Origin of the sequence: Streptomyces lancefieldiae (assembly GCF_031845825.1) — a bacterium.
GTDB classification, from domain to species: Bacteria; Actinomycetota; Actinomycetes; order Streptomycetales; family Streptomycetaceae; genus Streptomyces; species Streptomyces lancefieldiae.
Map to the genome: position 1 here is coordinate 1 of NZ_JAVRFH010000042.1, position 57,671 is coordinate 57,671.

The window sequence follows — 57,671 nt, forward strand, 5'->3', positions numbered from 1 at the left end:
GCTCGGTGATTCGACACCAACGAGCTGTTCAGGAGGCCCTGTTCGTATGCGTCCAGCGCCCCGCGATCACCCGATCGGGACTCCCGTTCGACGCACATCTCTCAAGATCGAAAAGAGAACAGCTTCTTAGCGAGGGCCCTCAGATCATGTGTACGCAGCTGAGGGTCCAGGTCCGCAGTGCTGTGGGCATTCGTTCCGTTCTTGCCGAGGATCGCCGCCTTCAGGCCGCATTCCACGCTGTAGAACTGCAACAGGCGGGCTGCGGAGTCATCTCATCCGGCAGCGCTGTCGCGGAGCTCTGCGTAGCTCCTGATCAGGTCCCCCACCCCAACCTCTACTCCCATGAGAGCAGCTTAGGGCGCGGAAGGAGCGATCGGAGGCACACCGGCGGACTGCGTCGCAGCGAAGGGAGCACTGTTGCCACCTCCACCCAAGGGGACGTGTCGCTATCCGAGGCCGTCCCCGAAGAGGAGCTCGTACGGCAGGTGTTCGTCGTCCGGAACGTGCGGTACGTGGTTCGGAGCTGTGCGTGCTGCGATGGCTCGTAGCCGGGCGATAGCTTCCTCCTCCGAGGTGGGGGCGAGTCCCAGGGCGTGTAGGAGGCGGTCGCGCTCGGTGTTGAAGTCGGGGTGGTCGGCTCGGAGGTCCGCCCCCAGCTGGCTGATCGTGAAACCCTTTGCCAGGTCGCGCCAGAAGGGCAGCACCACGATGAGAGTGATGGCCTCGACGAGGTCGGCACCGATCAGTGTGGCCTGGCCCTCAGAGTCGGCGTATAGGACGGGCCTCTCCTCGGCCCCAGCTTCCCCGCACAGGTAGTACGTGCCGCCAGCGCCGCAGCCGGCTATCGGGTGTAGGGGGTCCCCGGTGGGAAGGGCAAGGTCCTCAATGGGATCTCGGCGTTCGACGTCGAAATCGCCAGGCCAGGCGAGCGCGGTGGCAAGGGAAGGCTCCTGCTCGATCCGGCGGAGTAGATCGTCTGATGCGGTCATGGGGCGGAACGTAACAGCACCCTCGGACGTCGGGTGCAGCTGGCCTGCTGATCGACGCTCAGCGGTGCTGTCAGTAGGGCGTGGCACAGTTCCAGCCCGCAGACATTCCGCTTCAACGTCTGATTGGACGTGGACAAACGGCCTGACCTGCGAGAAAGCAGGTCAGGCCGTTGTGTAGTCCGCAGCTGTCCGCAGACCCTGGAGCAGCTACGTGTCGTAGACCGTGGAGCGGTGTCCGACGTGTACGACCCACACCACCAGCTCCCCGTTGTCGATCGTGTAGACGACACGGTAGTCGCCGACCCGAAGGCGGCGGCGCTCAGGCTGGGATACGAGTGCGGTGGTGTTGAAGCCGAAGGGGTCGCTCTCCAGCTCCGTAAGTTTGGCCAGGATGCGAAGCGCCATGTCCCGCGGGATCTTGCGCAGCTCGGCCTGGGCCTCGGGCCGGAACACCGTGCGGTAGTCACTCACTGCGTGCCAGCGTCTCCCTCATCACGTCCTCGATTGGGACGCCGGCGGCCGGGCTCGCCATACGCTCGTCGATGATGCGGTTGATCTCGCGCTCCTCCCACTCCTGGTACTTGCGCAGCACGTCGATCGAGACCACGGCGGCGACCTGCTTGCCGCGACGGGTGATGACAGTGGGCACGTCGTCACGGTCGGCCCGTTCGACGACTTCGGCCAAGTGAGCGCGTACGTCGCGGATGGACTCTATGGGCAGCGGCTGAGTCATGCTTCAAGAGTACCGAGTGTGCCATGTGTACACAACACCTCGGGGTCCCGGCCGGTGCCGGGGTCAGCGGTGGCAGTATGCGGGGACATAGCGAGAGGGGTTGGGGGCGGGATGGGGCGCAGTGAGCGGGAGGCGGTTGCCGCGGGAGGGCGGCTGTACGAGGCGGCGCAGGCGGTGGTCGGCGACCACGGGCGGGCTGTCGAGGCGGTTCGGGCGGCGCTGAAGCCGATCTGCGACACGGCGGCGGAACAAGCGCTGGACGCCATCCCAGTGGCCCGGTTGAAGGAGGTCACCGAGGGTCGGCTGAGGCTCCGGGAAGTCGAGAAGAGTGGCCTGCGATCGGTCCGGCAGGTACTCGATGCCGGTTCCTACCGGTTGCGACAGATTCCTGGCGTGGGGCAGCGGACCGCCGACCAGGTCATCGCGGCGGCACGTCGGATATCTGATGCCGTTCGGGAGACCATCGCCGTCCACATCGACGTGGATCGGCCAGAGCCGCAGACCACCTCACTCGTCATGGCCCTGCATGTGCTGGTGGAAGCGGGCCCCGATGCGCGGCGAGCCGTCGACACGGCCGTAGCTCTTTCGGAGCTGCTCGGTCCGCTGCTGGCCGAGGCCAAGCCGGCCGCCAGGCGGCTGCGGATGCTGCTGGTGGGGCAGGCCAAACGAGTTCGGGCGCTGGAGGCCGTTGCAGAGATCCGCAGGCTGGCCGAGGAAGCAGCGCAGGGCGGTGTGTCGGAGCTGCTTGCACAGGCTTCGGTGGATCTGCTGCGCGGTACCTCGACCGAGGTTGCCGCCTGGGTCGACTTCGAGCTGCGTTCCGCCGAGTACTACAGCCTGCTCGCGGAGATCTCCGGCCGCAGCCCCGACACTGCCGCTGCCGAGGGGTTCCTGCCCGACGAAGTTGCCGAGCGGGTCCGCGACCAGATGCTTGATGACACTCACCGGCGGGTGTCGCTGCGCGGCTATCAAGCCTTCGGGACGCGCTTCGCCCTGGCGCAACGCAAGGTGATTCTTGGCGACGAGATGGGGCTCGGCAAGACCATCCAGGCCATCGCCGCTCTGGCTCATCTCGCTGCCGAGGGGCAGACTCACTTCATGGTCGTCTGCCCGGCCAGCGTCCTGATCAACTGGACACGCGAAATCGAGGCCCGCAGCAAGCTGCGCGTGATGCCTCTTCACGGCCCCGACAGGCAGGAAGCGTTTGCCGACTGGAAGGGTCGGGGCGGCGTAGGGGTGACCACCTTCGACGCCTTGCGTGGTTTCCCGGCCCCTGGAGGCGGCGAGCTGGGGATGCTCGTCGTGGACGAGGCGCACTACGTGAAGAATTCGAAGACGCGTCGCTCCCAAGCCGTGACGGAATGGTCTGGGTGCTGCGAACGCGTTCTCTTCATGACCGGCACGCCCATGGAGAACCGAGTCGCCGAGTTTCGCAGCCTTGTGCAGATTCTCCAGCCGCACCTGGCAGGGGTTGTTGGTGACCGTGACGGAGTGGCCGGTTCCAAGGCATTCCGGAAGGCCGTCGCCCCGGTCTATCTGCGCCGCAACCAGCAGGATGTTCTGACCGAACTGCCCGCGCTCCAGCAGACGGACGAGTGGGAGGAACTGAGTGCGTCGGACGAAGATGCCTACCGCGAGGCTGTGCGCGCCGGCAACTTCATGGCGATGCGCAGAGCGGCGTACGCGCGCCCCGAGAAGTCGGCCAAGCTGAACCGGCTGCGCGAGATCGTCGAGGACGCCGCCGAGAATGAGCTGAAGGTGGTGGTGTTCTCCAACTTCAGGGATGTCCTTGGAACGGTGAAGGACACGCTCGATGGCGCGCGGAGCAATGGTGACGCTCAGGTGTTCGGTCCGATCTCGGGAGGCGTGCCACCCGCGCGCCGCCAGCAGCTGGTGGACGAGTTTGCCGCCGCGCCGGGTCATGCGGTGCTGGTGGCGCAGATCGAGGCGGCGGGGGTGGGGCTCAACATGCAGGCCGCGTCCGTCGTGATCATCTGTGAGCCCCAGATCAAACCGACCATCGAACACCAGGCGGTGGCGCGGGCCCATCGCATGGGGCAGGTGCGTTCGGTCCGGGTGCACCGGCTGCTCACCACCCGCGGGGTGGACGAGCGGATGGTGGAGATGCTGAAGAACAAGACCCGCCTGTTCGACGCGTACGCGCGCCGCAGCGCGGTCGCCGAGTCGACGCCGGACGCGGTCGACGTTTCCGACACGGCGATGGCCCGCCAGATCGTCGAGGAGGAGCAGGCGCGGCTGGGAGCGGTCCGCAAAGAGTCCGCAGGACACCCGTAAGCGACCGTCGGGACCCAACGCACGCCAACGAGGATATGCCTGGTCAGGGCGCTGCATGCGGCTCCGCCGCAGGTCAGGATCGGGCTTCAGGCATTCCGCTTCAACGTCTGACGCTATGTCAACGCCTGTGCCCGACCCGCCTGTTGCTGGGTCGGGCACAGCTGTGCGTCCGCAGTGAGTCCTCGATCCCGCGATGCGGTGACAGCGTTTGGCCGGGCGGCACGGCGGCGACGCGGTCTCAGACCTTGACGACCTCCACGGAACGGCCGCACAGGAGTGTCAGATCCTCGGGGTCGGAGGTGAGGACGGTGACCGGTTGGGGCGCGTTGCGGGCGATGGCGGCGAGAACGGCATCGATGGCGTACTTGTGGCCGTGAAGGTGATGGGTGCGAAGGAGGACGGCGGCCCGGTCGGTGACCTCCTTGGTGACGTCGTGGACGTCGACGCGGGAGAGGACCCACTTGATGCGGGCCGGGTGAATGCGCTCGTAGTCGGCCTCAAGCGTGGTCATGGCGCTGGCGGCGACTCGGACGCCCTCCTCCGACGCCGCCTGGACCAGGGCTACGACGGTGCGGTTCTTGCGGTAGAGCTTCGAGAGTCCTTCGCTGTCGAGCAGGAGGGTGCCGGGCATCAGGCGGCGGCCCCGCCGGCCTGCCGGTGGTCGTGGCGCAGCAGCGCCCGGGCGGCCTCGACCTCCTCGCGGGTGAGAGCCTCGTTGTCGGTCTCGAAGTCGGCGACGATCTCCCGCAGCTTGTCCATGGCGACCCTCTGTTCGAGAGCCTCGGCGACGTAGGCGGAGAAACCGCCGGGCCCGACATGGGCGCGCACGGCCTCGGCGAGATCCTCGGGCAGGCTGATCGAATACTTCCTACTACCGCTCATGGTGCTGATCCTACCCGCGGTCGTAAGCCTGGGGGCGTGAATGACTGACCCGAGGTTCGGTCGGTCCGCAGGGAGCTGCGAACGCTCGTCGAGGCCGGGTGTGGGCGGTGGGAAGATGCGGGGAGGGCCAGAGAGGGGCGGGAAGCGTGGGGCGTGGCGAGCGGGACGCAGTCGCGAGGGGAGCGCGACTGTATGAGGCGGCGCAGGCAGTGGTCGGTGACCCATCGTCGAGGAGGAACAGGCACGTCCGGGTATGACGGACGAGAGGCCCACGTCATCCGAGTGAGGGTTTCCTCCGGTCCGCAACCAGTCCGCAGGACACCCGTAAACCGCCGTCGGGAGCCAACGCGTGCCAACCAGGAAAGCCCAGGTCAAAGCCCTGGATAGGGCTCCGCCGCAGGTCAGGATCAGGCTGCAGACATTCCGCTTCAACGTCTAGCGGCTGACATATATCACCACGTCACCGACCTGGCAAACATGCAGGTCGGAGAGGGCTCGACTCTTTGGAGTCGGGCCATTGGCTCTTTCCCGTGCCAAACCGCTCGACCAATCACGACTTGCCCACCCGGCGCCGCCCACGCAACGTCACGCACCGGCCGGGCCGCTCCCCGCCAACCCCCGCCGCCACCTTCTGCAGCTCTCGCGGATCGTCGCTGCGGAGCTGCCCGTATCGCTGCGCCCGTCGAAGGATCGCCGCTACCGGGTGACAGATCCCTACCTGCGGTTTTGGCTGCACCTGCTCGGCCCCTCCATGGAGGAGATCGAGCGAGGGCGAGGTGACCTGTCCTTGGCGCGGATCCGAGAGAGCTGGACCAGCTGGCGCGGCCGGGCGGTTGAGCCGCTCATCCGCGAGGCGCTCGCCCGGATACTGCCCGACGAGCAACTCCCCGCAGCCCTCGCAGTGGGTGGCTACTGGACCCGCACCAACGACGTCGAGATCGACATCATTGGTGCGGACCGCGCCCACCTCGCCAGGGAGCTGCTCTTCCTCGGCTCCATCAAGTGGCTGGAGCAGTCACCTTTCGACCGGCACGACCTGGCAGCTCTCCATCGACATCGGGCCGCCCTCACCGACGAACCCGTTCCCGTCGTGGCGGTCTCGCGAAGCGGCGTCGCATGTCCGGGCCTTGATGCGACCTACGGTCCTGGTGATTTGCTGACCGCTTGGCCGTTGTGAGTGGCGGATTGCAGGCGCGGTGCGGGAGTTCGTGAGCGCGACGAGGCCGCAGATGTCGCGGAGAAGTTCCTCGGGCCTCGGCCCTTGCCGGCGCTGTTGTGTAGCGTTGGCGATCCTGAGCTCTCTCGTACTTGGTCGTGGTTCCCGTGCTGGGATGGTGCTGGGATGCGTCCGCATAACCGCAGTTCAGAGCCCTCCGGACGGTGTTGGCCTGCGTCAGCGGGCTGCCGGCCGAGTGGGTCGTAGAGCCAGGCACCGCCGACTGAGCCGGACCTGAACCCATCCCGGTGGCCCGGTTGTAGGAGCTCACCGAAGGGCCGCTGGGGCTCGGGGAAGCCGAGAGGGGGCTGCGGTCGGTCCGGCAGGTGCTCGGTGCCGGCTGGTTCCTTACAGGTTGCGGCAGATTCCTGGTGTGGGGCAGCGGACCGCCGATCAGGTCGTCGCGGCGGCGCGTCCGTTCGGGAGCCCATCGCCGTCCACATCGGGTCGGCCGGAGCCGCGAACCACCTCACTCGTCATGGCGCTGCAGGTGCTGGTGGAAGCGGGCGGGCCCCGACGCGCGGCGAGCCGTCGACACGGCCGCGGCTGTCTCGGAGCGGCTCGGCCCGCTGCCGGCCGAGGCCCAGCCGACCGCCGGGCGGCTCCGACGTCGCCTTCAGCACCCCCGAACGTTCGTCCGACAGATCCGACGCTGCGGGGGAACCGCTACTTCGTGGCCCCTTGGGCGAAGCCGTTGTAGATGTAGCGCTGGAGGAACAGGAAGATCACGAGTGTCGGCACGATGACGAGAACGGCTCCGGCTGAGATGTTCTCCCAGTGCGCCCCGAAAGGCCCCTTGAACCGGAACAGGGCCGTCGACATGGTCCCGAGTTCCTCGGAGGGCATGTAGAGGAAGGGGATGTAGAAGTCGTTGTACGTGGTGATGCCCTTGATGATGACCACGGTGGCGATGGCCGGCTTCAGCAGCGGAAAGATGATCTTGCGGTAGATGGTGAACGAGTTGGCGCCGTCGAGCCGCGCGGCCTCGTCGAGGGACTTCGGGATCCCGCGGATGAACTGCAGGAAGATGTAGATGGCCACGATGTCGGTGCCCATGTACAGCAGGATCGGGGCCCAGCGGGTGTTGAACAGCCCGAAGCTGTTGACGACCTGGAAGGTGGCGACCTGGGTCGTTACGGCCGGCACCAGCGTGGCGATCAGGAAGAGGGCCATGACGAGCTTCTTGAAGCGGAAGTCGAAGCGGTCGATGGCATACGCGGTCATCGAGCCGATGATCACGGTGCCGGTGATGGAGAACACCAGGATGAAGGCGGTGTTGCCGAAGGCCGTCATCATGTGGCCGTCGGTGAAGGCCGTGGCGTAGTTGGAGAAGTTGAGCCAGTCGTCCGGCAGGGCGAGGGCGCCCTGGCCGTCGGAGATCTCCTCGTAGGACTTCAGCGAGGTCAGGAAGATCACGACGAGCGGCAGCAGCACCACGAGGGAGGCGACGACCAGCGACAGGTACGTCAGGGTGGTGCTGACGCGCGGGCGGCGGCGCGTTCGGTCCTGCGGGCGGGCGGGTGAGGTGAGGGTCATACGAGGTCCACCTTCTCGTCGGGTACGAGGCGGCGCTGGATCCAGGTGATCACCAGGATGATCGCCAGCAGCACCACCGCACAGGCCGAGGCCAGGCCGGTCTTGTTGAACTGGAAGGCGAACTTCACCGTCTGGATGACGAACGTCGAGGTCTCCGTCGCACCGCCGGTCATGATGTACGGGATCTCGAACACGGAGAGGGAGCCGGAGATCGCCAGGATGACGCTCAGGCTCAGCACCGGCCGGATGCTCGGCGCGATGATGTGCCGGAACTGCTGCCAGCGGCTCGCGCCGTCCAGCTGGGCGGCCTCGTACAGCTCGCCGGGGATCGACTGGATCGCGCCGAGGAACAGCACGAAGTTCAGGCCGGTGAAGCGCCACACGGACACCCCGGCCATGGAGGTGTTGGCCGACTCGGGACTGCCCAGCCAGGCGTGGTCGGTGCCGACGCCGAACCAGGACAGGACCGAGTCGAGCGTGCCGCCGTCCTGGAAGAAGTAGAGGAAGACGAAGCCGATCGCGACGCCGTTGATCAGGTACGGGAAGAACAGGATGCCCTTGAACAGGTTCCTGAAGCGCAGGTCGAAGCTGAGGACGGCGGCGAAGTACAGGGCGATGACGATCTGTACGACGGACGCCGCCAGGTAGTAGAAGCTCACCGCGAACACCCGGAGCAGCTCGGGGCGGGTGAAGATCTCGGTGTAGTTCTCCGTGCCGACGTAGTTGCGGTCGGGGCTGACACCGTCCCAGTCGGTGAAGCTGTAGTAGATCATGTTGCCCACCGGCACGTACGTGAACGTGATCAGCAGGGCCAGGGGCGCCAGCAGGAACAGCCACGGGGTGAGTTTGCGCAGCGGCCGGTCGCGCCACGAGGAGCCGGCCCGTGTGCGATGCCGGGAGGGTCGTTTGCCGATCCGGCCCGGCCCGGCGGCCGGAGCGGGTGGTGCAGAGGTGGAAGCGGTTCGGGTCATTGCGGAGCCAGGGCCTTTCGTCGTCCGCTGAGGGCACTGGGTGCCGGGTCCCGTTCTCCCAAGAGGCGGGGAGGGGACCCGGCGGGTGCTGGGTTCAGACGGGTGCCGGGGTCAGGAGCCGACGGTCTGCCTGGCCTCGGACCAGCGCTTGTTCAGATCGTCGACGTAGTCCTCGAGCGATCCGTCCGTGGCGCCGCGGGCGATGTCGATGAGCTTCTTGCGGTAGTCGGGCTTGTTGAGTCCGATCTCGGAGGCGTTGTCGATGGCGTTGACGTCGGCCGTCTTCGCCTCGGAACGCTCAATCATCTTGACATCGTTGTCAACATAGTCCTTGAGTGTCGCCGGCATTCCCTCGGCCTTCAGGACGGAGACGGCGCCCTCCTTGGCCGCGTAGCCGGACTTCGCGGTGAACCAGTCGATCCACGCCCGGGCGGCCTCCTTGTGGTCCGAATGGATGTTGACGGCCTGCTGGTAGTCGGAGACCAGGGTGGCGCAGAAGTTGCCGTCCTTCTGCGACGGGACCGGCATGAAGCCGATGTCGTCGGGGTTCTGCCCGGCCGTCTCGGCCGCGTCCCGCATCTGGTTGATGGCCCAGGAGCCGAGCATCATGCTGCCCACCTTGCCCTTGGCCAGGAGGGTCTTCGAGCTCTCCCAGTTGGTAGTGGCCGGGTCCTTCTCCGACAGCTTCCCGTGGACGATGTCGTAGAGCAGGGTGTCGAGGGTGTTGAGGTCGTTGCCCTCGGCCCAGGGCTTGTCCATCGAGGCCAGCTTGTCGGAGGCCTGGGTGTCGCAGCTGATCGAGCCGACGCCGTTGGTCCAGGGACTCTCGAGCGGCCAGCCGTCCTTGAAGTTGGTGTAGTACGGGGTCGCCCCGGTCTTGTCCTTGACGGCCTTGAGGTCGTCGAGGAACTGCTCGGTCGTCGTCGGCCAGTCGGTGATCCCGGCCTTCTTGAACAGTGCCTTGTTGTAGACCAGGCCGTTGGCGGTGCCGAAGGTGGCGATGCCGTACGTCTTGCCCGCGACCTCGGTCTTGTCGGTGAAGCGGTAGGTGCTCTTCATCGACGAGGTCTCGCCGAGCGGCGCGAAGAACTTGGGATAGTCACCCTTGGCGACCGCCGACGGGATCAGCAGGACGTCGCCGTAGTCCTCCGTGTTCATGCGGATCTTCACCTCCCCCTCGTAGTCGGTGAGGCCCTCGAACTTCACCTTCACGTCGGGGTAGGTCTTGTTGAACTCCGCGGCGTACTTCTTCATCGTCCCGTCCTCGACGAGGTCGGTGCGATTGGTGAGCACGGTGATGTCCCCCGAGACGCCGTCCGGGTTCACCGGCGCGGCGGCGGTCTCGCCGGCGTCCGCGCTTCCCCCTCCGCTGCACCCCGCAACGGTCAGCATCGCGGTGGCGAGCAGTGCGACGCTCAGCGTCCTCTTCCCCATGTGCCCAGCTCCTTTCCAAGGATTACGGCTCGGGCTCCGGTGGTGGCTGACGGCGACTATGTCAGCCGCCCGTGAACCGGTAAAGCTTCCTAATCCCTCGCGATACTCAATCGTTACCTGAGGTGAGACGTGGCGTGGGGAAATCCATGGAGCGACTGCGCTCGCGAGAGGGCTTCTGTCGAGCAGAGAGGGCTAGACCGGTTCACTTCTGTGGGGTTAGGTTGAGCCGCGTTGCCTACGACACCGGGCCCGTCCCGCCGAAGGAGCCGTACATGAAGGAAGTTGTCCCGCTCGCCGAGGGCTGGAGCCTCCGCCACAGCGAGAACCTGTTGCCCGCCCAGGTCCCCGGCTGCGTCCACACCGATCTGCTCACGGCCGGCCTGATCCCGGACCCCTTCCTCGGCGTCAACGAACCCGACGTGGCCTGGGTCGGGCAGCGGGCCTGGACGTACGTCCGCGACCTGCGGGCCGCCGACACCGCCGGTGAGCAGTACGAGCGGACCGACCTGGTCTTCGACGGCCTCGACACCGCCGCGACCATCACCCTGGACGGGCGGGAACTGGGCCGCACCCGGAACATGCACCGGCGCCACCGCTTCGACGTCACCGGTCACCACGGGCTCCTGGCGGTGGACTTCGCCTCCGCCTACGACGAGGCGGCCTCGGTGCGGGCACTGACGGGGGAGCGCCCCAACGTCTACCCGGAGCCGTTCCAGTACATCCGCAAGATGGCGTGCAGCTTCGGCTGGGACTGGGGCCCGACCCTGGTGACCGCGGGCATCTGGCGCCCGGTCCGGCTGGAGCGGTGGTCGACGGCCCGGCTGGCGGACGTACGCCCGCTGGTGACGGTCCACCGCGGCACCGGCCGCGTCGAAGTGCACGTGGAGGTCGAGCGGACCGCGCAGGGGACGGCCCGCCCGCTCGCCGTGCGTGCCACCGTCGGGGACGGCCTCGCCGAGGCGCGCGGCGAGGTGGAGGGGACACACGCCGTACTGACGCTGGAGGTGCCCGACGCCTCCCTGTGGTGGCCCCGCGGCTACGGCGACCAGCCCCTGTACGACCTGGAACTCGTACTCGTCGAAGCCGGTCCCGGTGCCGAAGAGCGGCCCCTCGACTCCTGGCACCGGCGCATCGGCTTCCGGACCGTGGAACTGGACCGCTCGGCGGACCGGCACGGCACCGGCTTCACCTTCGTCGTCAACGGCGAACGGATCTTCGCCCGCGGGGTGAACTGGATCCCCGACGACGTCTTCCCGTCCCGGATCACCCCGGAGCGCTACCGCACCCGGCTGCGCCAGACCGCCGACGCGGGCGTGGACCTGGTGCGGATCTGGGGCGGCGGCATCTACGAGGACGACGCCTTCTACGACGCCTGCGACGAGCTGGGTCTCATGGTCTGGCAGGACTTCCTCTTCGCCTGCGCCGCCTACCCCGAGGAGCAGCCGCTGCGGGGCGAGGTCGAGGCAGAGGCCCGCGACAACGTTGTCCGGCTCATGCCGCACCCCTCACTCGTCCTGTGGAACGGCAACAACGAAAACCTCTGGGGCTTCCGCGACTGGGACTGGGAGCCCGAGCTCGGCGGCGACTCCTGGGGCGGCGGTTACTACCTGGACCTGCTCCCGCGGATCGTCGCCGAACTCGACCCCACCCGCCCCTACAGCGCGGGCAGCCCCTGGTCCGGCTCCTGGGACCACCATCCCAACGACCCGGCCCACGGCACGTATCACTCCTGGGAGGTCTGGAACCGCCGGGACTACGCCGAGTACCGCGACTCGGTGCCCCGCTTCGTGTCGGAGTTCGGCTGGCAGGCGCCGCCCGCGATGGCGACCCTGCGGCGCGCGCTGCCCGGCGAGCGGCTCGCGCCCGACTCGCCCGGCATGCTGCACCACCAGAAGGCCGAGGACGGCAACGGCAAGCTGAACCGGGGCCTGGAACGCCACTTCGTGCTGCCCGTGGACGACTTCGACCGCTGGCACTACCTCACCCAGGTCGTGCAGGCCCGCGCGATCGCCACCGGGATCGAGCACTGGCGGTCGCACTGGCCCGTATGCGCCGGCACCGTCGTCTGGCAGATCAACGACTGCTGGCCGGTCAGCTCCTGGGCGGCCATCGACGGCGACGGCCGGCTCAAGCCGCTCTACCACGAGCTGCGCCGGGTCTACGCGGACCGGCTCCTCACGCTCCAGCCGGGCGACGGAGACGACGGCCCCGTGCTCGCCGTCGTCAACCAGGCGGCCGAGCCCTGGCAGACGCGCGTGAGGCTGCGCCGGCTGCGGGCGGACGGCACCGAGGTGGCCGGGCACGTGCTCGACGTGACCGTCGCCGCCCGTTCGGTGCACCGGTGGGCCGTGCCGCAGGACCTGGCCCCCGCACCGCGGTCGACCAAGGAGTTCCTCGTCGCCGACAGCGAGGACCTGCGGAGCGTGCATTTCTCCGTCACGGACCGGGAGTTCGCCTACCCGGTACCGCGCTACGACGTGGCCGTTGAGTCCTCGATGGGCGCCGGGACGGGTACTGTCGAAGTCGTGGTAACCGCGCACACCCTCGTACGCGACCTCCTCCTGCAGGTCGACCGGCTCGGACCCGACGCGGTCTGCGACACCGGACTGCGGACCCTGCTCCCCGGTGAGCAGATCCGGCTGCGGGTCACCGGCGCGGCCGAAACCGGGGCCAACGCCGTGCGAGCGGCGCTGTTCTGCGTGGAACCGGCGTGAGCGCACCGTCCGCACGCGTCACCATCAAGGACGTCGCCGCGGCCGCCGGGGTGTCCAAGGGCGCCGTGTCCCTGGCCTTCAACCACAAGCCGGGGGTCTCCGACGCCACCCGCGAGCGGATCTTCGCGGCGGCCCGGCAGCTGGGCTGGGCGCCGAACTCCTCGGCCCGCAGCCTGTCGCGCCAGTCCGTCGACACCGTCGGCCTGGCGATCTGCCGGCCCGCCCGGCTGCTGGGCCTGGAGCCGTTCTACATGGAGTTCGTCTCCGGCATCGAGAGTGTGCTGGCCGAGCGCGACTGCTCGCTGCTGCTGCGCCTCGTCGGCTCGCTGGAGGAGGAGATCGGTCTGCAGGAACGCTGGTGGCGGGAGCGGCAGATAGGCGGCTCGATCCTGGTCGACTTCCATCACGAGGATCCGCGGATCGTCCCGCTTCGAAGCATCGGCCTGCCGGCCGTGGCGGTCGGCCACCCCTTTCTCACCGGAGGGTTCCCTTCGGTGTGGACCGACGACGCCGCCGCCGTCGCCGAGGCGGTGCGCTACCTGGCGGTGCTGGGGCACCGGCGCATCGCGCACGTGGGCGGCCCCCGGGGGCTCGGGCACAGTGCCATTCGGACGACCGCGTTCGAGCAGACCATGACCGAGCTCGGCCTGGAACGCGGGCCGCACGTCGAGACCGGTTTCTCGGGCGAGGACGGCGCGCGCGCCACCCGCTCCCTGCTGCTGTCCGCGGAGCGGCCCACGGCGATCCTCTACGACAACGACATCATGGCGGTCGCCGGGTTGGGTGTCGCCGCAGAGATGGGCGTCTCCGTGCCGGACGAGCTGTCGCTGCTGGCGTGGGACGACTCCCAGCTGTGCCGGCTGACGCACCCCACCCTGTCGGCGATGAGCCACGACGTGCACGGCTTCGGCGCGCAGGTCGCGCGGGTGCTGTTCGAGGTGCTGGCGGGCCATGACGTGGCCTCCCGGCCCGTCGCGACGCCGTCGTTGGTACCGCGGGCGTCGACCGCTCCGCCTCCGTCGTAGGAGGGGGCGGGCAGGGACGGTCGAGGGGCGCGGCGTCATGCCGCGCCCCTTCGCGTGTCGCCGAGGAGTTCCGCTCGACTGCCTCCCCCGGCAATTCTGGAGGGGAAGACGGAAACCACGGCGACGACGAGTGGTTGGCTTTTGGATCAGGCTGATGAGCAGGCCGTTCCGTTCAGCGTGAAAGAGCCCGGAACTCCGTTCGTGTCGGCCGGGGAGGCACCGCTGAACCCGAAGTTCACGGTGGCTCCGGGTGTGATGGACGTGTTGTAGCCCGACGGATGGGTCACGGTCACCCTGCGACCGTCCTGGACGCGGGTGGCGTTCCAGATCTGGGTGATCGACTGGCCGCCGGGAAAGGTGAACGACAGCTCCCACCCGTCGACCGTCGTGCTGCCGGTGTTGTGGATCGTGACGTCCGCGTTGAAGGTGGCTCCCCAGTCCGACAGCCGGTAGTCCACCCGGCACGGTGTACCGGCCGTGGGCGACGCGGTGGGCGTGCCGGTCGGGTCCGGCGTGACGGTCGGCTCGGGGGTGGGTGTCGGTTCCCCGGTGGAGGGCGAGGAGGTCGTCGGTGCGCCGGTCGGGGAGGGGTGACCGCTCTTGGCGGCCATGCGGGCGGAGTGGGCACGGAACACGTCGAGTTCCGGATCGCCCTGGGTGACGCCGAACTTCCCGTCGATCTCGCGGTCCTGGTACCACCAGAAGGCGCTGCCGTCGCCGCCGGCCGCCTCGAAGTCGGCGTAGATCTCGCTCCACCAGGCCGCCCGGTCGACGTTGTGGACGTTGAACTCGCCCATGAAGAAGGGCTTGCCGACCTTCTCGTGCGCATCAGTGATCCAGGCCCGGATCAGTTCCTTCGTCTCGTCCAGTGACAGGTCGGCCCAGTACTCCGTCGGGTAGGGATGCGCCGAGGTGAAGTCCAGGTACGGCGACTGCTGCAGGTGGACGAACGGATTGCCCTCGTCGCCGCCGAAGCCGTACCGCGTGCCGTGCCCCTCGATGCCGGCGCCGAGCAGGTGGTTGGGGTCGATCTCCTTGATGAAGGCCCCCATCTCGTCGACCCAGGCCCGCAGCGTGGTCCCTTCGATGTCCTCCTCGTCGCTCTGGCCCTCGTAGCGCGGCTCGTTCATCAGGTCCCAGGCGAAGATGGTCGGATCGTCCTTGTACTTGACGCCGCTGTAGTGGTTCGTCCGGTTGAGGGCGTGGCTCACGTAGTCCTTGTAGGACGTGAAGCATCCCGGGCAGCGGTCCTTGTCGAAGAACGCGGCACGGGCAGGCTGCCCACCTGACAGCCCCTCCCATCTCAGGCGTGTGTCGATGCCGCCGTACGCCTCCCAGTAGTTCTCGAAGACCGGCATGAGGCGCAGCCCGTGCGTCTTTGCGGACTCGATGATGTAGTCGAACAACGCGAACTGCTGCTCGTCGTAGACGCCTTCGGACTTTTCGAAGCCGTGCCAGCTCTCGTGGCTGAACATCCACAGCCGGACGACGTCGACGCCGTCGTCACGCATGCGGGTGAAGTGGGCGTCGATGCGTTCCTTGTCCATGTACCGGGTCTCGGTGTCGCCGGAGCCCGAGCCGAAGGTGAACAGGTCGTAGGCGTTGGCGCCGGCGAAGTAGTACTCCTCGCCGTCCAGACAGAAGCGGATTCCGCACCGTGTGACGAAGGAGTCCTCGGCGGTGGCCGAGGCCGGGGGCGGGCGCATGAGCGACAGGTACGCGCCCGCCAGCGCGGCCACGAACAGGAGTGCCAGAAGCGGCACATGCCGTCTGGCCGGAGGGAGGGGGTGACCATGCATGGCGGCTCTCTCATTCAGAGGATGACTCGCAGATGGCTCGCATGTACCGGTTAACCGGGGTGGAACGTAGAGGCGTTTACTTCGACTGTCAATCAATCGCGCAGGGTAACTTCTTGCTGGTAACTGTCCTGTTCGGCAAGCGACTTGACGCTGGGCAGTGGGTTTAGCGGTTTAGTATTCAGGCGACCCTCGGGTTGCTGAGGCGAATCCTGAACCGGCTGAGGCGTATGCGTGACCGTGCAGTCCGGCCGGCGTCGCTCAGCCCCTGTACTGCGGTCAGGCTGTCCGCCTCAGTGACTCGGGCTTGAAGTGGGCCGGGTCGCCGAGCCGCCGCCGGACGCGGTCGGCGTTTCGGACACGGCGATGGCCCGCCAGATCGTCGATGAGGAGCGGGCGCGGCCGGGAGCGGTCCGCGAGGAGTCCGCAGGGCAGAGGGTTTCGGTCCGCCGCGCTGGGAAGGCATCGACCGACCGTCGAGACGAGAGGCCTTCGGGGTGACCGGAATGCTCCGTCTGCACCTGACGGCCGCCACGCTGCTCCGGGTGTCCGCCGAAGGAGCCGCGACCGCGCTGGTGCTCACCGTCTCGGCGCGTACCGGGGATGCGGCGAGCACCGGGTTCGTGCAGATGGCGATGACGCTTCCGTATGTGCTGAGCGGGCCGCTCATCGGTCACGGGCTGGACCGGACGAGCCGACCGCGCCGTCTCGCGACCGTGTTGGCGTGCGGTTATGCCGTCACGACGGCCCTGCTCATGGTGTCGGTGGGGCGCTCGCCCCTGGCGCTCACGCTGATGGTGGCCGTCGTGGTCGGTTGCGTAGAACCCATCGTGTCGGCGCTCACCAGTCTGCTGCCGAGGTTCGTCCCCGCCGAACGGCTCTCTCGCGCATACGGGTTGGAGGCGTCCAGCTACAACGTCGCGGCCATCGCCGGCCCGGCGCTGGCCGCGACGGTCGCCGCCGTCGCGGGTGGCGGGAACACCGGGATCGTGACCGTGGCCGCCGCCGTCCTCGGCCTTCTCCTCCTTCCGATGCTGCCGTTTCCGCCGCCGAGGACCCGGCCGGAGCGGACGCGGACGGGCGTCGGGCAGATCGTGATGGGCGGCCTTTCGGTCCTGGGCGGCAACCGGGTGCTGCGCGCCCTGACCGTGGCGACGACGTCCGCCTGGTTCGGATACGGCGGGTTCGCGGTGGCGGCGGTGCTGCTCAGTCAGGACATCGGGGGAGGCCCCGGGGCCGGCGGGCAACTGCTGGCCTGTTTCGCGCTGGGATCCCTCGCGGGGTCACTGGCCTCGTCGCGGTGGCTGACGCCCGGCCGGTCCGAACCCGTCGTCCTGGCCGGACTGGTGGGCTTCGGCACGGCGCTGGCCGCCTTGGCGGCGGCGCCGTCACTGCCGTGGGCGTGGACGGTCTGCGTGCTGGCGGGCCTGGCGGAGGGGCCACTCTTCGCCGCTACGCTCCTGCTCCGCCAGCGCGAGTCGCCACCGGACCGGCTCGGCCAGGTCAACACCACCGGCGGCAGCCTGAAGATCGGGGCGTCGGCGGGCGGTGCCGCCCTGACCGGAGTGTTCGCCGGCAAGCTCGGCGCCGACGGTCTGATGCTGGGCATCGCCGCGTTCCAGTTCACGGGGGCGGCGCTGTGGCTGTGGCTCCGGAGATCTCCCGGCCGCTGACCGGACCGGCGCCACCGGACCTCGTACGCGCGGGCATCGAGCGCCCGGGACGCCAGGTCCCCCACACGCATGGGCGGGCTGTGGCCACCGGCCCCGCGCGGGTTCCGCGACGAACCGGGGCGAAGCCGGGACGGGACGCCAGGAGTACGACGACGCACCCCCCGCTAAACCGCTAAACCTGCTGCTCCGTCATGCCGTGCCCACGAGCATGGGCGTTCATCAGGATGAATAAGTGCTGCGCGAGTGATTGACAGTCGAAGCGCCTGTCTCTACGGTCCCTTTCAATTAACCGGTACAGGTGAGCGGTTGGGCCTGTCCGGATGAACGCCGCGAGAACGTCCGACGTACGAACCAGCTGCCGGAAGCCCGCCCGGCAGCGCAGGACCGCTCACCGCTCGCAGTCGCCCGCTCGCCCGCCCGCTCGCCCGGCGTGCCTGGAGCCGACGCGCCGTCTTCCTCTGGACGAAAGAGACGCACATGCCTGGTCGCCGCTCCGTCACGGCCGGACGCCGCAGGCCTCCGGTCCGTCCCGCTCGTGCGCCCCCCCTGCCGGATCACCGTGTCGCACCAGGCAGAACGCGGCAGAACGCATCGGCCCCCCCGCCGGCCGCCCACGTCGGCCGAGCGCGCTCGACACCATCGCACAGGGACACGTGCGTGCCGGAAGGCCCGTCGGTGAGACGGGCCGCGCCGGCCGCCTCAGAGCCGGGAGACTCACCATGAAGAAGAAACTGGCAGCGGCCACGGGCACGGCCCTCGCCGTGTGCGCGTCACTGCTCCTCGCGGTCGCACCCCAGGCCCAAGCCGCCGACACACCCGGTTTCCACATCGGCGCGGGCCGTCTTCTCGACGCCAACGGCAACGACTTCGTGATGCGCGGCGTCAACCACGCCCACGCCTGGTACCCCGACCGCACCGACCAGGCCCTGAGCGACATCAAGGCCCTGGGCGCCAACTCCGTACGGGTGGTGCTCGCCACCGGCGACCAGTGGACCCGCAACGACACCGCCGACGTCGCGCACGTCGTCGCCGAGTGCAAGGAGAACCGCCTGGTCTGCGTCCTGGAGGCGCACGACACCACCGGATACGGCGAAGCGGGCGCCGCAGTCCCGCTCTCCAGAGCCGTGGACTACTGGCTCGGCGTCAAGGACGCCCTCGTGGGCCAGGAGAAGTACGTCATCGTCAACATCGGCAACGAGCCGTACGGCAACTCCAACTACAGCGCCTGGACCGCCGACACGAAGACGGCCATCGGGCGCATGAGGGCGGCGGGCATCGACCACACCCTCATGGTCGACGCCCCCAACTGGGGCCAGGACTGGTCCTTCACCATGCGCGACAACGCGGCCGGTGTGATGGCCGCCGACCCCGACCGCAACACCCTCTTCGACATCCACATGTACGGCGTCTACGACACCCCGGCCGAGGTCGACGACTACCTCGGGCGCTTCGTGTCGGCCGGGCTCCCCGTCGTCGTGGGCGAGTTCGGCGACATGCACTCCGACGGCAACCCCGACGAGGACGCCATCATGGCCACCGCCGAGTCCCGCGGCATCGGGTACCTCGGCTGGTCCTGGAGCGGCAACGGCTCCGGGGTCGAGTACCTCGACCTGGCTCAGAACTTCGACAGGGGCAGGCTCACCGCCTGGGGGCAACGCCTCTTCAACGGCACCAACGGCATCAAGGCCACCGCCGAGGAAGCCGGCGTCTACGCGGACCCCGGCAACGAGGACACCACCGCCCCCACCGCCCCCGGCACCCCGACCGCGACCGGGGTCACGGCCGACAGCGTCCGGCTGACGTGGCCGGCGGCCACGGACAACACCGGGGTGAGCGGCTACGACGTCGTACGCGTCGAAGGCGGCCAGGAGACCCCCGCCGCGTCCACCACCACGACGACGGCCACGGTCACCGGTCTGGCCGCGGACACCACGTACACCTTCGCGGTCTACGCCCGGGACGCGGCCGGCAACCGTTCCCCGCGGTCGGCGACGGTCACCGCCACCACCGAGGACAACGTTGTCGGTGCCTGTGCCGTCGAGTACCGGCTGAGTGACTGGGGCAGCTCCTTCAACGCCGACGTCACCATCCGCAACCGCTCCGACAAGGCCATCGACGGATGGGAGCTGTCCTTCGGCTTCCCCGGCGCCCAGAGGATCAACTCGGTCTGGAACGCCCGGGCGACCCAGCAGGGCAGCACGGTGCGGGCGACCCACGAGGCATGGACCAGGACGATCCCCGCGGGCGGTTCGGTGAGCTTCGGCCTCAACGGCTCCTCCTCGGGCGGCAACGGCACACCCACCGCCTTCACCCTCAACGGCCAGACCTGCGGCTCCTGACACGACAAGAGGTGAGGGGCGCGGCAGCCGGCCGCGCCCCTCACCCCTGAGCCCGTTCCTCAGGCACGCGGCGAGGCCGTCGACGCCCTCGGCACCAGCGACGGCGTCGCCACCGGCTGGGACAGCACCTCGTGACCGGCGAGCACCTCGAACAGCACCCGCGTGACCTGGGCCCCGAACCCGTGCACGTCGTGACTCATCGCCGACAGCGTCGGATGGGTCAGCCGGCACAGCTGGGAGTCGTCCCAGGCCAGCAGGGACAGGTCGTCCGGCACGGAGACGCCCATCTCCGCGGCCACGCCCAGTCCCGCGACCGCCATGATGTCGTTGTCGTAGAGGATCGCCGTGGGCCGCTCGGCGGACAGCAGCAGGGAGCGGGTGGCGCGAGCGCCCTCCTCGCCGGAGAAACCCGTCTCGACGTGCGGCCCGCCCTCCAGGCCGAGTTGCTCCATGGTCTCCTCGAACGCGACCGCACGGATGGCGCTGTGCCCCAGTCCGGTGGGGCCGCCCACCCGCGCGATGCGCCGGTGCCCCAGGGCCGCCAGGTAGCGGACCGCCTCCACGACCGCCGCGGCGTCGTCGGTCCACACCGAGGGGAATCCCCCCGTGAGGGTGGGATGACCGACCGCCACGGCCGGCAGGCCGAGCCCGCGCAGCGGGGCGATGCGGGGATCCTCCTGGTGGAAGTCGACCAGGATCGAGCCCCCTATCTGGCGCTCCCTCCACCAGCGCTCCTGCAACGAGATCTCCTCCTCCAGGGAGCCGACGAGGCGCAGCAGCAAGGAGCAGTCGCGCTCGGCGAGCACGCTCTCGATGCCGGAGATGAACTCCATGTAGAAGGGTTCGAGGCCCAGCAGCCGGGCGGGCCGGCAGATGGCCAGCCCGATGGTGTCGACGGACTGGCGCGACAGGCTGCGGGCCGAGGAGTTCGGCGCCCAGCCCAGCTGCCGGGCCGCCGCGAAGATCCGCTCGCGGGTGGCGTCGGAGACCCCCGGCTTGTGGTTGAAGGCCAGGGACACGGCACCTTTGGACACCCCGGCGGCCGCGGCGACGTCCTTGATGGTGACGCGTTCCGAGGGTGCGCTCACGCCGGTTCCCCACAGGACAGGGCCGCGCGTACGGTGTTGGCTCCGGTCCAGGCCGCTCCCCGCACCCGCAGGCGGGCCTGCTGACCGGGGAGCAGGGTCCGCAGTCCGGTGTCGCAGACGGTGTCCGGTCCGAGCCGGTCGGCCTGCGGCAGGAGGTCCCGTACCAGGGTGTGCGCTGTCACCACGACCTCAACACTATCCCCACCGCTGCTCACCGGGGACTGCACGGCGACGCCAACGTGCCGCGGCGGCCACGTCGAGCGTCCGCTCGGCCACCTCGGTGCCGTCCGCCCGCGTCCGGCGCAGGGGCACGCGCGCCCGCCAGGGCTCGGCGCCCTGGTTGACCACCGCGAGCACCGGGCCGTCGGCTGCGGGCTGCGGGGTGCGGAGACGGACGGCGTAGACCCGGCGCAGGTCGTGGTGGAGCGGCTTGAGGCGGCCGTCGCCGTCGATGGCCGAGGTCGCGCGCTCGACGCGGGTGAGGTGGTCGAGCAGGCCGGGCAGGGTGGTGCCCGGCCGAGCAGGGTGGCGCCCGACGGCACCGGCGCCCTGCGGACCGGGGGTTCGGGGGCACCGGCGCCCTGCGGACCCGGGGTTCGGGGGCGCCGTCGACCCAGGGGCTGGGCCCGTCCCCTCGGCACCCTGCGAGGTCGCGGGGCCCTCACCCCTGTCCGATCACCCGTCGGCACGCCTCCACGTACCCCCGTACCAGCGCCCGCCCCTCGTCCTCCCGGCGCCGGGCCAGCGCGTAACGGCTGGGGCCCAGCCCCCGGACCGGGCGGGTGGTCACGCCGCCCAGGGTGATCAGCGGGGCGTTGCCCGTGGCCACCAGGCAGACGCCGAGGCCGGCGACGAGGGCCTCGTACGTCTCCTCCGTGCCGGAGATCTCCGCGCCGACGCGCGGCGGCCGGCCGGCGTGTCCCGGCAGCGCCCGCCGCTCGTCCAGCGCCAGCCAGAAGTCGCGCAGCACCCCCGCCTCGGGCGGCAGGGCGAGGAACGGTTCGTCGGCCAGGTCGGCGAAGTCCACCTCCGCGCGGGCGGCGAGCGGATGGGTGTCGGGGAGGGCGACCAGGCGGGGTTCCTCGGCGACCACCGTCCAGGCGTAGCGGTCGGCGTCGGGCAGGGGCAGCCAGACGTAGGCGACGTCGGCCGTGCCGTCGGCCAGGCCCGCCGTGGGGTCCTCCCAGCTCACCTGCCGCAGCCGCAGCCGTGCCTGAGGATGGGCGGCCGTGAAACGGGAGCGGATCGCCGGCAACAGGCCGCCGCGGCCGGGGCTGGTGCTCATGCCCACCACCAGGGTGCCGCGCCGCGCGGCCCGGGCCGCGTCCACCGCCGCCGCGCCCTCGGTCCAGTCCGCCAGTACCCGCCGGGCGTGCGGCAGCAGTGCCGTGCCCGCCTCGGTGAGCGTCACGCCCTGCGGCTCGCGCCGGAAGAGCTCCGCGCCCAACTGCCGCTCCAGCGCCCGGATCTGTTTGCTCAGGGTGGGTTGGGACACGTACAGCCGCTCGGCCGCCCGTGTGAAGTGCAGTTCCTCGGCCACCGTCGCGAAGTAGCGCAGCTCGCGCACATGCACGTCCGTCGTCATGCCCGTTGGCTATCACCGCGGGTCTTGGACGGGCAACCGGCCTGCCGACAAGAGTGGTTGGTGTCGGAGCTACGGATGTGAGGGAGTCGGCATGAACAAGGTGTGGCTGGTCACCGGAGCGAGCAGCGGCTTCGGGCGGGCGATCGCCGAGGCGGCACTGGCCGACGGTGACGTGGTGGTGGGTGCGGCGCGGCGGCCCGAGGCGCTGGACGACCTGGTGGCCGCCCACCCCGACCAGATGGAGGCACTGCGCCTGGACGTCGCCGACACGGCCGCCGCCGAGGCCGCCGTACGGGACGTGGTGGCGCGGCACGGCAGGGTGGACGCACTTGTGAACAACGCGGGCCGCACCCACGTCGGTGCCTTCGAGGAGACGGGCGAGGAGGAGCTGCGCGCCCTGTTCGACGTGCATGTCTTCGGGCCGGCCGCGCTGACGCGGGCCGTGCTGCCGCACATGCGGGAGCGGCGCTCGGGGGCGATCGTGCAGATGAGCAGCATGGGCGGGCAGCTGTCCTTCGCGGGCTTCTCGGCGTACAGCGGTACGAAGTTCGCGCTGGAGGGCATGTCCGAGGGGCTCGCGGACGAGGTGCGGGAGTTCGGCATCAAGGTGCTGATCGTCGAGCCGGGCGCCTTCCGCACCGGCCTGTTCGAGGCCGGCAACGCCGGGATGAGCGCGGACAGCGGTGTGTACGCCAAGGTCAGCGAGACCCGGGGGATGGTCTCCGGAGGGGACGGCAGCCAGCCCGGTGACCCCGCCAAGGCGGCGGCGCTCATCCTGGACGCCCTGGCGGCCGAGCACACCCCGCTGCGCCTGCCGCTCGGCGACGACGGCGTAGGGGCGGTTCTCGGCCACCTCGACCAGGTCCGTGCGGACGTCGAGGCGTGGGAGAAGCGCAGCCGGGCGACGGGCTTCGACGACTGACGGCACGTCAGGCGGTGGTGGCGCTCAAACGGCCGAGAGCCCCGCACATCCGTGCGGGGCTCTTGTGCAATTCCTCCGGAACCGTCAATCTTTCGGCTGACGCACCAAAGCCGCCCCTGATTGACATGACCATGCCTAATGGGCGGTCTGCTCGGCGTGCACGAGAACCCCACCACGCACCACCGACTGAGGAGGACCCCTCACATGGCAGTGCTGCGTCACCACCCCCAGCGCACCAACCGGCGAAGACTGGCCGCAGTCAGCGCCGCGGCCACCGCGGCCCTCGCCGCGAGCCTCGTCTCCGCGCTCCCCGCCACCGCGGCGGAGGGCCGCATCCAGTACGAGGACGCGGCGAACGCGGTCGCCGGCAGCTACATCGTGACCCTGAAGGCGGATGCGGCGAAGGCCGGTTCCGCCGAGGGCCGCGCCGTCGCGAAGCGCCACGGCGCCGACATCGAGCGGACGTACACCAAGGCCCTCAACGGCTACGCGGTCGAGGCCTCGGAGACCGAGGCGAAACGTCTCGCCGCCGACCCGGCCGTCGCCTCCGTGGTCCAGAACCGCACCTTCCACGTCACCGGCACCCAGCCCAGCCCGCCCTCCTGGGGCCTGGACCGCATCGACCAGCGGAACCGCCCGCTGGACAACTCCTACACCTACCCGGACAGTGCCGGGCAGGGCGTGACGGCGTACGTCATCGACACCGGCGTCCGCATCACCCACAACGACTTCGGTGGCCGCGCCTCCTACGGCTACGACGCCATCGACAACGACAACACCGCCCAGGACGGCCACGGCCACGGCACCCACGTCGCCGGCACCGTCGGGGGCAGCTCCTACGGCGTGGCCAAGCAGGCGAAGATCGTCGGTGTCCGGGTGCTCGACAACTCCGGCTCCGGCACCACCGCCCAGGTCGTCGCCGGCATCGACTGGGTGGCCCGCAACGCCGTCAAGCCGGCCGTCGCCAACATGTCCCTGGGCGGAGGCGCCGACAGCGCCCTGGACACGGCCGTGCGCAACGCCATCGCCTCCGGCGTCACCTTCGCCGTCGCGGCCGGCAACGAGTCCACCAACGCCTCCACCAAGTCCCCGGCCCGGGTGACGGAGGCGATCACGGTCGGCGCCACGACGTCGAGCGACGCCCGCGCCAGCTACTCCAACTACGGCACGGTCCTGGACCTGTTCGCACCCGGCTCGTCCATCACCTCGGCCTGGAACAGCGGCGACTCGGCCACCAACAGCATCTCCGGCACGTCCATGGCGAGCCCGCACGTCGCCGGCGCCGCCGCGCTCTACCTGGCCGACCACCCCACGGCCACCCCGGCGCAGGTCGCGTCCGCGCTGACGTCCACCGCCACCAGCGGCGTCGTCACCAACCCCGGCAGCGGCTCGCCCAACCGGCTGCTGTACGTCGGCGGCGGTACGACGACCCCGCCCGGCGACCGCTTCGAGAACACCGGCGACTACACCATCAACGACAACGCCACCGTCGAGTCCCCGGTGACCGTCTCCGGCGTCTCGGGCAACGCGCCCTCGTCCCTGGCCGTCGAGGTGAGCATCGTGCACACCTACGTCGGTGACCTCCAGGTCCAGCTCGTCGCCCCGGACGGCACGGCGTACACGCTCAAGTCGTACGGCACCGGCGGCAGCGCCGACGACATCAACACCACGTACTCCGTGAACGCCTCCTCGGAGACCGCGAACGGCACGTGGAAGCTGCGGGTCAGCGACAACGCGTCGAGGGACACCGGGCGGATCGACGCCTGGGCCCTGCAGTTCTGACAGCGGCCCGGCTCAGTGCGGCAACTCGTCCTCGCGGTACGGCTCCGGGTCGGTGACCCAGCCCGCCGCGAGGGCGAGGCGCGAGTGCCGGTGCACGGCGAGGAAGCCGAAGGGACGGTCGAGGACGGCCCGGACGGTGGTGCTCAGCCAGAGCGGACCGGGTGCCGCGCACCCGATCGCGCCGATCGCCGTCACCGCCGCGGCCTCGAAGCCCCGGGCGCCGAACCGGGCCACGGCGGCCTGGCGGGCCGTCTCGACGCACAGGGGAGACGGGCTGACGCCGGGGAAGGGACCGGGCACGGCCCGCACGGCCGACGCGAGCCCGAACAGCTCCGGGCGTTCCAGCAGGTCGTGCCCGGCCGTCAGGGCGTACGCCGGCGTCGTCACGTCGAGCGTCGGCGGCCGGGGCGTCCTGGTGCGCTCCCGTTGGACGGCGAGCCCGGGGCCCACCTCTCCGTACGGCAGGCGGGAACCCGGTGTCACCGGATGCGTACGCGCGAGAACGCCGATCCCCGCCCCGAGTACCTGTCCGGGCGTCATGCCCTCCTCGCCGAGCAGCAGATGGACGTCGACGGCGGTGTCGCCCAGCACCTTCAGCCCGGTGACACGGCCGTCCGGCGTGTCCGCCACGCCGACCCGGTCCAGCAGTGCGCTCTCCCGGCACAGGCCCAGCAGTTCCCGCCCCTCCCACGGGCCGCCCTCCGGTGCGAGGTACGTCTCCCGGAAGGGCCGCAGCCACCGGGTGCGCAGCGCCAGCGCGCTCGCCAGCACCAGTTCGGTGCCCGGCGCCACCACCACGGGCAGCCGCTCGACCAGCCCGCCCGTGCGTTTCGCCGCCCACGCGTCCAGCGCCTCCTGATCGGCTCCGGCGTCGCCCGTGAGCACCCCGTGCGCCTCGGCGGGCAGCCCCGCCGCCCACTCGTCGCGCAACTCCAGTGTGCGGCCGGTCCACAGGCCCAGGGCCGTCTCCAGGCCGCCCACGGACCCGAGCCCGGCGAGCAGTTCCCGGGCCGCACCGGCCGCCCGGCCGGCCCGCACGCCCACCGCCTCCTCCAGCTCCGCCCGCGCGGCGCCCGCCGCGCCGTCCGCGAGGAGGGCGAGCAGGGGCCACACGCCCACCGCGGAGAACACCGTGCCGCCGCTCGTGGTGGCCGCCCAGCGTGCGGTGAGGCCGTTCACCGCCCGGACCGTCGCACCGGTGACCCGCATGCCGTCCCCCTTCGTCCCGCGCTTACCATGCGCAAGCCGTACGGCCCCACAGCCGCACGCCGCACGCCGTTCGCCGCACTCCGCGGACCGCTCGTCCGCCGATCCCCGCCCGACCGCCTGAACAGGAGCACGGTACCCGTGTCCATGCCGCCGCCACCGGGGCCTCAGGGGCCGTACCCCCAGGGCCCGTACGCTCCCCCGTGGGGCCAGCCCTACGGGGCCGTCCCTCCCCGGCCGACGCCCGTCAACGGTGTCGCCATCGCCGCGTTCGTCCTCGGCGTCCTGTGCTTCGTACCGGCGGTCGGGCTCGTGCTGGGGCTGGTCGCGCTGGGTCAGATCAAGCGGAGGGGCGAACGGGGCAAGGGGTTCGCCGTGGCCGGCTCCGTGCTGTCCTCCGTGGGGCTGGCCCTGTGGGTGGTGACGCTCTCCACGGGCGCCGCCGCCGACTTCTGGGACGGCGTCAAGGACGCCGCGCGGGGCGAGGGCACCGCCTACGCCCTCGAGAAGGGCCAGTGCTTCACCACCCCCAGCGGCTCGCTGCAGGGCGTGACGTACGACGTCGACGAGGTGCCCTGCGAGGAGGAGCACGACGGCGAGGTGTTCGCCGCCGTCCAACTGCCGGGCGGTGCCTTCCCCGGCGACGAGGAGGTCGCACGGGTTGCCGACGAGCGGTGTTACGCGCTCCAGGACAGCTACGCCATGGACCGGTGGGCACTGCCGGTCGGCGTCGACGTGTACTACCTGACACCGACCTCGCAGAGCTGGCGCGCGGGCGACCGGGAGATCACCTGCCTGTTCGGGAACACGGACGAGCGGGGCACGCTGACGGGTTCGCTGCGCAACGACGACAGGAGGCTCGACCCCGACCAGCACGCCTACCTGGTGGCGGAGGGCTACCTCAACCGGGCCATGGACGAGGTGCCCGCGGCGGAGTCCGTCGAGGAGGACTTCGCGGGCCACCGGGTCTGGGCGGGGCAGGTGTCGGAGGCGCTCAGGGGCGAGATCGGGCTGCTGGGCAGGCACGACTGGCCCGCCGACGCCGAGCGGCCGGTCGCCGACCTGGTCGCGGACCTGAAGGCGGCGCAGGAGCAGTGGGGCCTGGCGGCGAAGGCCACCGACCTCGACTCGTTCTACGCGCACTACGGCCAGGGCTACGACCTCGTCGAGGCCGACACGACGGTCGCCGCCCGCGAGGCTCTGGGTCTGGCCACGACCCGGCCGGTGTACGAGGAGGGCGGTGACGGCGGGGGAGAGAGCCCGGGCAAAGAGGTGTGACGGCGGCGCCAGCGGGGAGAAAGTGCCTGCGTGAAGCCCTTCCATGCCACAAGTCATCACATCGAGTGATTCTCTGGCCTTTGCTTGCCTGGCACAACCTACGGTTGCCACGCTCTTGCTGTCTGTACAACCTGATGGGAGCGGCCAGTGACATTCGGTGAGCAGCCGGCATATCTGCGTGTCGCGGGTGATCTTCGTAAGAAGATCACCGACGGCCTGCTGCCGCCCCACACCCGCCTCCCGTCCCAGGCGCGGATCCGCCAGGAGTACGGAGTCTCGGACACCGTCGCCCTGGAGGCGCGCAAGGTGCTGATGGCCGAGGGGCTGGTCGAGGGCCGCTCCGGTTCCGGGACGTATGTGCGCGAGCGGCCCGTCCCCCGGCGCATCGCCCGCTCCGGGTACCGGCCGGCCGGTGGCGCCACCCCCTTCCGGCAGGAGCAGGCCGACGGCGAGGCGCGCGGCACGTGGGAGTCGCACAGCGAGCAGGTCGAGGCGAGCGGTGCCGTGGCCGAGCGGCTCGGGATCAAGCCCGGGGACCGCGTGATGTGCACGCGGTACGTGTTCCGGGAGGCCGGCGAGGCGATGATGCTCTCCACCTCCTGGGAGCCGCTGGACCTCACCGGGCGCACGCCGGTGATGCTGCCCGAGGAGGGACCGCTGGGCGGGATGGGGGTCGTCGAGCGGATGGCCGCCATCGACGTCGTCGTGGACAACGTCACCGAGGAGGTCGGCGCCCGGCCCGGCCTCGCCGAGGAACTGCTCGCGCTGGGCGGGGTCCCGGGGCATGTGGTCCTGGTCGTCCAGCGCACCTTCTACGCCTCGGGGCGCGCGGTCGAGACGGCCGACGTGGTGGTTCCGGCCGACCGGTACCGGGTGGCGTACCACCTGCCCGTCAAGTAGCAGCGCCGCCGGGGGAGTTCGTGGTGCCCCCGGTGGTGTGAGATGGCGCACGCCTCTCGTGCGCCTCCCGCGCCCCTTTCTCGCGCTCGCACGGGCTGTCCGCGCCCTGTGTCGTCGTCGGCTCGGCGCCGGAATCCGGTCGTTCTCGCAGGTCTCCTCGGGGTCCCGGGTGTCCCCCCGACCGGAGGAGGGTGCGCGCGTGGACGGCGCGTTGCGCATCGTGCGCCCCCTGCGTTCTGGCTGGTTGCGTACCTCTTTGTGTAAAGCCGTGTTCGCTGCGTGAAGGTTAGGCGTAGGCTCGGGCATATGCGGATTGCGGCTTCGTTATGGGGCGGGGCGCGGCGCGGGCCGTGGGTGGGAAGTAGAGGGGCGCGATGAACGACGGCATGGTCACTCTTCCCTGGCTGGTCTTCCGCCAGGACGACAACGGCAATCGCTACCGCGTGGGCAGGTACGCGACCCAGGCCGAGGCCCAGAAGATCGCGGACGCCCTCGACGGTCGCGGCCACAAGCAGCTCTACTGGGTCGAGAAGCTCGCTCCGAAGGGCGCGGGCCCGACGGACTGACCCGCGGGCCCGGCCGGCGACCGAACCGGGTCCCCGGACGCCCCCTGGGCCCCTGGCCTGCCGTCCCGACCTACGGCGGACCCCGGGGCCCGCAGGCCCGGCCGCCCCGGCCTCCGGTCCACCTGGCCACCCCTGGGCCTCGGCCCCCCGCCCGATATCGGTCGGCAGGTCCTGTGCTCCCGCTCTCCCGGCCCGCAGGCGTCGGGCCCCGGACCCGCAGGCCCGGCCGCTTCGGCCTCCGACCCTCCTGGTCACCCTCCGGGCCTCTGGTCTCCTGGGCCTCCTGGGCCTTCGGGTCTTCGGGCCTCTGGTCTCCTGGGCTTCCTGGGCCTTCGGGCCTTCGGGTCTCCGGGTCTCCGGCCTTCGGGTCTCCTGGCATGCGGCCTCCTGGGTCTCCGGGTCTCCGGGTCTGCGGCCTCCTGGGCCTCCGGGTCTGCGGGCCTCCGGCCTTCTGGGTCTCCGGGCCTTCCGGGTCTCCGGGCCTCCTCGCCCCGCACCGGCCGGCAGGCCCTATGCTCCGGCGCATGACGGAACGGATCGTGGTGGGTGCCGCCCTGGTCGACGGTGGGCGTCTGCTTGCCGCGCGGCGCAGCGCGCCGGCCGAGCTGGCCGGGCGGTGGGAACTGCCCGGTGGCAAGGTCGAGGCGGGCGAGACGCCGGAGGCGGCCCTCGTGCGGGAGCTGCGCGAGGAACTCGGCGTGGCCGCCGAACCCGGCGAGCGGGTGCCGGGGCAGTGGCCACTGAGGTCCCCGTTCGTCCTGCACGTGTGGACCGCGCGTCTGCTTCCCGGCTCCGCCGCCCCCCAACCCCTCGAGGACCACGACGCCCTGCGCTGGCTCACCCCCGCCGAGATCTGGGACGTGCCCTGGCTCGACCAGGACGTGCCGGCCGTGGAGCGGGCGCTCACGCATCTGGGACTGGGGCGGACCGATGCCCGGGGCGTGTGAACGAACCCGCGCGAGCGCCTCGTACACCATCGGTGCCACCGCGCGCCCCCCGGACGATACCGGCGCATCGATATCGGGTATGGGCCTATTAACCCACTAACCCCATGAAACCGGACATGGGTGAGGGTTGCCGGCCGGGAAGTGATCGGCGTGTACGACAGCGATGGCGACTGCGTCGAGTGGGTCTTCCCCGCGGCGCCGGACGCCGTGCGGAGTGCCCGTTCCCTCGTCCGCGGCAAGCTGCACGGATGGGGCCTCGACAGGGTCGGCGACATCACGGCCCTGCTGGTCAGCGAACTGGTCACCAACGCCCTGCGGCACGCCACCGGCCCCATCGGCGTCCGCCTGGTACGGCGCCCCGCCGGGCCGGGCGGCAGCCTGCTCGTCGAGGTCTCCGACCCGCTCCCGGATCCGCCCCGCAAGCGCGTCGCTCGGCCCGGCGACGAGGGCGGCAGGGGCCTGCAACTCGTCGCCTCCTCCGCCCGCCGCTGGGGGACCCGGCCCGGAGGGACAGGGAAGACGGTGTGGTTCGAACTCGCGCTGCCGGAATGACGCTGCTCGCCCCGTGGCGGGACGGCGTTCCACCGCACCGAAATGTCCCGATAACCTGCCCGGTCCCGTCAACCAACTGGTTCACGCCAGTGGCAGTTGTCGAACTACGTGATTCGATGCAGTGTCCGCTGGTTAGAAGACTGGAAGTGTTGTCACGGTCCGGACCGAAAACCATCGCGACCGTGCTGTGATCGTGAACACCGTGTCGTGCGGTGCCGTAGTGCTGGATACTGCGGGCAGCCGCCCCCGGTGACCGGTGCCGGACGCGGTGAGCTGGAGGGGACGGTTCGCGTGAGCGAGATACCAGCGAGGGCCACGGAGTCCGAGGGGCCGCCGGACGGCGTGCCGCTCGGTGACGCGGTGTGGCAGAGCAGCCCACCCGGCTCCATCTACGACTACATCAAGGTCGCGTCCTTCTCCATCGGCCCCGACGGGCTCGTCGACCAGTGGAGCCTGCGCGCGGAGCAACTGCTCGGCATTCCCGCCGAACACGCCGTGGGCACCGATCCCATCGAGGCCTTCGTCGACCCCGACCTGAGGGAACGGGGTCAGCGCAAGATGGCCGAGATCCTCGACGGACGGGAGTGGACCGGAGTGGTCCCCTTCCGGGCGCCGGACGGCGGCGGCACCGGACGCGGGCAGCGCGGGCTCGCCGAGGTGTACGTCATGCCGACGCGCACGGAGGACGGGGAGAAGGCCGCCGTCTGCATCGTCGTCGACGTCCGTGTCCTGCGCAGCATCGAGACCGACCTCGCCGCCTCGCAGGCCATATTCGGCCAGTCCCCGTTCGGCTTCCTGCTGATCGACCCCGACCTCAGGGTGCGCCGCGCCAATCAGCGGTTCGCCTCCGTCTTCGGCGGCACGCCCGACGACCACCGCGGCAAGGGCGTCCACGACTACCTGTCGCGCGCCGAGGCCGACCGGGTCTCCGCGACCCTGCGCCGGGTGCTGGAGAGCGGCGACTCCATCACCGACATGCACGTCACGGGCTTCGTGCCGGGTTCCGACGAACGCCGCCACTGGTCCGTCAACCTCTACCGCGTCCACAGCGGTTCGGGCCGTCCCATCGGTGTCGCCTGGCTCGGGACCGACATCACCGCACGCCGCGCCGCCGCCCGCGAGGCCGCCGCCGCCCGGCGCAACCTCGCCCTGCTCAACGACGCCGGCGCCCGCATCGGCAACTCCCTCGACCTGGAGACCACCGCCCGCGAACTCCTCGACGTCGTCGTCCCCGGCTTCTGCGACCTGGCCACCGTCGACCTCTACCAGGGCCTGCTGGTGGGCGACGAGACCCCGCCCGGCCTCGCCGACGGCGGCGCGGAACTGCGCCGCGTCGCCTTCTCCAGCGCCGTCTCCGACGTGCCGTTCCACGGCACCGGCGAGCGGGTCCGGCTCGGCGCCGTCCACCACTTCCCGTTCAACTCCCCCTGCGCCGACGCCCTGCGCACGGCCCGCCCGCGCACCGTCCCCGCCGAGGAGGGCGGCCTCGTGCAGTCCACGCTCGCCGTGCCGATGGTCGCCCACGACACGGTCGTGGGGCTCGCGCAGTTCGCCCGGACGAAGGGCAGCGAGCCGTTCGGGGACCGCGACCGCGACCTCGCCGTGGAACTGGCCGCGCGGGCCGCCGTCTGCATCGACAACGCCCGCCTCTACCGGCGTGAACACGAACGCGCGCTGATACTGCAACGCTCCCTGCTCCCGCCCGGCGACCCCGAGGCCTCCGGTCTCGACATCGCCTGCCGCTACCTGCCCGGCAACGCGGCCACCGGCCGGCCCAGCGAGGTCGGCGGAGACTGGTTCGACGTCATCGAACTCCCCGGCCACCGCACCGCGTTGGTCGTCGGCGACGTCATGGGGCGCGGACTGCGTGCTGCGGTCGCGATGGGCGAACTCCGCACCGCCGTCCGCACCCTGGCCCAGCTCGACATCGAACCGGCCGAGGTGCTCTCCCAACTGGACGAGATCGCGCGCGGCCTCGGCGCCCCGGGAGGCGTCCAGCAGGCGACCCGGGCCGCCCGCCGCCCCCGCGAGGCCGACCTGTCCGAGGTGTACCTGGCGACCTGCGTCTATGCGGTCTATGACGCGGTCACCCGGCGTTGCACCTTCGCCAACGCGGGCCACCTGCCCCCGGTCCTGGTCGAGCCCGGCGAGTCCGCGCTGATGCTGGACGTGCCGCCCGGCCTGCCGCTCGGCGTCGGCGGGGAGCCCTTCGAGGAGGTGGAGGTCGAACTGCCCGAAGGCGCCCTGCTCGCGCTCTACACGGACGGTCTGGTCGAAAGCCGCGACCACCCCCTCGACGAGGGCCTCCAAGCCTTCGTGGGGGCGCTCACCGACCCGACGCGTCCTCTGGAGGACGTCTGCGACCAGGTCCTCCACACCCTCGACAGCCACCACGGCGAGGACGACATCGCCCTGCTGATGGCCCGCGTCCAGGGCCTGCCCGCCGAGTCGGTCGGCGACTGGACCCTGCCGCGCGAGCCGCGCAGCGTCGGCCGGGCCCGTGAGTACGCCCGCGCCCAGCTGCTCGGCTGGGGCATGGAGCCGCTGGTCGACACGACGGAACTGCTGGTGAGCGAGCTGGTCACCAACGCCCTCAGGTACGGCGAGGGCGAGATCAGACTCCGCCTCCTCCTCGACCGCACCCTGGTCTGCGAGGTGTGGGACTCCGGCCTGGTCCAGCCCCGCCGGCGCCGTGCCCGCGACACCGACGAGGGCGGCCGCGGCCTGCAACTCGTCGGCCTGCTCAGCGCGGCCTGGGGCTCACGCCGTACGCCGCACGGCAAGACGGTGTGGTTCGAACTGCCCCTGCCGGGCGGTGACACCCGGCTGGCGGACCCGGCGGAGGCCTTGCTGAGCCTCTTCTGACGCGCCCCGGTGTCGTACGGGTCCGGGCGCGCCGGACCCGGCGCACCCGGCCGTACCCGGCCAGCAGCAGCGCCGCCCCGGCCGTGACCAGGGGCGGCAACAGGTCGGCGGAGATCACCGCGACGCACCCCCGACCGCAACCGGAACACCGGTTCGAGTCGTCCTCGCCGGAAACACCGGCCACGGCCGGCCTCGGCCGACGCATGGCCTCACATGCGGAGCGTATGAGCCCGAACGGGCCACCGCGACCGGGGACGGCCACAGGAGGGGAACGCCGTGGACCACGCGGAGCCGAACACGGAGCCGAAGACCGAGCCGGACACGGAGCCGAGCACCGAGCCGGACACGGAGCCGAAGACCACCGACCCGGCAGTCGCCGCCGCCGACGACGACGAGGACACCCCGCAGCGGCCACCCGCCCCCGACGACGGCAGCCACGCGGAGGGCGCGGAGGGTACGGCGGGCAAGGAGGGGGCCCCGGGAAGAAGAAAACGGCGGCTCCGCCGCCTACGCCGCACCGCCCTCGCCGTCCTCCTGGTCCTGCTCCTGCCCCTCCTCACCGCCGAGGCGGCCCTCCGCATCAACTACACCGGCGACCCCGCCGACGGCACGTACACCAGGGACCGGGACGCGATCTGGCTGGGCCACGCCTGGGTCGACGGCCGCAAGGACGACGCGGACATCGCCGCGCTGGCCCGCCGCCTGAAGACCACCGGCATCCGCGACCTGTACGTCCACACCGGCCCGATGGAGCACGACGGCACGCTGCCGGAGTCGCTGTACCCGAGGGCCCGCTGGCTCACCGACGCCGTGCACCGGGAGCTGCCCGGCGTACGCGTCCAGGCCTTCCTCGGCGACGTCCTGGCGACCGAGAGCCCCGACGGCATGCGTCTGGAGAGGGCCGCCACCCGCGCCGCCGTCGTCGACTCGGCCCGCCAGGTCCTGGACGTGGGCTACGACGGAGTCCACCTCGACCTGGAGCCGTTGCACTCCGGCGACCGGAACTACCTCTCGCTCCTGGACGACGTACGCGCCGTCACCCGGGCCCGGAACGCGCAGCTCTCCGTCGCCGCCCACCAGATCGATCCGCTCCCCGGCTTCCACTCCTTCTGGGGCACGGTCGCCGGGCACCCGAAGTGGTGGTCGCAGGAGTTCTTCGGCCAGGTCGCCCGCCGCGTCGACCAGATCGCCGTCATGTCGTACGACACCATGCAGCCCCTGGAGAGCCTGTACGGCGGCTACGTCGCCCAGCAGACCTCGCTGGCCCTGGAGGCCACACCCCCCACGACCCACCTCCTGATGGGCCTGCCCTTCTACCACGAGAACCGCTTCGGCCACTGGAACCATGCCGAGACCGTCGCCGCCGCCGTCCGCGGCGTCCGCCTGGGCCTGTCCCGCACGGACGCCGACCGCGCCCGCTTCGGCGTCGCCGCCTACATCGACTTCGCGGCGACGGAGGAGGACTGGACGGCGTACCGGGAGGGCTGGGTGCGCTGAGCGGGCCGGGCGCCGTCAGGAGCGGCGCCCGATCTTCGACCCCAGCCACACCAGCGGGTCGTACTTGCGGTCCACGGCCCGTTCCTTCAGCGGGATCAGGGCGTTGTCGGTGATCCTGATCCCCTCGGGGCAGACCTCCGTGCAGCACTTGGTGATGTTGCAGTAGCCGAGGCCGTGCTCGTCCTGGGCCGTGCGTCCCCGGTCCAGGCCGGTGGCGTCGGCGGAGTCCAGCGGGTGCATGTCCAGTTCGGCGACGCGCATGAGGAACCGCGGGCCCGCGAAGGCCGGCTTGTTCTCCTCGTGGTCACGGACGACGTGGCAGGTGTCCTGGCACAGGAAGCACTCGATGCACTTGCGGAACTCCTGCGAGCGGTCCACGTCCTCCTGCATCATCCGGTACTCACCGGGCCCGAGGTCGGCGGGCGGCACGAACGCCGGGACCTCGCGTGCCTTGGCGTAGTTGAAACCGACGTCCGTCACCAGGTCGCGGATGACCGGGAAGGCCCGCAGTGGGGTGACGGTGATCGTCTCCTCGCGGGTGAAGACGGACATGCGGGTCATGCACAGCAGCCGGGGGCGCCCGTTGACCTCCGCGGAGCAGGAACCGCACTTGCCCGCCTTGCAGTTCCAGCGCACGGCGAGGTCGGGGGCCTGGGTGGCCTGGAGGCGGTGGATGATGTCGAGGACCACCTCGCCGTCGTTCACCTCGACCTCGAAGTCCTCCAGGCCGCCGCCGTCCACGTCACCGCGCCACACCTTGAAGCGGGCCTCGTAGCCGCTCATCGGGACAGCTCCTCTTCGGCGAGGTACTTGACCAGCTCGTCCTTCTCGAAGAGGGCGAGCAGGTCGGGGCGGATGGGCTCGGTGGCCGTGCGTTCCACCGCGATCTGGCCGCGCTCCGGATCGGTCGCCGCCGGGCCGCCCGTCGGGTCGGCCAGGGAACAGAGCAGGTTGGCCGGGCGCCACCGGCGGTCCATCGACGGATGGTCCTCCCGGGTGTGCCCGCCGCGCGACTCGGTGCGCTCCAGCGCGGCCCGCGCCACGCACTCGCTGACCAGCAGCATGTTGCGCAGGTCCAGCGCGAGGTGCCAGCCCGGGTTGAACTGCCGGTGCCCCTCGACACCGGCCCGGCGGGCGCGTCCCCGCAGCTCCGCCAGCTTTTCCAGGGCCTGCTTCATCTCCGGTTCGCGGCGGATGATGCCGACCAGGTCGTGCATCGTCTGCTGGAGTTCCTGGTGGAGGGTGTACGGGTTCTCCGGCGGGCCGTCGTCGGGCTGCTCCGTCCCGGCGGAGAACGGGCGCAGCGCCTCCGCGGCGGCGGCGTCGACCTGCGCGTCGTCCACCCGGGGACGTGTGCCCGGCGCCCGCCCCGCCGCGTACTCGGCCGCGTGCCATCCCGCCCGGCGCCCGAACACCAGCAGGTCGGACAGCGAGTTGCCGCCGAGCCGGTTGGAGCCGTGCATGCCGCCGGCCACCTCGCCGGCCGCGTACAGCCCCGGCACGCCGCGCGCGGCGGCGGTGTCGGAGTCGACGGCGATGCCTCCCATCACGTAGTGGCAGGTGGGCCCGACCTCCATCGGCTCGGCCGTGATGTCGACGTCGGCCAGCTCCTTGAACTGGTGGTACATGGAGGGCAGCCGACGCTGGATCACGTCGGCCGGCATCCGGGTCGACACGTCGAGGAAGACCCCGCCGTGCGGGGAGCCCCGGCCCTCCTTCACCTCGGTGTTGATCGCGCGCGCGACCTCGTCCCGGGGGAGGAGTTCGGGCGGACGCCGGTTGTGGTCCGGGTCGTCGTACCAGCGGTCGGCCTCCTCCTCCGTCACGGCGTACTTGTCCTTGAAGACGTCGGGGACGTAGTCGAACATGAACCGCCTGCCGTCGGAGTTCCGCAGCACCCCGCCGTCGCCGCGCACCGACTCCGTGACGAGGATGCCCTTCACCGACGGCGGCCAGACCATGCCCGTCGGGTGGAACTGCACGAACTCCATGTTCAGCAGGGGCGCCCCGGCCAGCAGCGCCAGCGCGTGGCCGTCGCCGGTGTACTCCCACGAGTTCGACGTCACCTTGAAGGACTTGCCGATGCCGCCCGTGGCGATCACCACCGAGGGTGCCTCCAGCACGAGGAAGCGGCCGCTCTCGCGCTCGTAGCCGAAGACGCCGGAGACCTTCGCGCCGTCCTTGAGCACGCGCGTGACCGTGCACTCCTGGAACACCTTCAGCCGGGACTCGTAGTCCCCCGTCTCGCGGTGGTCCTCCTGCTGGAGCGAGACGATCTTCTGCTGGAGGGTGCGGATCAGTTCCAGGCCCGTGCGGTCGCCGACGTGGGCGAGGCGCGGGTACTCGTGGCCGCCGAAGTTGCGCTGTGAGATCCGGCCGTCCTGCGTTCGGTCGAACAGCGCGCCCCAGGTCTCCAGCTCCCACACCCGCTGCGGGGCCTCCTGTGCGTGCAGTTCGGCCATCCGCCACTGGTTGAGGAACTTGCCGCCGCGCAGGGTGTCGCGGAAGTGGACCTGCCAGTTGTCGCCGGAGTTGACGTTGCCCATGGCGGCCGCGATGCCGCCCTCGGCCATCACGGTGTGCGCCTTGCCGAACAGCGACTTGCAGATCACGGCCGTACGGGCGCCCCGCTCGCGCGCCTCGACGGCGGCGCGCAGTCCGGCGCCGCCCGCGCCCACCACGACGACGTCCCATTCCTGCCGGTCGACCACGGACATCAGAAGGCCTCACTCATCAGAAGAAGCGCGGATCGTCGAAGACGCCGGACGCGACCAGGTACACGTAGAAGTCGGCGAGCGCCACGCTCACCAGCGACGCCCAGGCGAGCTGCATGTGCCGGGCGTTGAGCCGGCCGACCAGCTGCCACATCCGGTAGCGCACGGGGTGCCGGGAGAAGTGCTTGAGCTTGCCGCCGACGATGTGCCGGCAGGAGTGGCAGGAGAGGGTGTACGCCCAGATCAGCACGATGTTGGCCAGGAACACCAGGGTGCCCAGGCCCATGTGGCCAAAGGAGTAGTGCTCGTCGCGGAAGGCGAGCACGGTGTCGTAGGTGAGGATGCCCGCGACGAGGAGCGCCGCGTAGAAGAAGTACCGGTGGATGTTCTGCAGGACGAGCGGGAAGCGGGTCTCGCCGGTGTACTTCTTGTGCGGCTCGGCGACCGCGCAGGCCGGCGGCGACGCCCAGAAGCCCCGGTAGTAGGCCTTGCGGTAGTAGTAGCAGGTCAGGCGGAAGCCGAGCGGGAAGATCAGGATCAGGACCGCGGGGGAGATGCCCCACCAGGTCCCGAACAGTTCCCAGTTGGGTCCGCCGTGCATCGGCTCGCAGTTCTCCGCGAGGCAGGGGGAGTAGAACGGCGAGACGTAGGGGGCCGCGTAGTAGTCGGCGTTCGCGAAGGCCCGCCAGGTGGAGTAGACGACGAAGGCCAGCAGGCCCGCGGCGGTGGCGGCCGGCGCGAGCCACCAGCGGTCGGTGCGCAGGTGCGGGGCCCGGATGGCGGCGCGCGTCGGGGTGTGGACGCCGCCGCCCCGGGGGCGGGGTTCGGCGGCGGGAGGTTGCGTACCAGTGGCCACGGGGCACTCCGGTCGGTCGGGTCGGGATTCAGGGGGCGCGGCGGTCGCGGGCGCCGAGGCCCTCGTCGTCCGAGTCCGTCCACAGGGAGCCGTCGTACGGCGTGTCGGGGATCGGGACGAGGTCCGGACGCCTGGGCGCGTCCGGTACGGCTGCCGCCGCCCGCAGCAGCGCGAAGCTCTCGCGCAGGTGGTCGGCGTCGGTGCGGACCCGCCGGAGGTCCAGGCCGCCGCTGCCGAGCCGCTGCTCCAGGCGGCCCACCGACCGGGCCAGGTCGTCGAGGCTGCGCTGGATCGCTGTCAGATCGTCGTGCACGGACATGCCGTGACCTCACTTCCGTCGGACACGGCCCCGGGCCGGCCTTGGGTGGCGACGTTCATGCGCCTGAGAGTGTCGCGCGTCACACCTGTCGCTGGGAAGGGATGTGCAGCGATTGCCCGGGGTGTGTCGGCGCATCCGGGGGTGGCATTGCGCCGCCCGGGTGGGCTTGCGCACGGTCATCGCCGTGTCTCCCTGTGTCGCCGAACCGTTTCCTCTTCAGTGGCCGCATCCCCGTCCGGATACAAATGATCAACTCCAAATACCGCATATAACGCATCGACCGCGCATACCGCCATATTGTTCACCGTGCTTGCGGCCTTCCGGAGGTAGCAGAGATGTCTCATGTCGGCGTCGGATCGCGCGCGGTCATGCGCTCGGTCGCCTTCCTCACCGCGGGTGTGCTCGCGGTCCCCGCGCTGGCCGGCTGTACCTCCGAGGACCCGTCGGGCAAGCCGCTCGCCGGGCCGGACATCGCCGCCGCGGACCGCGCACGCATCGCGGACGGCGGCACCCTGCGCTGGGCCGTGGACTCCGTACCGGACACGCTGAACACCTTCCAGTCGGACGCCGACGCCACCACGGCCCGCGTCGCGCAGGCCGTGCTCCCCTCGCTGTACCGGATGGACGAGACCGGCCGGCCGGTGCGCAACCCCGACTACCTGGAGTCGGCCAAGGTCGTCGAGACCGAACCCAAGCAGGTCGTCGTGTACCGGCTCAACCAGCAGGCCGTCTGGAGCGACGGCCGGGAGATCGGCGCCGCCGACTTCGCCGCCCAGTGGCGCGCCCTGTCCGGCAGGGACAGCGCCTACTGGACCGCCCGCAACGCCGGCTACGACCGCATCGAGAAGATCGAGCGCGGCGCGAGCGACCTGGAGGTCAAGGTCACCTTCAGCCGGACCTACGCCGACTGGCAGTCGCTGTTCACGCCGCTGTACCCCAAGGGCGTGATGGGCACCCCGGACGCCTTCAACGACGGCGCGCGGCGCAAGCTGAAGGCCACCGCCGGCCCCTTCACCGTCGAGAAGGTCGACACCAAGACCGACGAGGTGCTCCTCGCCGGCAATCCTCGCTGGTGGGGCAGGCCGGTGAAGCTGGAGCGGATCTCGCTGCGCGCCGTCCCGCGCGACGAGCGGGTCTCCGAGCTGGCCGCCGGCAGGCTCGACCTGGCGGAGATCGACCCGGACACCGCCGAGCAGGTCGCCGTGGCCGCCGGCCCCCGGGACTCCGGTACCGGCACCCCGCTCATGGGCCCGGACCGCACCCCGGCCGAGGATGCGCCCGCCTCGCCGCTCGCGGGCGCCCAGGGCAGGACCGCCGCTCAGGCGCTGCGCTCCTGGGCGGTCGCCAACGGCTCCGACGAGGAGGCGGCCGAGGAGGAGGTCCTCGCCCGCGAGAAGCGGCGCGAGGACCTGGCGAAGCTCGAACGCCGGCAGAAGGCCCTGAGCGGCTTCGAGGTCCGCAAGTCGCTGGAGCCCGCCTACACCCAGCTCGCCCTCAACGGCGCCGAGGGCCCCCTCGCCGACGAACGCGTCCGCCGGGCCGTGGCCCGCGCCCTGGACCGCGGGAAGCTGGCCGAGGCGGTACTCGGGCCGCTGGGCCTGCCCGCCGAGCCGCTGGGCAGCCACCTCGCGCTGTCCGGCCAGGCCGCGTACGCCGACGGCAGCGGCGCACTCGGCGACCAGAACGCCAAGGAAGCCCGGGCCCTGCTCGCGGACGCCGGATGGGTGCCGGGCGGGCCGGTGAAGGAAGGCGGGGAGAAGGCGGCCGGCGCCGAGAAGGGCGAGGACGGCAAGGACCAGAAGAGGTCCGCGGGAGCCGACGACGGGACGTACATCGTCGGCGAGGACGACAAGAACGACGACGGCAACGACGGCAACGACGGCGACGAGGGCAGCAACGACGGCAAGGACAGGGCCGACACCGACCAGGTGAGCGGCAAGAACACCGCGCAGGGCGGCGCACCCGGCGCCTACGCCCCCAAGGGCACCGCCGCCCCGGCCGGCTCGGTGGGGGTCCCGCTCGCCAAGGACGGCAAGGCACTCACCCTGCGCTTCGTGCTCCCCTCCGGCCCCGGCTCCGAGGCCCTGTGGACCGTGGCCGACCGCATCTCGGGCATGCTGGAGAAGATCGGCGTCGGTACCGACATCGCCAAGGTCCCCGACGAGAGCTACTTCAAGGACCACATCGCCTCCGGCGAGTACGACCTGGCGCTCTACTCCTGGCCCACCACCGCCTTCCCCGCCACCGACGCCCGCCCCGTCTACGCCAAGCCCGTCCCGTCCGCCGACGGCTCCCTGAACGTCGCGCAGAACTACACCCGGGTCGGCACCGACCAGGTCGACCAGCTCTTCGACCGGGCCATGGCGACCCTGGACCAGGAGGAGGCCCGGGACCTGCTCCGCAAGGCCGACGCGCGGATCTGGGCGGCGGCCGGCTCCATCCCCCTCTACCAGCGCCCCCAGCTCATGGCGGCCCGGAAGAACCTCGGCAACGTCGGAGCCTTCGGATTCCGGACCCCGGTCTACGAGGACATGGGCTTCCTGAAGAAGGGGGCCCAGGGCGCACCGCCCCCGGCGACCGCGGCACCGTGACCGGGCGTCCCCGCCCCGTACGCCCCCGCCCCGGCAAGCCGCAGCCGCCGGGGCCCCGTACCATGGGGTGAGGCCGTGGCATGTACCGCCCGGCAGGCCCGCGTGTCACGGACGTACGCAAGGGCCGTCCTCACATCTCCGGGAGTACGCCTCAATATGGCCACGCGCCACGACATCCGCAACGTCGCCATCGTCGCCCACGTCGACCACGGCAAGACCACCATCGTCGACGGAATGCTCAAGCAGGCCGGTGCCTTCGCCGCGCACCAGCTCGACTCCGTCGACGACCGCATGATGGACTCGAACGACCTGGAGCGTGAGAAGGGCATCACGATCCTCGCCAAGAACACCGCGGTGAAGTACCACCCGAAGGACGGCGGGGACCCGATCACGATCAACATCATCGACACCCCCGGCCACGCCGACTTCGGCGGCGAGGTCGAGCGCGGTCTGTCGATGGTCGACGGCGTCGTCCTGCTCGTGGACGCCTCCGAGGGCCCGCTGCCGCAGACCCGCTTCGTGCTGCGCAAGGCGCTCAACCAGCGACTGCCGATCATCCTCTGCATCAACAAGACGGACCGTCCGGACGCCCGGATCGACGAGGTCGTCAACGAGACCTACGACCTCTTCCTCGACCTGGACGCCGACGAGGAGCAGATCGAGTTCCCGATCGTCTACGCGTGCGGCCGGGACGGCGTCGCCTCCCTCACCAAGCCGGAGGACGGCACGGTCCCGTCCGACTCCACCAGCCTGGAGCCGTTCTTCTCGACGATCCTGGACTACATCCCGGCGCCGACCTACGACGAGGACGCCCCGCTCCAGGCGCACGTGACCAACCTGGACGCCGACAACTTCCTCGGCCGCATCGCCCTGCTGCGCGTCCACCAGGGCGAGCTGAAGAAGGGCCAGACGGTCGCCTGGATGAAGCGCGACGGGTCCGTCAGCAACGTCCGCATCTCCGAGCTGATGATGACCGAGGCGCTCACCCGCAAGCCCGCGGAGAAGGCCGGCCCCGGTGACATCTGCGCCGTCGCCGGTATCCCGGACATCATGATCGGCGAGACCCTGGCCGACCAGGAGAACCCGGTCGCGCTGCCGCTGATCACGGTCGACGAGCCCGCGATCTCCATGACCATCGGCACCAACACCTCCCCGCTGGTCGGCCGCGGCGCCACCGGCAAGGGCGCGGACAACAAGGCGGTCGTCAAGGACCGCAAGGTCACCGCCCGCCAGGTCAAGGACCGCCTGGACCGCGAGCTGATCGGCAACGTGTCGCTGCGGGTCCTGGACACCGAGCGCCCCGACGCCTGGGAGGTGCAGGGCCGCGGCGAGCTGGCGCTGGCCATCCTGGTCGAGCAGATGCGCCGCGAGGGCTTCGAGCTGACCATCGGCAAGCCGCAGGTCGTCACCAAGGAGGTCGACGGCAAGGTCCACGAGCCGGTCGAGCGCATGACGATCGACGTGCCCGAGGAGCACATGGGCGCCGTCACGCAGCTCATGGGCGTGCGCAAGGGCCGGATGGACAACATGTCCAACCACGGCTCGGGCTGGGTCCGCATGGAGTTCGTCGTGCCGTCCCGCGGTCTGATCGGCTTCCGTACCGAGTTCCTGACCCAGACCCGCGGCACCGGCATCGCCCACTCCATCCACGAGGGCCACGAGCCCTGGTTCGGCACCCTGACGACCCGTAACAACGGCTCGCTGGTCGCCGACCGCTCCGGCGCCGTCACCGCGTTCGCGATGACGAACCTCCAGGAGCGCGGCGTGCTCTTCACGGAGCCCGGCACCGAGGTGTACGAGGGCATGATCGTCGGCGAGAACTCCCGCGCCGACGACATGGACGTCAACATCACCAAGGAGAAGAAGCTCACCAACATGCGGTCGTCCTCGGCCGATTCGTTCGAGGCGATCGTCCCGCCGCGCAAGCTCTCGCTGGAGCAGTCGCTGGAGTTCTGCCGCGACGACGAGTGCGTCGAGGTGACCCCGGAGGCCGTTCGCATCCGCAAGGTGAACCTGGACGCCCGCGAGCGCGCCCGCGCCGCGAGCCGCGCCAAGCACGGCTGATCCACCACGGCCGGCGTACGGCCGGCACACGGCGGAGCCCGGGCGCCCCCATCATGGGGGCGCCCGGGCTTTTTTCAACCGGTTTTCCGGGTCCCGGACGCCCCCGGGCAGCCCCGTGAGCACCCTTCGGTGTCCGGAACGCGGAGATCGTCGCCCGATAGCCATGTAACACGTCCGTTTCGCGGCCTTCTCGTCCCGAACAGTTTGTCCAGATTTTGGAAGAAGTACCCGGCAGCTGTGACTGAATTGAGATTTAAAGACGGTGGTCGGTCCTTCTCCTCATGGCAGATAGTTAGCCGCGTAACGCTCGGGTCAATGGGTCACGCGCTGTGGGGACAGTGCACGACTCACGAGCACCAGGGGGTGTCTGAGCTTCCGTCAGGGGTGTCGGAAGCCGGATGAGTGCCCCCTCCTGTCGGTGAACACGTGGAGTCATGAGGAGGATCCCCATGCGCGGTGTCACGAACACCAGGTGGGTCACACGGGCCGTCGCCCGCAACTGCGCCCTGTCGGACGGCGATCGGCTCTGAGGAGCGGGCCGGCCGCTGAGGGCCGGGTTCCGGCTACGCGCGTCCGGCTGCGGGTTTCCCGCATCCCCGGGGGACGTCCCGGCGCTTCTTCATGATCCGTTCCGCGACCGCGCACACCCTGCGCAGGTCGCCGGTTCGGCACACCCACACCTGTGAAATGGGCGAATTGTGACAAGTCCAATCGACATTGAGGGCGGCGGAACGTCGGCCGTCGCCGATGGCGCGCCGGAGCCGGCCAATACCGTCGAGGCGAAGAGCCACGAAGGCCGCTCTCCCGGGCAGCTGATGTGGCTGCGCTTCAAACGCGACCGGACCGGGGTGATCTCCGCGTGCGTCGTGATCTTCTTCTTCGTCGTCTCCGCGCTGGCACCGCTCATCGCGAAGGTGTACGGGAAGGACCCCTACACGCTGTACGCCCAGGAGCCCGACCACCCCTTCCTCCTGGACGACTTCGCCATGCCCACCGGCTCCTTCGGCGGCATGTCGGGCGACTTCTGGTTCGGGGTCGAACCCAAGCTCGGCCGCGACGTGTTCACCATGCTGCTGTACGGCATGCGCACCTCCCTGTACATGGCCGTGGTCGTCACCACCCTCTGCGTCCTCACGGGCGTGATCATCGGCATGGTCAGCGGCTTCTTCGGCGGCCGCGTCGACTACTGGCTCGGCCGGGTCACCGACTTCTTCCTGGCCTTCCCGCAACAGCTCTTCTTCATCGCCTTCATGCCCGTCGTGACCGCGATGTTCGTCTCCCCGCAGGACGAGACCCCCACGTACCTGAGGGCCGTGGCCATCACCCTGGTGATGTGGTTCCTCGGCTGGATGGGGCTGGCCCGTCTGGTGCGCAGCTCCGTACTGACGCTGCGCGAAAGGGAGTTCGTTGAGGCGGCCAAGGTGTCCGGTGCCTCTCCCTGGCGCATCGTGCGCAAGGAGATCCTGCCGAACATCGTCACACCGATCCTGGTGCAGGCCACCTACATCCTCCCGAGCACGATCCTGGGCATCGCCTTCCTGTCGTACATCGGTGTCGGCTTCGTCGAACCGACCCCGGACTGGGGCCGCATGTTCGCCATCGGCGCCGACGTGTACGAGCAGGACCCGATGTACATGTTCTTCCCGGGTGCGGCGCTGGTCGTCTTCGTTCTCTCCTTCAACCTTCTCGGAGACTCCGTCCGGGACGCATTCGACCCCAAGACCGGACGCTAACCGTCCATTGGTGGGTGGGGGAGCTGCCGCCCCCGTGCCGGGCTTCCGGACCGTCAGGCAGCACTCGTGGACAACTATCGACAGGCAGGTGGATCGGCATTATGAAGCCCATCAGGACCCGCACCACGCGTACCACCCGCGCCATAGCCGTGGCCATCGTGGCCGGCGGGCTGGTGCTGACCGGCTGCTCCGGTGACAGCGACGGCGGCAGCAAGGGCAAGAGCGACGCCAAGAGCCAGAAGGACGCCGCCGAGCAGCAGGACCCGGTGGCCTACGGTGACGCCGCGGCGTCCAACGGTCCGGCCGAGGCCATCGCCGGAGCGAAGCCCGGCGGGTTCATCAACGTGTACATGCAGTCGGACCTGACCCACATGGACCCGGGGCAGATCTACGTCAGCGACGCCGGCCAGTTCGCCAACCTGATCCACCGCGGCCTGACGAACTTCCAGGAGGACGACAAGGGCAACCTGACCGTCGTCGGTGACATCGCCACCGACTCCGGCCAGTCCTCCGACGGCGGCAAGACCTGGACGTACAAGCTCAAGGACGGCATCAAGGACGACCAGGGCAACGTCATCACCTCGGCGGACGTCCGGCACACCATCGAGCGCCAGTACTCCAAGGTGATCTTCGACGGTCCGACCTACGTCCAGTCCTGGCTCTCCGGCAACGACTACCGCAAGGCGCTGCCGGACGGTCCGTACAAGGGCAAGCACCTGCCGGACTCGGTGCTGGAGACGCCGGACGACAAGACGGTCGTCTTCCACTTCTCCCAGCCGCGCCCGGACCTCCCGCAGGCCCTCGCCATGGCCGGTTACGCCGTCGTGCCCGAGAAGCGGGACACCAAGGAGAAGTACGACGACGCCCCGGCGTCTCTCGGCCCCTACAAGATCGCCGAGTACAAGCCCGGCAAGTCCATGAAGCTGGTCAAGAACGACCAGTGGGACCCGAAGACGGACTCGGTGCGTCACCAGTACGTCGACGGCTACAACTTCACCAGCACCATCGACCAGGCCAGCCAGACCAAGCGTCTGATCGCCGACCAGGGCGACGCCAAGAACGCCATCCAGTTCACGGACGCCGTCGACCCGGCTCAGATGTCGACCGTCATCGGTAACCCGGCGACGAAGAAGCGGACCATCTCGGGCTACCAGGTCTACGTGTGGCAGCTCACCTTCAACCTGGACCGCATGAAGGACAAGAAGATCCGCGACGCCATCACCTACGCGGTCCCGAACCAGTCCATGGTCCAGGCGGACGGCGGTCGCTACGGCGGTGAGGTCGCCGGCGGGCTGCTCGCCCCGACCCTGCCGAACTTCGACCCGACGTACGACCCGTTCGGCAAGCTGAAGAAGCCGAACGGTGACCCGGAGAAGGCAAAGGCGCTGCTGAAGGAGGCCGGTGTCAAGGAGGGCACGAAGCTCACCTACGCCTACTCCAACACCCCCCGCGGCCAGGCCCAGATGGTCATCATCAAGGACGCCCTGTCGAAGATCGGCTTCGACGTCCAGGCCAAGGAGATCGACCGTGCCAGCTTCTACGAGCAGGTCGGCAAGCTGAAGAACCCGTACGACCTCTACATGACCGGCTGGGGCCAGGACTGGCCGAGCGCGTCCACGGTCGTCACCCCGGTCTACGACGGTGAACTGGTCGCCGACGGTGGGTCGAACTACTCGCACATCGACGACCAGCAGGTCAACGACCTGATCAAGAAGGCCCTGACGCAGGAGCCGCAGGAGGCCGCCAAGACCTGGGAGCAGGCCCACCGCCGCATCGTGGAGCAGGTCAACCCGGCGGCCCCGGTCTACTACTCGAAGCAGATCCAGCTCTTCGGTTCGAACGTCGGCGGCGCCAGGTACAGCACCGAGTCGAGCTACATCGACATCAACGACCTGTACCTGAAGCAGCCGTAGCCCGCCGACCCGGCTGACCGTGGGGGTGCGCGCCAAGCGGAGCGCACCCCCACGGAGGGGTTCTCCACCTGCCGTCGCGTTCCCGAAGAGAGCATCCACCTGCCATGCTTCAGTTCCTCGTTCGCAGGTTGATCGGCGCCTTCGTGATCATATTCCTGATCGGCGCCTTCACCTTCTTCCTGTTCTATACGATTCCCCAGGACTTCGCCGAGCTGTCCTGCGGCAGAAACTGCACCCCCGAGAACATCGCGGTGATCCGCGAGAACCTCGGTCTGGACCAGCCCATCACCACCCAGTTCTGGGAGTTCATGTCGGGCATCGTGACCGGCCGTGACTTCACTCAGGGGCACTGCTCCGCGCCGTGCCTGGGCATGTCCTTCGACACCGGTGAGTTCGTCTGGGACTCGATCATGGACCGCTTCCCGCTGACGCTCTCGCTGACCGTCGGCGGTCTGGTCATCTTCCTGGCCCTGGGCCTCGGCTCGGGTCTGCTCGCCGCCTGGAAGCGCGGCACCGTCGCGGACAAGCTGGTCAGCGGCGCCTCCATCGTCCTCAGCTCGTTCCAGATCTACTTCCTCGGCCCGATCGTCCTCGGCATCTTCGTGTACCAGTCGGGAATCCTGGACAACCCGAAGTACGAGCCGTTCACGGAGAACCCGCTCGCCTGGGCGGCCGGGATGATCATTCCCTGGTGCGTGATGGCCACCATCTTCACCGCCCAGTACACCCGTATGGCGCGCTCGACCATGATCGAGCAGCTCCAGGAGGAGCACGTCCGCACCGCCCGGGCCAAGGGCATGAAGCAGCGATACGTCTTCTTCCGCTACGCCTGGCGGGGTTCACTCATCCCGATCGTCACCATCCTCGGCATCGACCTCAGCGCGTTGCTGTCCGGGGCCGTGGTCACCGAGTTCACCTTCGACCTCGCCGGCATCGGGCGTCTCGCGGTCGACTCGTCGCTGACCAAGGACCTGCCGGTGACGATGGGAGTGATGCTGTTCGGGGCCTTCTTCATCCTGCTCCTGAACATCCTCGTGGACCTCGCCTACGCATACATCGACCCGCGCGTGCGGCTCAGCTAGGAGAAACACCGTGAGCACTCTGACCAGGACCGAAGGCGATACGGCCCCGACCGGGCCGGAGTCCTTCCTCTCGGTCCGCGATCTCCGGGTGCGGTTCTCCACCGAGGACGGCATCGTCAAGGCGGTCGACGGCCTGTCCTTCGACGTCGAGCGCGGCCGGACCCTCGGCATCGTGGGAGAGTCGGGGTCCGGCAAGTCGGTCACCAACCTCACCGTTCTCGGTCTGCACGACCGCAAGAACACCACGGTGGAGGGCGAGATCGTCCTCGACGGCAAGGAACTCGTCACCGCGACCGAGAAGGAGTTGGAGAAGCTCCGCGGCAACAAGGTCGCCATGATCTTCCAGGACCCGCTGACCGCGCTCTCGCCGTACTACACGGTGGGCCGGCAGATCGCCGAGCCCTTCATGAAGCACACCGGCGCCTCCAGGAAGGAGGGGCGGGCGCGGGCGATCGAGATGCTGACCAAGGTCGGGATCCCGCAGCCGAAAACCCGCGTGGACGACTACCCGCACCAGTTCTCCGGCGGTATGCGCCAGCGCGTGATGATCGCCATGGCACTGGTGTGCGACCCCGACCTGCTGATCGCCGACGAGCCGACCACCGCCCTGGACGTGACCGTCCAGGCGCAGATCCTCGATCTGCTCAAGGACCTCCAGCAGGAGTTCGGCTCGGCGATCGTCTTCATCACCCACGACCTCGGGGTCATCTCCGACATGGCCGACGACCTGCTCGTGATGTACGCGGGCCGGGCGGTGGAGCGCGGCAGCGCCGCCGAGGTGCTGCGCAGCCCGCGGCATCCGTACACCTGGGGGCTGCTCAGCTCCATGCCGCGGCTCGGCGGCAGCATCGACCAGGCGCTCACCCCGATCCCCGGCTCCCCGCCCAGCCTGTTGAACCCGCCGTCCGGATGTCCGTTCCATCCGCGGTGCACGTTCACGGGCGAGGTGACGGGCGACCGGTGCGGCACCGAGCGGCCGTCGCTCGGCGAGGGCCGCTCCGCCGCCTGCCATCTGACGGCGGAGCAGAAGCAGACCTTCTTCATCGACAAGATCCAGCCCAGGCTGCGTTAGGGAGACCGAGACATGAGCGACGAACTCACCCTTCCCGCGCAGCAGGGCCCCTCCACTTCCAGCTCCGAGACGCTCCTCAAGGTCGAGGGCCTGACCAAGCACTTCCCGATCTACGGCGGGTTCCCGATCAAGCGGAAGGTGGGCGCCGTCCAGGCCGTGGACGACGTCGACCTGTCCGTCGGTGTGGGGGAGAGCGTCGGACTGGTGGGCGAGTCCGGCTGCGGCAAGTCCACGACGGGCCGGCTCATCACCCGGCTCCTGGAACCGACGAGCGGGAAGATCGAGTACGCGGGTCACGACATCAGCCACGCGTCCCGGAGGCAGCTGGCACCCGTCCGTTCCGAAATCCAGATGATCTTCCAGGACCCGTACTCCTCGTTGAACCCCCGGCAGACCGTCGGCACGATCATCAAGTCGCCGATGGAGGTCAACGGGATCGACCCGAAGGGGGGCCGGGACAAGAAGGTCCGTGAGCTGCTGGAGCTCGTCGGCCTCAACCCCGAGCATTTCAACCGCTTCCCGCACGAGTTCTCGGGCGGCCAGCGCCAGCGGATCGGCGTGGCCCGCGCCCTGGCACTCAGCCCGAAACTCATCGTCGCGGACGAGCCGGTCTCCGCGCTCGACGTGTCGATCCAGGCGCAGGTGGTGAACCTGTTGCAGAAGGTGCAGCAGGAGCTGGGCATCGCGTTCGTCTTCATCGCCCACGATCTCGCCGTCGTCCGGCACTTCTCGCAGCGTGTCGCGGTCATGTACCTCGGCAAGGTGGTCGAGGTCGGCGACCGGACCTCCCTCTACACCAGGCCTCGCCACCCCTACACGCACGCCCTGCTGTCGGCGGTGCCCGAGGTGTCGTTGGTCGACGAGCCGGAGGACCGTGAGCGCATCCGCCTCGCCGGCGACGTGCCCTCGCCGATCATGCCGCCCTCCGGCTGCCGCTTCCGCACCCGCTGCTGGAAGGCGCAGGACAAGTGCGCCTCCGAGGTGCCTCCGCTCGTCCGCATCGAGGGCAACCACGAGGGCCACCTGACGGCCTGCCACTTCCCGGAGGAGCCGACGATCGCGGCCCGCGAGGAGGACATCGTCCTGGATCCGGCGCTGACCGCGCTGGAGGAGGCGGACAAGGACTGACCCGCGCCCACGCGAGGACGCGTGGAGCACAAACCGAGGGCCCTCGCCTGGGGAGGCGAGGGCCCTCGGTTTCCCTGGAAGCGGACGTTTCGGGGCTCGGGTCAATGGGCCGTCGAGAGTCCGTTCCGCGGGCAGTGCCGACGAAAAGGGGTGTTGTCAGGCTGCTGCCCGGGGGGTCTTGGACAGACGCGGGGACGTGTCGCCGTCCACCGCTTCGGGGTAGTGGCAGGCCGTCAGGTGACCGGGCTTGTTGCCCTCCACCTGGACCAGCGGCGGCGCCTCGGAGGCGCACTTGTCCGTCGCCTTCCAGCAGCGGGTGCGGAAGCGGCAGCCCGAGGGCGGGTTGATGGGCGAGGGCACGTCGCCGACGAGCCGGATGCGCTCGCGGGGCGTGTCCTCCACCGTGGCCTCGGGCACGGCGGACAACAGGGCGCGCGTGTAGGGGTGACGCGGGTTGTCGTACAGGTCGTCGCGGTCGGCGATCTCCATGATCTTACCGAGGTACATGACCGCGACGCGCTGTGAGAAGTGCCGCACGACGGCCAGGTCGTGGGCGATGAAGACGAACGCGATGCCCAGTTCCTTCTGGACCTTCTGGAGCAGGTTCACCACCTGCGCCTGGATCGACACGTCGAGCGCGGAGACCGGCTCGTCGGCCACGATCAGCTTCGGCTCCAGGGCCAGCGCGCGGGCCACGCCGATGCGCTGGCGCTGGCCGCCGGAGAACTCGTGCGGGAAGCGGTTGAAGTGCTCGGGGTTGAGACCCACGATCTCCAGCAGTTCCCGGACGCGCTTCTCCCGGCCGCCCGCCGGGTTGATGTCGTTGATCTCCATCGGACCGGCGATGATCTTGCCGACCGTCTGCCGGGGGTTGAGGGAGGCGTACGGGTCCTGGAAGATCATCTGGATCTCGGACCGGATCGGCGCGAGCGCCCTGCGCTTGGCGTGCGTGATGTCCTGGCCCCGGTAGGTGATCCTGCCGCCCGTGGGCTCCAGCAGGCGGGTGATCAGCCGGCCCGTGGTCGACTTGCCGCAGCCCGACTCGCCGACCAGGCCGAGGCTCTCGCCCTCGCGCACCTGGAAGTCCAGGCCGTCCACCGCTCGGACGGCCCCGACCGTACGCGGGATCGGGAAGCCGCCCTTGATCGGGAAGTGCTTGGCCAGGCCGCTGACGTCCAGGAGCGTTTCCGCGTTGCTCATGATGGTGAAGTCCTGTCTCTTGTACGTCAGTTGTGCCGGGAACCGGCGAAGTCGGCGAACAGCTCCGGGCGCTGCTGCGGGGGCAGGTGGCAGGCGGACCCCCGGCCCTTGACCACTTCCAGCGAGGGCTGCTTCGAGGAGCACAGCCCGTCCTCGACCTTGTCCGCGAAGGCGCACCGCGGGTGGAAACGGCAGCCGGTGGGCGGGTTGAGCAGCGAGGGCGGCGAGCCCGGAATCGGTTCCAGAGGCACGTCGACCGGTCCGTCCAGGCTCGGCATGGAGCTCATCAGGCCCACGGTGTACGGGTGCTGCGGATCGCGCAGCACCTCCTCCTTGGTGCCGCGCTCCACGCACCGGCCGCCGTACATCACCAGGACGTCGTCCGCGATGTCCGCGATGACACCGAGGTCGTGGGTGATGAAGATGATGGCCGTGCCGAACTCCTGCTGGAGGTCCTTGAGCAGGTCCATGATCTGCGCCTGGACCGTCACGTCGAGGGCCGTGGTCGGCTCGTCCGCGATGAGCAGCTCGGGGTCGCAGACCAGCGCCATGGCGATCATCGCGCGCTGGCGCATACCGCCGGAGAACTGGTGCGGGTAGTCGTCCACCCGGACGTCCGGCTGCGGGATGCCCACCCGGCGCAGCATCTCGATCGCCCGGTCCCGGGCCTCCTTCTTGGAGGCGCCGGTGTGCTTGCGGTACGTCTCGCCGATCTGCTTGCCGATGGTGTGGTACGGCGACAACGAGGCCAGCGCGTCCTGGAAGATCATCGCCATCTTGTTGCCGCGCAACCGCTCCAGCTCGCGCTCGGTGGCGGTGAGCAGGTCCTTGCCGTCAAGGACGATCTCGCCCTCGATCGCGGTGCGTTCCCGGTCGTGCAGGCCCAGGATCGTCAGGTTGGTGACCGACTTGCCGGAGCCCGATTCGCCCACGATGCCGAGCGTCTTGCCCTTGGTGAGGTCGAAGGTGAGCCCGTCGACGGCCTTGACGATGCCGTCCTCGGTGGAGAAGTGGACCTTCAGGTCCCTGACGGAGAGGAAGGGCTGCTGTTCGGTGCTCGTCACGGGGACGCTCCAGGAGGTGATGCGGGGGGTAGCCGGGTGGGGCGGTGGGAGGGGCGACTACGGGCGGAGGTCAGGCGAGCCGGATCCGCGGGTCGATGAGGGCGTAGACCGCGTCGACGATGATGTTGAAGAACACGATCGCGCCGGCCGCCAGCACGGTGACACCGAGCTGCATGGGCAGGTCGCTCTGGTTCACGGCCTGCACCGCGAGCCGGCCGACACCCTGGAGGGAGAACACCGACTCGGTGATGATGGCGCCGCCGATCAGGGTGCCGAGGTCGATGCCGAACAGGGTGACGATCGGGCCCATCGCGCCGCGCCAGGCGAACCGGAAGAAGACGTTCGACTGGGACAGGCCCTTGGCGCGGGCGGTGCGGACGTAGTCCTCGCTGAGCTGTTCCACCATCTGGGAGCGCGTCATACGGGTGTAGTTGGCGGTGAAGATGATCGACAGCACGAGCCACGGAAGCAGCAGACCGGACACCCAGGCGACCGGGTTCTCCGTGAGCGGGGTGTACGAGGGCTGGCTGAGGATGCCGAGCTGCGAGACCAGGAAGAACATGGCGACGTAGCCGACGAAGTAGACCTGGAGCGAGGAGCCGAGCAGCGACACCGAGCTGGCGAACTTGTCCAGGAACTTGCCCTGCTTGAGCGCGGCGAGCATGCCCGCGCCGACACCGATGATCAGGAAGAAGAACGCCGCGCCGAAGGCGAGCGAGAGGGTCAGCGGCAGCCGGTCCATGATCGTGCCGAAGACGGGCTCGTTGTTGGCGAACGAGTAGCCGAGGCAGGGTGCGTCGCAGTAGCCGTACCCGCCGTAGTCGCGTCCGGCGAAGACGCCCACGAGCCAGTGCCAGAACTGCATGACGATCGACTCGTCGATGCCCAGGTTCTGCCGGATCTGGTCCAGGTTCTCCTTCGTGCAGTTTTTGCCGCAGGACATCATCGCGGGGTCACGCGGGATCGCGTAGAAGAGCCAGAAGGTGACGGCGCTGATGATCAGCAGGATGACCATCGCGCCGAGAACTCGGCGGACTAGGAAGCGGAGCATGGGGCGTGACTTTCCGGACGGGGCGCCGTCGCCGGGGGTGTGGAGGGGGGTGGGCCCCAGGGGGCGGTCGTGCGGATGCCGGCCGCCCCCGAGGGATCGTGCGCGCTTACTTCGCGGCGTAGAGCTTGCAGAGCGCGATGCAGTTGTTGCCGCCGTCGTAGACGACGTTGCCGACCTTGGAGCCGTACATCCAGTTGCGGATCTTGTGGTAGTCCGGGACGACCGGCGCCAGCTCCATGATCTGGCGGTCGATGGCACCCCAGGCCTTGTTGGCCTCGTCCGGGTCGGCGATCTTCGAGGCGGCGTCGATCGCCTTGTTCACACCGGTGTCGTTCAGCTGGGCGTAGTTGCTGCGGCCGTCGCCGATGTTGTCGCCGTGCCAGCAGGGGTAGAAGACCGAGTAGCCGTTCGGCCAGTCGGGGCTCCAGCCGGCACCGAACAGGTCGTACTCGTTGTCGATCTTGCCGATCTGGGTGTAGAACGTCGACTTGTCGACCTGCTTGTTGACGACCTCGAAGCCGGCCTTCTCCAGGGCGTTCTTGACCGCGACGGCGACCTTCACCTGGGTGTCCGACTGCTGGTAGGCGATGACCAGCTTCTGGCCGACCTTGCCGGCCTCCTTCAGCAGCGCCTTGGCCTTCTCCGGGTCGCCGCCGGGCTTCTTGGTCGTGCCGTAGAGGTCGAACTTCTCGTAGCCGGGGGTGACCGGGCTGAGGATGGTGGTGGCGATCTCGGTGCTGTAGGCGCCACCGCTGATCGTCTGGAGCTGCTGGTGCGGCCACGCCCAGTTGATCGCCTGGCGGACCTTGACGTCCGTGATGCGGGTGGTGTTGATCGGCCAGTAGTAGGTGACCGTGTCGACCCGGGTGAGGACCCGCTTCTTGTACTCGGCGTTGGTGAGCACCTGCGCGATGCGCTCGGGGGCGATCTCGTTGAAGATCGACATCGTGTACTGGTCGTTGCCCTTGTCCGCGATGTAGCGGTCGGTGGAGGCGACCAGCTCGAAGCCGAACTGGAAGTGGAAGCTGTCCGGGTAGGCGTTGCGGATCGGGTCCGTCTTCGGGTCCCAGTGCTCGTTGCGCACGAAGGTCATCGACTTGCCGACGCTGCGGCTCTCGATCTTGTACGGGCCGCAGGAGACCGGCTTCTTGTCGTACTTCTCCTTGGTGTCCAGCTTCTTCGGCACCAGGGAGTAACCGCGCATGGCCACCGTGAAGTTGAAGTCGCTGCGCGCTTCCTTCAGGCGGAAGGTGATGGTCTTGCCGTCGACCTCGATGGAGTCGAGGTGCTTGCCCTCGTAGGGGCCCTTGTACTTGTCGCCGCCCTCGAGCCAGGTCTGCACGAAGATCGGCCCCTCGGTGATGAACGGGGCGAAGATGCGCTCGAAGGTGTGGCGGACGTCGTCGGCGGTGACCTCCGAGCCGTCCTCCCACTTCAGGCCGTCCTTCAGGGTGAAGGACCAGGTCTTGCCGCCGTCCTTCATGGTGCCGGCGTCGGTGGCGGCGTCGCCGACCAGGGTGGTGACGCCCTTGTCGTCGATCTTGTAACCGGTCAGACCGCGCATGATCGGCACGGTGATGGCGGCCTCGGTCGAGATGTAGATCTGCGCCGGGTCCATGTGGTCCATGTCGAACTGGTCCAGCGAGTAGATCGTCCCGCCCTTGACGGCGCCCTTGACCTCGGGGGCCGGACCGGCCGAGTCGGCCTTGGAGCCGACCTTGATGTCGATGGTCTCGCTGCCGCTGACCTTGGGGCCGTCGTGCTTGGCGGAGGAGCCGGAGCCGCCGTCCCCGCCGCCGCACGCGGTCAGCACCGAGGAAGAAGCCGCGACCACACCGGTGGCGATGAGGAAGTTTCTACGTGAGAAAGACATGAGGCACCTGCCAGAGAAGGACAAACGGGACGGGACGGCCGGCCGGACGGCGTTGGACGAGCCGGATGGATCGGAAGGGTCAGCGCTTGCTCTTCGGGTCGAGGGCGTCGCGCACCGAGTCACCGAGGAGGTTGAAGGCGAGGACGAAGACCACCATCGAGACGCCCGGGAAGAGCATGAAGGTGAGGTCCTCGGTGTAGAACTGGGCGCCGCGCTGGATCATGACGCCCCAGTCCGGGGTCGGGTCGATGATGCCGACGCCGAGGAAGGCCAGACCGGCCTCGGCGGTGACGAACGCCGGGAGCATCAGCGTGGACTGGATGATGATCGGCGTCCACAGGTTGGGCAGCAGCTCCTTGAAGACGACCCGGAACGGGGACGCACCCGTGACCTTGGCCGCCTCGACGAACTCCCGTTCGCGCAGGCCGAGGACCTGGCCGCGCAGCAGTCGGGCGAGGGAGGCCCAGCCGAAGGCCGACAGCACCAGGATGAGCGAGACGGCGCGCAGCGAGGTCGGGATGTTCTCGTCGTCCGCGATGAACAGGCCGTAGACGACCGGCATGAAGGCGATGAAGAAGAGCGTGGACGGGAACGAGAGCAGGATGTCGATGACCCGGCTGACGAAGTAGTCCGTCTTGCCGCCGAGGTAGCCCGCCGTGATGCCGACGACGACACCGACGAGCGAGGTGAGCAGGGTGGCGGCCACCGCGATGCCCAGCGACGTGCGGATGCCGTACAGCAGGAACGTGAACACGTCCCGGCCGAGCTGCGGCTCGACGCCGAACCAGAACTCACCGCTCATGCCGCCGTTGGGGCCGGCCGGGTAGGAGAAGGGGTTCAGCAGTTCCGGGCGCTCACTGGCGTACGTGGTGTACGGGTTCTTGCCGTAGAGCTTGGCTATGAGGGGGGCCGCGAGCGCGATCACGAAGAAGAAGATCACGATGCACGCGGATATGACACCCGTCTTGTCCCGCTTGAAGCGGGTCCAGGCCAGGCGCCCGGGTGAACGGCTCTCGCTGCCCTGAGGAGTGGCGGGCGTGGGCGACTTGACGACGCTCTCGTCGGTCACCTCGAGCGGGGCAGCCGCTGATGGAGTTGGGGGGGTCATGGTGCTCCTGGCCCAAGGGAGGGTCTGATGACTCCGCAGGGCGTCCCCCTACGGGCTACGCCGGACTTTTTCAACGCAATTCGTCCAAGGTCAATAAAATCCAGACCGGCTTGACGCGCTCTTTACCTTCTTTACCTGTCATTGGCCAAAAAGTAGCTACGCGTGTAGCGGGTTGTGATGGATCTGTGCCTTAGATCGGACCAACTTCACTAATCGGTCAAGACGTTCGTTATGCGGACGCGAGGTCGTCGGAATGCGTACACCGGAGGTTCGCATTCCAACGGTTTGGCATTGCTTGGCGAAGAACTGTTGCGCCGGCGTCCGAGATCGTCCACAGCGCGCCGGGGGAGCGCGCTCCGCAGCCTCACCGACCCCGGCACCCTGGATGTGGGATCCCTCCAAAAGACGGAGTGGCGGACGAAGGAACGCCCCGTCCGTTCTCGTTTGGCGGACCTCCGAACCCGTACGGACCGGACGGATATGCGCCGAGGTACGCGCCCCCTGATCCTGACCGGTAACGCGGCAACGTACGAGTCAGGGCACGAGGAGGCACTCCATGCGCGGATCCACGCACGCCGGACGGGCCGCATGCGCGGTGGTGGCAGCCCTCGCCGCGACGTCCTGCGGAGGCGGGGGCGGCAGCGGAGACACCGGCGCGGTGCTCAGCTCCTCCTGGGGCGACCCCCAGAACCCGCTCGAGCCGGCCAACACCAACGAGGTGCAGGGCGGCAAGGTTCTCGACATGATCTTCCGGGGGCTGAAGAAGTACGACCCGGAGACCGGCGAGGCGAAGAACATGCTCGCCGAGAGGATCGACACCTCCGACTCGCAGAACTTCACCGTCACCGTCAAGGACGGCTGGACCTTCAGCAACGGCGAGAAGGTGACCGCCCAGTCCTTCGTGGACGCCTGGAACTACGGCGCGAGCCTCAGGAACAACCAGCGCAACGCGTACTTCTTCGCCTACATCGACGGCTACGACAAGGTCCACCCGGAGGGCGGGGGCAAGCAGAGCGCCGACACGCTCTCCGGACTGAAGGTCACCGGCCCCCGCACCTTCACCGTCCGACTCAGCCAGAAGTTCTCGACCTTCCCCGACACCCTCGGCTACC

Annotated in this window: 44 protein-coding genes and 2 pseudogenes (1 of these 46 running past the window's edge); 24 read left to right on the top strand and 22 right to left on the bottom strand. The window is 69.7% G+C overall.

The features are described 5' to 3' along the window. Nucleotides 1-446: 446 nt before the first annotated feature. The 3 genes from RM812_RS30690 to RM812_RS30700 form a co-directional block, all read right to left on the bottom strand. Nucleotides 447-989 (bottom strand): hypothetical protein, encoded by a 543-nt coding sequence (locus tag RM812_RS30690; protein WP_311579706.1) that lies wholly within the window; start codon nucleotides 987-989, stop codon nucleotides 447-449. Nucleotides 990-1,196: 207 nt separating this feature from the next. Continuing rightward, nucleotides 1,197-1,460 carry a type II toxin-antitoxin system RelE family toxin gene (locus RM812_RS30695; protein WP_030207783.1) on the bottom strand — a complete coding sequence of 88 codons (264 nt, stop codon included), beginning with the start codon at nucleotides 1,458-1,460 and terminating at the stop codon, nucleotides 1,197-1,199. Further along, the gene (locus RM812_RS30700; protein ID WP_235455136.1) at nucleotides 1,453-1,722 is read right to left on the bottom strand and encodes a type II toxin-antitoxin system Phd/YefM family antitoxin; all 270 of its coding nucleotides are present in this window, start codon (nucleotides 1,720-1,722) and stop codon (nucleotides 1,453-1,455) included. Before RM812_RS30700 ends, RM812_RS30695 begins: the two co-directional genes overlap by 8 nt. A 111-nt stretch (nucleotides 1,723-1,833) precedes the next feature. On the opposite strand from RM812_RS30700, the gene RM812_RS30705 reads away from it, so the two are divergent. Further along, nucleotides 1,834-4,017, top strand: coding sequence for a DEAD/DEAH box helicase (locus tag RM812_RS30705; RefSeq protein ID WP_311579719.1), 2,184 nt, complete (start codon nucleotides 1,834-1,836; stop codon nucleotides 4,015-4,017). Nucleotides 4,018-4,255: 238 nt separating this feature from the next. On the opposite strand, the gene RM812_RS30710 is transcribed toward RM812_RS30705, so the two are convergent. Both RM812_RS30710 and RM812_RS30715 read right to left on the bottom strand, forming a co-directional pair. Then, nucleotides 4,256-4,648: a DNA-binding protein gene (locus tag RM812_RS30710; RefSeq protein WP_311579722.1), complete on the bottom strand. Its 393-nt coding sequence runs from the start codon at nucleotides 4,646-4,648 to the stop codon at nucleotides 4,256-4,258. Next, nucleotides 4,648-4,899, bottom strand: a complete 252-nt coding sequence (locus RM812_RS30715; protein ID WP_018845686.1) for a hypothetical protein — start codon at nucleotides 4,897-4,899, stop codon at nucleotides 4,648-4,650. The genes RM812_RS30710 and RM812_RS30715 overlap by 1 nt, the downstream gene beginning before the upstream one ends. A 640-nt stretch (nucleotides 4,900-5,539) precedes the next feature. Between RM812_RS30715 and RM812_RS30720 the strand changes: the two are divergent. Together RM812_RS30720 and RM812_RS30725 are read left to right on the top strand one after the other, a co-directional pair. Next, a pseudogene (locus RM812_RS30720) lies at nucleotides 5,540-6,076 on the top strand (DUF234 domain-containing protein); the annotation flags it as partial. 275 nt (nucleotides 6,077-6,351) lie between these two features. Then, nucleotides 6,352-6,732 (top strand): annotated as a pseudogene (locus RM812_RS30725) (ATP-dependent helicase); the annotation flags it as partial. A gap of 49 nt (nucleotides 6,733-6,781) precedes the next feature. Here RM812_RS30725 and RM812_RS30730 read toward each other — a convergent pair. The 3 genes from RM812_RS30730 to RM812_RS30740 form a co-directional block, all read right to left on the bottom strand. Then, entirely contained in the window at nucleotides 6,782-7,651 is an 870-nt protein-coding gene (locus RM812_RS30730) for a carbohydrate ABC transporter permease (RefSeq protein WP_311579736.1), read from the bottom strand. Next, on the bottom strand, nucleotides 7,648-8,622 hold the full coding sequence (locus RM812_RS30735) for a carbohydrate ABC transporter permease (protein ID WP_311579740.1): 975 nt from the start codon (nucleotides 8,620-8,622) through the stop codon (nucleotides 7,648-7,650). Before RM812_RS30735 ends, RM812_RS30730 begins: the two co-directional genes overlap by 4 nt. A gap of 111 nt (nucleotides 8,623-8,733) precedes the next feature. Continuing rightward, entirely contained in the window at nucleotides 8,734-10,056 is a 1,323-nt protein-coding gene (locus RM812_RS30740) for an ABC transporter substrate-binding protein (protein WP_311579742.1), read from the bottom strand. A gap of 272 nt (nucleotides 10,057-10,328) precedes the next feature. Between RM812_RS30740 and RM812_RS30745 the strand changes: the two genes are divergently transcribed. Next, a complete protein-coding gene (locus RM812_RS30745) occupies nucleotides 10,329-12,770 on the top strand; it encodes a glycoside hydrolase family 2 protein (protein WP_311579745.1) in 2,442 nt (813 codons plus the stop codon). Then, nucleotides 12,767-13,795 carry a LacI family DNA-binding transcriptional regulator gene (locus RM812_RS30750; RefSeq protein ID WP_311579748.1) on the top strand — a complete coding sequence of 343 codons (1,029 nt, stop codon included), beginning with the start codon at nucleotides 12,767-12,769 and terminating at the stop codon, nucleotides 13,793-13,795. The genes RM812_RS30745 and RM812_RS30750 overlap by 4 nt, the downstream gene beginning before the upstream one ends. A 146-nt stretch (nucleotides 13,796-13,941) precedes the next feature. On the opposite strand, the gene RM812_RS30755 is transcribed toward RM812_RS30750, so the two are convergent. Beyond that, nucleotides 13,942-15,594, bottom strand: coding sequence for a cellulose binding domain-containing protein (locus RM812_RS30755; protein ID WP_311579754.1), 1,653 nt, complete (start codon nucleotides 15,592-15,594; stop codon nucleotides 13,942-13,944). Nucleotides 15,595-16,097: 503 nt separating this feature from the next. Here RM812_RS30755 and RM812_RS30760 point away from each other — a divergent pair. Then, nucleotides 16,098-17,264, top strand: a complete 1,167-nt coding sequence (locus tag RM812_RS30760) for an MFS transporter (protein WP_311579756.1) — start codon at nucleotides 16,098-16,100, stop codon at nucleotides 17,262-17,264. A 719-nt stretch (nucleotides 17,265-17,983) separates the two neighbouring features. Further along, entirely contained in the window at nucleotides 17,984-19,603 is a 1,620-nt protein-coding gene (locus RM812_RS30765; protein WP_311579759.1) for a cellulase family glycosylhydrolase, read from the top strand. Nucleotides 19,604-19,662: 59 nt separating this feature from the next. Here RM812_RS30765 and RM812_RS30770 read toward each other — a convergent pair whose 3' ends face one another. The 3 genes from RM812_RS30770 to RM812_RS30780 form a co-directional block, all read right to left on the bottom strand. Next, nucleotides 19,663-20,691, bottom strand: coding sequence for a LacI family DNA-binding transcriptional regulator (locus RM812_RS30770; protein ID WP_311579766.1), 1,029 nt, complete (start codon nucleotides 20,689-20,691; stop codon nucleotides 19,663-19,665). Further along, nucleotides 20,688-20,876: a hypothetical protein gene (locus tag RM812_RS30775; RefSeq protein WP_311579769.1), complete on the bottom strand. Its 189-nt coding sequence runs from the start codon at nucleotides 20,874-20,876 to the stop codon at nucleotides 20,688-20,690. The genes RM812_RS30770 and RM812_RS30775 overlap by 4 nt, the downstream gene beginning before the upstream one ends. A 476-nt stretch (nucleotides 20,877-21,352) precedes the next feature. Next, nucleotides 21,353-22,276 (bottom strand): LysR family transcriptional regulator, encoded by a 924-nt coding sequence (locus RM812_RS30780; RefSeq protein ID WP_311579772.1) that lies wholly within the window; start codon nucleotides 22,274-22,276, stop codon nucleotides 21,353-21,355. Nucleotides 22,277-22,367: 91 nt separating this feature from the next. Here RM812_RS30780 and RM812_RS30785 point away from each other — a divergent pair, with 91 nt between their 5' ends. Next, nucleotides 22,368-23,198, top strand: a complete 831-nt coding sequence (locus RM812_RS30785) for an SDR family NAD(P)-dependent oxidoreductase (protein WP_311579775.1) — start codon at nucleotides 22,368-22,370, stop codon at nucleotides 23,196-23,198. A 204-nt stretch (nucleotides 23,199-23,402) separates the two neighbouring features. Further along, the gene (locus RM812_RS30790) at nucleotides 23,403-24,980 is read left to right on the top strand and encodes a S8 family peptidase (protein ID WP_311579777.1); all 1,578 of its coding nucleotides are present in this window, start codon (nucleotides 23,403-23,405) and stop codon (nucleotides 24,978-24,980) included. Between the two features lie 12 nt (nucleotides 24,981-24,992). Here RM812_RS30790 and RM812_RS30795 read toward each other — a convergent pair whose 3' ends face one another. Next, entirely contained in the window at nucleotides 24,993-26,189 is a 1,197-nt protein-coding gene (locus tag RM812_RS30795) for a serpin family protein (protein WP_311579779.1), read from the bottom strand. 138 nt (nucleotides 26,190-26,327) lie between these two features. On the opposite strand from RM812_RS30795, the gene RM812_RS30800 reads away from it, so the two are divergent. The 7 genes from RM812_RS30800 to RM812_RS30830 all read left to right on the top strand — a co-directional run bounded on the left by RM812_RS30800 (nucleotide 26,328) and on the right by RM812_RS30830 (nucleotide 34,791). Beyond that, entirely contained in the window at nucleotides 26,328-27,464 is a 1,137-nt protein-coding gene (locus RM812_RS30800) for a DUF4190 domain-containing protein (protein ID WP_394816540.1), read from the top strand. Between the two features lie 147 nt (nucleotides 27,465-27,611). Continuing rightward, nucleotides 27,612-28,364 (top strand): GntR family transcriptional regulator, encoded by a 753-nt coding sequence (locus tag RM812_RS30805; protein ID WP_311579782.1) that lies wholly within the window; start codon nucleotides 27,612-27,614, stop codon nucleotides 28,362-28,364. 374 nt (nucleotides 28,365-28,738) lie between these two features. Beyond that, nucleotides 28,739-28,930 (top strand): SPOR domain-containing protein, encoded by a 192-nt coding sequence (locus RM812_RS30810; protein ID WP_311579785.1) that lies wholly within the window; start codon nucleotides 28,739-28,741, stop codon nucleotides 28,928-28,930. A gap of 524 nt (nucleotides 28,931-29,454) precedes the next feature. Continuing rightward, nucleotides 29,455-29,877 carry a (deoxy)nucleoside triphosphate pyrophosphohydrolase gene (locus RM812_RS30815; RefSeq protein WP_311579788.1) on the top strand — a complete coding sequence of 141 codons (423 nt, stop codon included), beginning with the start codon at nucleotides 29,455-29,457 and terminating at the stop codon, nucleotides 29,875-29,877. 141 nt (nucleotides 29,878-30,018) lie between these two features. Beyond that, nucleotides 30,019-30,429, top strand: coding sequence for an ATP-binding protein (locus RM812_RS30820; RefSeq protein WP_311579885.1), 411 nt, complete (start codon nucleotides 30,019-30,021; stop codon nucleotides 30,427-30,429). Between the two features lie 291 nt (nucleotides 30,430-30,720). Further along, complete coding sequence (locus RM812_RS30825) at nucleotides 30,721-33,294, top strand: SpoIIE family protein phosphatase (RefSeq protein WP_311579791.1); 2,574 nt, start codon at nucleotides 30,721-30,723, stop codon at nucleotides 33,292-33,294. Nucleotides 33,295-33,570: 276 nt separating this feature from the next. Further along, the gene (locus tag RM812_RS30830; RefSeq protein WP_311579794.1) at nucleotides 33,571-34,791 is read left to right on the top strand and encodes a glycoside hydrolase family 18 protein; all 1,221 of its coding nucleotides are present in this window, start codon (nucleotides 33,571-33,573) and stop codon (nucleotides 34,789-34,791) included. A gap of 15 nt (nucleotides 34,792-34,806) precedes the next feature. Here the strand turns inward: RM812_RS30830 and RM812_RS30835 are convergent, their stop codons facing one another. The 4 genes from RM812_RS30835 to RM812_RS30850 are packed head-to-tail and all read right to left on the bottom strand — an operon-like array spanning nucleotide 34,807 to nucleotide 38,680. Then, nucleotides 34,807-35,574: a succinate dehydrogenase/fumarate reductase iron-sulfur subunit gene (locus tag RM812_RS30835; protein WP_311579797.1), complete on the bottom strand. Its 768-nt coding sequence runs from the start codon at nucleotides 35,572-35,574 to the stop codon at nucleotides 34,807-34,809. Continuing rightward, a complete protein-coding gene (locus RM812_RS30840) occupies nucleotides 35,571-37,508 on the bottom strand; it encodes a fumarate reductase/succinate dehydrogenase flavoprotein subunit (protein ID WP_311579800.1) in 1,938 nt (645 codons plus the stop codon). The genes RM812_RS30835 and RM812_RS30840 overlap by 4 nt, the downstream gene beginning before the upstream one ends. 16 nt (nucleotides 37,509-37,524) lie before the next feature. Further along, nucleotides 37,525-38,361, bottom strand: coding sequence for a hypothetical protein (locus RM812_RS30845; protein WP_311579803.1), 837 nt, complete (start codon nucleotides 38,359-38,361; stop codon nucleotides 37,525-37,527). 28 nt (nucleotides 38,362-38,389) lie between these two features. Continuing rightward, complete coding sequence (locus tag RM812_RS30850) at nucleotides 38,390-38,680, bottom strand: hypothetical protein (protein ID WP_311579806.1); 291 nt, start codon at nucleotides 38,678-38,680, stop codon at nucleotides 38,390-38,392. 335 nt (nucleotides 38,681-39,015) lie between these two features. Here RM812_RS30850 and RM812_RS30855 point away from each other — a divergent pair, with 335 nt between their 5' ends. The 7 genes from RM812_RS30855 (at nucleotide 39,016) to RM812_RS30885 (ending at nucleotide 50,263) form a co-directional block, all read left to right on the top strand. Continuing rightward, nucleotides 39,016-41,271 carry an ABC transporter family substrate-binding protein gene (locus RM812_RS30855; RefSeq protein WP_311579809.1) on the top strand — a complete coding sequence of 752 codons (2,256 nt, stop codon included), beginning with the start codon at nucleotides 39,016-39,018 and terminating at the stop codon, nucleotides 41,269-41,271. A gap of 156 nt (nucleotides 41,272-41,427) precedes the next feature. Next, entirely contained in the window at nucleotides 41,428-43,335 is a 1,908-nt protein-coding gene (gene typA / locus RM812_RS30860; RefSeq protein WP_311579811.1) for a translational GTPase TypA, read from the top strand. Nucleotides 43,336-44,033: 698 nt separating this feature from the next. Next, a complete protein-coding gene (locus RM812_RS30865; RefSeq protein WP_311579815.1) occupies nucleotides 44,034-45,068 on the top strand; it encodes an ABC transporter permease in 1,035 nt (344 codons plus the stop codon). A 101-nt stretch (nucleotides 45,069-45,169) separates the two neighbouring features. Beyond that, a complete protein-coding gene (locus RM812_RS30870) occupies nucleotides 45,170-46,981 on the top strand; it encodes an ABC transporter substrate-binding protein (protein ID WP_311579818.1) in 1,812 nt (603 codons plus the stop codon). A gap of 104 nt (nucleotides 46,982-47,085) precedes the next feature. Next, nucleotides 47,086-48,063 (top strand): ABC transporter permease, encoded by a 978-nt coding sequence (locus RM812_RS30875; RefSeq protein ID WP_311579821.1) that lies wholly within the window; start codon nucleotides 47,086-47,088, stop codon nucleotides 48,061-48,063. 10 nt (nucleotides 48,064-48,073) lie between these two features. Next, entirely contained in the window at nucleotides 48,074-49,135 is a 1,062-nt protein-coding gene (locus tag RM812_RS30880) for an ABC transporter ATP-binding protein (RefSeq protein WP_311579824.1), read from the top strand. Between the two features lie 12 nt (nucleotides 49,136-49,147). Next, on the top strand, nucleotides 49,148-50,263 hold the full coding sequence (locus RM812_RS30885; protein WP_311579827.1) for an ABC transporter ATP-binding protein: 1,116 nt from the start codon (nucleotides 49,148-49,150) through the stop codon (nucleotides 50,261-50,263). Between the two features lie 156 nt (nucleotides 50,264-50,419). Here the strand turns inward: RM812_RS30885 and RM812_RS30890 are convergent, their stop codons facing one another. The 5 genes from RM812_RS30890 to RM812_RS30910 form a co-directional block, all read right to left on the bottom strand. Next, complete coding sequence (locus RM812_RS30890; RefSeq protein ID WP_311579830.1) at nucleotides 50,420-51,463, bottom strand: ABC transporter ATP-binding protein; 1,044 nt, start codon at nucleotides 51,461-51,463, stop codon at nucleotides 50,420-50,422. Between the two features lie 26 nt (nucleotides 51,464-51,489). Further along, nucleotides 51,490-52,527: an ABC transporter ATP-binding protein gene (locus RM812_RS30895; RefSeq protein ID WP_311579833.1), complete on the bottom strand. Its 1,038-nt coding sequence runs from the start codon at nucleotides 52,525-52,527 to the stop codon at nucleotides 51,490-51,492. A 70-nt stretch (nucleotides 52,528-52,597) separates the two neighbouring features. Then, entirely contained in the window at nucleotides 52,598-53,578 is a 981-nt protein-coding gene (locus RM812_RS30900; protein WP_311579835.1) for an ABC transporter permease, read from the bottom strand. Between the two features lie 106 nt (nucleotides 53,579-53,684). Next, nucleotides 53,685-55,451 (bottom strand): ABC transporter substrate-binding protein, encoded by a 1,767-nt coding sequence (locus tag RM812_RS30905; RefSeq protein ID WP_311579838.1) that lies wholly within the window; start codon nucleotides 55,449-55,451, stop codon nucleotides 53,685-53,687. 79 nt (nucleotides 55,452-55,530) lie between these two features. Next, nucleotides 55,531-56,559 carry an ABC transporter permease gene (locus RM812_RS30910; protein ID WP_311579841.1) on the bottom strand — a complete coding sequence of 343 codons (1,029 nt, stop codon included), beginning with the start codon at nucleotides 56,557-56,559 and terminating at the stop codon, nucleotides 55,531-55,533. Between the two features lie 556 nt (nucleotides 56,560-57,115). Between RM812_RS30910 and RM812_RS30915 the strand changes: the two genes are divergently transcribed. Then, nucleotides 57,116-57,671: the beginning of a peptide ABC transporter substrate-binding protein gene (locus tag RM812_RS30915; protein ID WP_311579844.1), read on the top strand. The gene runs 1,070 nt beyond the window's last position; 556 of the gene's 1,626 nt are visible here — the first part of the coding sequence; it begins with the start codon at nucleotides 57,116-57,118; the stop codon falls past the right edge of the window.

Excerpts from the sequence above, each read along its gene's own strand:
- RM812_RS30690 (WP_311579706.1), bottom strand. The coding sequence starts at position 989 with ATGACCGCATCAGACGATCTACTCCGCCGGATCGAGCAGGAGCCTTCC.
- RM812_RS30700 (WP_235455136.1), bottom strand. The coding sequence starts at position 1,722 with ATGACTCAGCCGCTGCCCATAGAGTCCATCCGCGACGTACGCGCTCAC.
- RM812_RS30705 (WP_311579719.1), top strand. The coding sequence starts at position 1,834 with ATGGGGCGCAGTGAGCGGGAGGCGGTTGCCGCGGGAGGGCGGCTGTAC.
- RM812_RS30710 (WP_311579722.1), bottom strand. The coding sequence starts at position 4,648 with ATGCCCGGCACCCTCCTGCTCGACAGCGAAGGACTCTCGAAGCTCTAC.
- RM812_RS30715 (WP_018845686.1), bottom strand. The coding sequence starts at position 4,899 with ATGAGCGGTAGTAGGAAGTATTCGATCAGCCTGCCCGAGGATCTCGCC.
- RM812_RS30730 (WP_311579736.1), bottom strand. The coding sequence starts at position 7,651 with ATGACCCTCACCTCACCCGCCCGCCCGCAGGACCGAACGCGCCGCCGC.
- RM812_RS30735 (WP_311579740.1), bottom strand. The coding sequence starts at position 8,622 with ATGACCCGAACCGCTTCCACCTCTGCACCACCCGCTCCGGCCGCCGGG.
- RM812_RS30740 (WP_311579742.1), bottom strand. The coding sequence starts at position 10,056 with ATGGGGAAGAGGACGCTGAGCGTCGCACTGCTCGCCACCGCGATGCTG.
- RM812_RS30745 (WP_311579745.1), top strand. The coding sequence starts at position 10,329 with ATGAAGGAAGTTGTCCCGCTCGCCGAGGGCTGGAGCCTCCGCCACAGC.
- RM812_RS30755 (WP_311579754.1), bottom strand. The coding sequence starts at position 15,594 with ATGCATGGTCACCCCCTCCCTCCGGCCAGACGGCATGTGCCGCTTCTG.
- RM812_RS30760 (WP_311579756.1), top strand. The coding sequence starts at position 16,098 with ATGCTCCGTCTGCACCTGACGGCCGCCACGCTGCTCCGGGTGTCCGCC.
- RM812_RS30765 (WP_311579759.1), top strand. The coding sequence starts at position 17,984 with ATGAAGAAGAAACTGGCAGCGGCCACGGGCACGGCCCTCGCCGTGTGC.
- RM812_RS30780 (WP_311579772.1), bottom strand. The coding sequence starts at position 22,276 with ATGACGACGGACGTGCATGTGCGCGAGCTGCGCTACTTCGCGACGGTG.
- RM812_RS30785 (WP_311579775.1), top strand. The coding sequence starts at position 22,368 with ATGAACAAGGTGTGGCTGGTCACCGGAGCGAGCAGCGGCTTCGGGCGG.
- RM812_RS30790 (WP_311579777.1), top strand. The coding sequence starts at position 23,403 with ATGGCAGTGCTGCGTCACCACCCCCAGCGCACCAACCGGCGAAGACTG.
- RM812_RS30795 (WP_311579779.1), bottom strand. The coding sequence starts at position 26,189 with ATGCGGGTCACCGGTGCGACGGTCCGGGCGGTGAACGGCCTCACCGCA.
- RM812_RS30810 (WP_311579785.1), top strand. The coding sequence starts at position 28,739 with ATGAACGACGGCATGGTCACTCTTCCCTGGCTGGTCTTCCGCCAGGAC.
- RM812_RS30815 (WP_311579788.1), top strand. The coding sequence starts at position 29,455 with ATGACGGAACGGATCGTGGTGGGTGCCGCCCTGGTCGACGGTGGGCGT.
- RM812_RS30835 (WP_311579797.1), bottom strand. The coding sequence starts at position 35,574 with ATGAGCGGCTACGAGGCCCGCTTCAAGGTGTGGCGCGGTGACGTGGAC.
- RM812_RS30840 (WP_311579800.1), bottom strand. The coding sequence starts at position 37,508 with ATGTCCGTGGTCGACCGGCAGGAATGGGACGTCGTCGTGGTGGGCGCG.
- RM812_RS30850 (WP_311579806.1), bottom strand. The coding sequence starts at position 38,680 with ATGTCCGTGCACGACGATCTGACAGCGATCCAGCGCAGCCTCGACGAC.
- RM812_RS30855 (WP_311579809.1), top strand. The coding sequence starts at position 39,016 with ATGTCTCATGTCGGCGTCGGATCGCGCGCGGTCATGCGCTCGGTCGCC.
- typA (WP_311579811.1), top strand. The coding sequence starts at position 41,428 with ATGGCCACGCGCCACGACATCCGCAACGTCGCCATCGTCGCCCACGTC.
- RM812_RS30870 (WP_311579818.1), top strand. The coding sequence starts at position 45,170 with ATGAAGCCCATCAGGACCCGCACCACGCGTACCACCCGCGCCATAGCC.
- RM812_RS30875 (WP_311579821.1), top strand. The coding sequence starts at position 47,086 with ATGCTTCAGTTCCTCGTTCGCAGGTTGATCGGCGCCTTCGTGATCATA.
- RM812_RS30885 (WP_311579827.1), top strand. The coding sequence starts at position 49,148 with ATGAGCGACGAACTCACCCTTCCCGCGCAGCAGGGCCCCTCCACTTCC.
- RM812_RS30890 (WP_311579830.1), bottom strand. The coding sequence starts at position 51,463 with ATGAGCAACGCGGAAACGCTCCTGGACGTCAGCGGCCTGGCCAAGCAC.
- RM812_RS30900 (WP_311579835.1), bottom strand. The coding sequence starts at position 53,578 with ATGCTCCGCTTCCTAGTCCGCCGAGTTCTCGGCGCGATGGTCATCCTG.
- RM812_RS30905 (WP_311579838.1), bottom strand. The coding sequence starts at position 55,451 with ATGTCTTTCTCACGTAGAAACTTCCTCATCGCCACCGGTGTGGTCGCG.
- RM812_RS30910 (WP_311579841.1), bottom strand. The coding sequence starts at position 56,559 with ATGACCCCCCCAACTCCATCAGCGGCTGCCCCGCTCGAGGTGACCGAC.